This is a genomic window from Sphingobium anseongense, assembly GCF_037725245.1.
Taxonomy (GTDB): Bacteria; Pseudomonadota; Alphaproteobacteria; order Sphingomonadales; family Sphingomonadaceae; genus Sphingobium.
Window position 1 is genome coordinate 1 of sequence record NZ_JBBJUL010000003.1, and the last position, 55883, is coordinate 55883.

56 protein-coding genes (1 of these 56 running past the window's edge) are annotated in these 55883 nt (G+C 66.2%); 29 read left to right on the top strand and 27 right to left on the bottom strand.

Annotated features, from left to right (window positions below):
- Positions 1-120: 120 nt before the first annotated feature.
- The 5 genes from WG908_RS04545 to WG908_RS04565 are packed head-to-tail and all read right to left on the bottom strand — an operon-like array spanning position 121 to position 3485.
- Positions 121-315 (bottom strand): DNA gyrase inhibitor YacG, encoded by a 195-nt coding sequence (locus WG908_RS04545; protein ID WP_340185393.1) that lies wholly within the window; start codon positions 313-315, stop codon positions 121-123.
- Positions 305-1294 (bottom strand): ribonuclease, encoded by a 990-nt coding sequence (locus WG908_RS04550; RefSeq protein WP_340185394.1) that lies wholly within the window; start codon positions 1292-1294, stop codon positions 305-307. Before WG908_RS04550 ends, WG908_RS04545 begins: the two co-directional genes overlap by 11 nt.
- A 24-nt stretch (positions 1295-1318) precedes the next feature.
- Entirely contained in the window at positions 1319-1891 is a 573-nt protein-coding gene (locus WG908_RS04555) for a Maf family protein (protein WP_340185395.1), read from the bottom strand.
- 19 nt (positions 1892-1910) lie between these two features.
- Positions 1911-2129, bottom strand: coding sequence for a translation initiation factor IF-1 (infA, locus tag WG908_RS04560; RefSeq protein WP_037524582.1), 219 nt, complete (start codon positions 2127-2129; stop codon positions 1911-1913).
- Positions 2130-2186: 57 nt separating this feature from the next.
- Positions 2187-3485 carry an adenosylmethionine--8-amino-7-oxononanoate transaminase gene (locus WG908_RS04565; protein ID WP_340185396.1) on the bottom strand — a complete coding sequence of 433 codons (1299 nt, stop codon included), beginning with the start codon at positions 3483-3485 and terminating at the stop codon, positions 2187-2189.
- Positions 3486-3591: 106 nt separating this feature from the next.
- Between WG908_RS04565 and WG908_RS04570 the strand changes: the two genes are divergently transcribed.
- From WG908_RS04570 to WG908_RS04580, 3 genes are read left to right on the top strand one after another with little or no spacing between them, the layout of a single operon-like run.
- Positions 3592-4338: a hypothetical protein gene (locus WG908_RS04570; protein WP_340185397.1), complete on the top strand. Its 747-nt coding sequence runs from the start codon at positions 3592-3594 to the stop codon at positions 4336-4338.
- A 2-nt stretch (positions 4339-4340) separates the two neighbouring features.
- A complete protein-coding gene (locus WG908_RS04575) occupies positions 4341-5507 on the top strand; it encodes a M48 family metalloprotease (RefSeq protein WP_340185398.1) in 1167 nt (388 codons plus the stop codon).
- Between the two features lie 8 nt (positions 5508-5515).
- Positions 5516-6106 carry a hypothetical protein gene (locus WG908_RS04580; RefSeq protein ID WP_340185399.1) on the top strand — a complete coding sequence of 197 codons (591 nt, stop codon included), beginning with the start codon at positions 5516-5518 and terminating at the stop codon, positions 6104-6106.
- 34 nt (positions 6107-6140) lie between these two features.
- Here WG908_RS04580 and WG908_RS04585 read toward each other — a convergent pair whose 3' ends face one another.
- The 10 genes from WG908_RS04585 to mnmA all read right to left on the bottom strand — a co-directional run bounded on the left by WG908_RS04585 (position 6141) and on the right by mnmA (position 18470).
- A complete protein-coding gene (locus WG908_RS04585; RefSeq protein WP_340185400.1) occupies positions 6141-8198 on the bottom strand; it encodes a M13 family metallopeptidase in 2058 nt (685 codons plus the stop codon).
- A 119-nt stretch (positions 8199-8317) separates the two neighbouring features.
- Positions 8318-8947, bottom strand: coding sequence for a dethiobiotin synthase (gene bioD / locus WG908_RS04590; protein ID WP_340185401.1), 630 nt, complete (start codon positions 8945-8947; stop codon positions 8318-8320).
- Positions 8944-10068, bottom strand: a complete 1125-nt coding sequence (locus WG908_RS04595) for an 8-amino-7-oxononanoate synthase (RefSeq protein WP_340185402.1) — start codon at positions 10066-10068, stop codon at positions 8944-8946. Before WG908_RS04595 ends, bioD begins: the two co-directional genes overlap by 4 nt.
- A gap of 45 nt (positions 10069-10113) precedes the next feature.
- Entirely contained in the window at positions 10114-11112 is a 999-nt protein-coding gene (locus WG908_RS04600; RefSeq protein WP_340185722.1) for a sensor domain-containing diguanylate cyclase, read from the bottom strand.
- Between the two features lie 256 nt (positions 11113-11368).
- Complete coding sequence (locus WG908_RS04605) at positions 11369-13510, bottom strand: sodium-translocating pyrophosphatase (protein WP_340185403.1); 2142 nt, start codon at positions 13508-13510, stop codon at positions 11369-11371.
- Positions 13511-13807: 297 nt separating this feature from the next.
- Positions 13808-14719, bottom strand: coding sequence for a thiamine-phosphate kinase (thiL, locus tag WG908_RS04610; protein WP_340185404.1), 912 nt, complete (start codon positions 14717-14719; stop codon positions 13808-13810).
- A 23-nt stretch (positions 14720-14742) separates the two neighbouring features.
- A complete protein-coding gene (nusB, locus tag WG908_RS04615; protein WP_340185405.1) occupies positions 14743-15189 on the bottom strand; it encodes a transcription antitermination factor NusB in 447 nt (148 codons plus the stop codon).
- 10 nt (positions 15190-15199) lie between these two features.
- Positions 15200-16495, bottom strand: a complete 1296-nt coding sequence (hisD, locus tag WG908_RS04620; RefSeq protein ID WP_340185406.1) for a histidinol dehydrogenase — start codon at positions 16493-16495, stop codon at positions 15200-15202.
- Entirely contained in the window at positions 16485-17147 is a 663-nt protein-coding gene (hisG, locus tag WG908_RS04625; RefSeq protein WP_340185407.1) for an ATP phosphoribosyltransferase, read from the bottom strand. Before hisG ends, hisD begins: the two co-directional genes overlap by 11 nt.
- Positions 17148-17363: 216 nt before the next feature.
- A complete protein-coding gene (gene mnmA / locus WG908_RS04630; protein WP_340185408.1) occupies positions 17364-18470 on the bottom strand; it encodes a tRNA 2-thiouridine(34) synthase MnmA in 1107 nt (368 codons plus the stop codon).
- Positions 18471-18656: 186 nt separating this feature from the next.
- On the opposite strand from mnmA, the gene WG908_RS04635 reads away from it, so the two are divergent.
- The 3 genes from WG908_RS04635 (at position 18657) to WG908_RS04645 (ending at position 19736) form a co-directional block, all read left to right on the top strand.
- On the top strand, positions 18657-18893 hold the full coding sequence (locus WG908_RS04635; RefSeq protein ID WP_340185409.1) for a hypothetical protein: 237 nt from the start codon (positions 18657-18659) through the stop codon (positions 18891-18893).
- A 121-nt stretch (positions 18894-19014) separates the two neighbouring features.
- A complete protein-coding gene (sciP, locus tag WG908_RS04640; RefSeq protein ID WP_340185723.1) occupies positions 19015-19314 on the top strand; it encodes a CtrA inhibitor SciP in 300 nt (99 codons plus the stop codon).
- A 167-nt stretch (positions 19315-19481) separates the two neighbouring features.
- Positions 19482-19736: a GlsB/YeaQ/YmgE family stress response membrane protein gene (locus WG908_RS04645; RefSeq protein ID WP_340185410.1), complete on the top strand. Its 255-nt coding sequence runs from the start codon at positions 19482-19484 to the stop codon at positions 19734-19736.
- Positions 19737-19801: 65 nt separating this feature from the next.
- On the opposite strand, the gene WG908_RS04650 is transcribed toward WG908_RS04645, so the two are convergent.
- Entirely contained in the window at positions 19802-20050 is a 249-nt protein-coding gene (locus WG908_RS04650) for a GlsB/YeaQ/YmgE family stress response membrane protein (RefSeq protein ID WP_445326661.1), read from the bottom strand.
- A 163-nt stretch (positions 20051-20213) separates the two neighbouring features.
- Between WG908_RS04650 and WG908_RS04655 the strand changes: the two genes are divergently transcribed.
- The 13 genes from WG908_RS04655 to ssb all read left to right on the top strand — a co-directional run bounded on the left by WG908_RS04655 (position 20214) and on the right by ssb (position 34369).
- Positions 20214-21413 (top strand): efflux RND transporter periplasmic adaptor subunit, encoded by a 1200-nt coding sequence (locus WG908_RS04655; protein WP_340185411.1) that lies wholly within the window; start codon positions 20214-20216, stop codon positions 21411-21413.
- A 67-nt stretch (positions 21414-21480) separates the two neighbouring features.
- Complete coding sequence (locus tag WG908_RS04660) at positions 21481-24660, top strand: efflux RND transporter permease subunit (RefSeq protein ID WP_340185412.1); 3180 nt, start codon at positions 21481-21483, stop codon at positions 24658-24660.
- Between the two features lie 94 nt (positions 24661-24754).
- Positions 24755-25993 carry a DUF445 domain-containing protein gene (locus WG908_RS04665; protein WP_340185725.1) on the top strand — a complete coding sequence of 413 codons (1239 nt, stop codon included), beginning with the start codon at positions 24755-24757 and terminating at the stop codon, positions 25991-25993.
- 115 nt (positions 25994-26108) lie between these two features.
- On the top strand, positions 26109-26780 hold the full coding sequence (locus WG908_RS04670) for an energy transducer TonB (protein ID WP_340185413.1): 672 nt from the start codon (positions 26109-26111) through the stop codon (positions 26778-26780).
- Between the two features lie 146 nt (positions 26781-26926).
- Positions 26927-27424 (top strand): hypothetical protein, encoded by a 498-nt coding sequence (locus tag WG908_RS04675; protein ID WP_340185414.1) that lies wholly within the window; start codon positions 26927-26929, stop codon positions 27422-27424.
- 50 nt (positions 27425-27474) lie between these two features.
- On the top strand, positions 27475-28428 hold the full coding sequence (gene ribD, locus WG908_RS04680) for a bifunctional diaminohydroxyphosphoribosylaminopyrimidine deaminase/5-amino-6-(5-phosphoribosylamino)uracil reductase RibD (protein WP_340185415.1): 954 nt from the start codon (positions 27475-27477) through the stop codon (positions 28426-28428).
- Between the two features lie 36 nt (positions 28429-28464).
- Positions 28465-29079 (top strand): riboflavin synthase, encoded by a 615-nt coding sequence (locus WG908_RS04685; RefSeq protein WP_340185416.1) that lies wholly within the window; start codon positions 28465-28467, stop codon positions 29077-29079.
- Positions 29080-29150: 71 nt separating this feature from the next.
- Positions 29151-30431 carry a 3,4-dihydroxy-2-butanone-4-phosphate synthase gene (ribB, locus tag WG908_RS04690; RefSeq protein WP_340185417.1) on the top strand — a complete coding sequence of 427 codons (1281 nt, stop codon included), beginning with the start codon at positions 29151-29153 and terminating at the stop codon, positions 30429-30431.
- 11 nt (positions 30432-30442) lie between these two features.
- Entirely contained in the window at positions 30443-30862 is a 420-nt protein-coding gene (gene ribH, locus WG908_RS04695) for a 6,7-dimethyl-8-ribityllumazine synthase (protein ID WP_340185418.1), read from the top strand.
- 66 nt (positions 30863-30928) lie between these two features.
- Positions 30929-31588: a COQ9 family protein gene (locus WG908_RS04700; protein ID WP_340185419.1), complete on the top strand. Its 660-nt coding sequence runs from the start codon at positions 30929-30931 to the stop codon at positions 31586-31588.
- Between the two features lie 73 nt (positions 31589-31661).
- Positions 31662-31919, top strand: a complete 258-nt coding sequence (locus tag WG908_RS04705; RefSeq protein WP_340185420.1) for a FeoA family protein — start codon at positions 31662-31664, stop codon at positions 31917-31919.
- The gene (gene feoB / locus WG908_RS04710; protein ID WP_340185421.1) at positions 31916-33790 is read left to right on the top strand and encodes a ferrous iron transporter B; all 1875 of its coding nucleotides are present in this window, start codon (positions 31916-31918) and stop codon (positions 33788-33790) included. The genes WG908_RS04705 and feoB overlap by 4 nt, the downstream gene beginning before the upstream one ends.
- A gap of 27 nt (positions 33791-33817) precedes the next feature.
- Positions 33818-34369: a single-stranded DNA-binding protein gene (gene ssb / locus WG908_RS04715; RefSeq protein WP_340185422.1), complete on the top strand. Its 552-nt coding sequence runs from the start codon at positions 33818-33820 to the stop codon at positions 34367-34369.
- A 298-nt stretch (positions 34370-34667) separates the two neighbouring features.
- Here the strand turns inward: ssb and WG908_RS04720 are convergent, their stop codons facing one another.
- From WG908_RS04720 to WG908_RS04730, 3 genes are all read right to left on the bottom strand, one after another.
- Positions 34668-35549, bottom strand: coding sequence for a UTP--glucose-1-phosphate uridylyltransferase (locus tag WG908_RS04720; protein WP_340185423.1), 882 nt, complete (start codon positions 35547-35549; stop codon positions 34668-34670).
- Between the two features lie 105 nt (positions 35550-35654).
- Positions 35655-36116 (bottom strand): hypothetical protein, encoded by a 462-nt coding sequence (locus WG908_RS04725; protein ID WP_340185424.1) that lies wholly within the window; start codon positions 36114-36116, stop codon positions 35655-35657.
- Positions 36117-36272: 156 nt separating this feature from the next.
- The gene (locus WG908_RS04730; RefSeq protein ID WP_340185726.1) at positions 36273-36446 is read right to left on the bottom strand and encodes a DUF1674 domain-containing protein; all 174 of its coding nucleotides are present in this window, start codon (positions 36444-36446) and stop codon (positions 36273-36275) included.
- A 117-nt stretch (positions 36447-36563) separates the two neighbouring features.
- On the opposite strand from WG908_RS04730, the gene WG908_RS04735 reads away from it, so the two are divergent.
- The 8 genes from WG908_RS04735 to WG908_RS04770 all read left to right on the top strand — a co-directional run bounded on the left by WG908_RS04735 (position 36564) and on the right by WG908_RS04770 (position 46487).
- On the top strand, positions 36564-37850 hold the full coding sequence (locus tag WG908_RS04735) for an RsmB/NOP family class I SAM-dependent RNA methyltransferase (RefSeq protein WP_340185425.1): 1287 nt from the start codon (positions 36564-36566) through the stop codon (positions 37848-37850).
- A 53-nt stretch (positions 37851-37903) separates the two neighbouring features.
- Complete coding sequence (rpe, locus tag WG908_RS04740; RefSeq protein ID WP_340185426.1) at positions 37904-38569, top strand: ribulose-phosphate 3-epimerase; 666 nt, start codon at positions 37904-37906, stop codon at positions 38567-38569.
- The gene (locus WG908_RS04745; protein WP_340185427.1) at positions 38566-40323 is read left to right on the top strand and encodes a heparinase II/III family protein; all 1758 of its coding nucleotides are present in this window, start codon (positions 38566-38568) and stop codon (positions 40321-40323) included. The genes rpe and WG908_RS04745 overlap by 4 nt, the downstream gene beginning before the upstream one ends.
- A gap of 120 nt (positions 40324-40443) precedes the next feature.
- The gene (gene purH, locus WG908_RS04750) at positions 40444-42033 is read left to right on the top strand and encodes a bifunctional phosphoribosylaminoimidazolecarboxamide formyltransferase/IMP cyclohydrolase (protein WP_340185428.1); all 1590 of its coding nucleotides are present in this window, start codon (positions 40444-40446) and stop codon (positions 42031-42033) included.
- Between the two features lie 172 nt (positions 42034-42205).
- Positions 42206-42544, top strand: coding sequence for a UrcA family protein (locus tag WG908_RS04755; protein ID WP_340185429.1), 339 nt, complete (start codon positions 42206-42208; stop codon positions 42542-42544).
- Positions 42545-42707: 163 nt separating this feature from the next.
- Positions 42708-44219: an NAD(P)/FAD-dependent oxidoreductase gene (locus WG908_RS04760; protein ID WP_340185430.1), complete on the top strand. Its 1512-nt coding sequence runs from the start codon at positions 42708-42710 to the stop codon at positions 44217-44219.
- Positions 44220-44224: 5 nt separating this feature from the next.
- Positions 44225-44692 (top strand): GtrA family protein, encoded by a 468-nt coding sequence (locus WG908_RS04765; protein ID WP_445326662.1) that lies wholly within the window; start codon positions 44225-44227, stop codon positions 44690-44692.
- A gap of 16 nt (positions 44693-44708) precedes the next feature.
- Positions 44709-46487: a hypothetical protein gene (locus tag WG908_RS04770; protein WP_340185431.1), complete on the top strand. Its 1779-nt coding sequence runs from the start codon at positions 44709-44711 to the stop codon at positions 46485-46487.
- 1 nt (position 46488) lies between these two features.
- Here WG908_RS04770 and msrB read toward each other — a convergent pair whose 3' ends face one another.
- From msrB to WG908_RS04785, 3 genes are read right to left on the bottom strand one after another with little or no spacing between them, the layout of a single operon-like run.
- Complete coding sequence (gene msrB / locus WG908_RS04775; protein WP_340185432.1) at positions 46489-46968, bottom strand: peptide-methionine (R)-S-oxide reductase MsrB; 480 nt, start codon at positions 46966-46968, stop codon at positions 46489-46491.
- A gap of 10 nt (positions 46969-46978) precedes the next feature.
- Positions 46979-48178, bottom strand: coding sequence for an ABC transporter permease (locus WG908_RS04780; protein WP_340185433.1), 1200 nt, complete (start codon positions 48176-48178; stop codon positions 46979-46981).
- Positions 48175-49122, bottom strand: a complete 948-nt coding sequence (locus tag WG908_RS04785) for an ABC transporter ATP-binding protein (RefSeq protein ID WP_340185434.1) — start codon at positions 49120-49122, stop codon at positions 48175-48177. Before WG908_RS04785 ends, WG908_RS04780 begins: the two co-directional genes overlap by 4 nt.
- Positions 49123-49146: 24 nt before the next feature.
- On the opposite strand from WG908_RS04785, the gene queG reads away from it, so the two are divergent.
- Positions 49147-50196: a tRNA epoxyqueuosine(34) reductase QueG gene (gene queG, locus WG908_RS04790; protein WP_340185435.1), complete on the top strand. Its 1050-nt coding sequence runs from the start codon at positions 49147-49149 to the stop codon at positions 50194-50196.
- A 132-nt stretch (positions 50197-50328) separates the two neighbouring features.
- On the opposite strand, the gene WG908_RS04795 is transcribed toward queG, so the two are convergent.
- Positions 50329-51252: a LysR family transcriptional regulator gene (locus tag WG908_RS04795; RefSeq protein WP_340185436.1), complete on the bottom strand. Its 924-nt coding sequence runs from the start codon at positions 51250-51252 to the stop codon at positions 50329-50331.
- A 131-nt stretch (positions 51253-51383) separates the two neighbouring features.
- Here WG908_RS04795 and WG908_RS04800 point away from each other — a divergent pair, with 131 nt between their 5' ends.
- Positions 51384-53063, top strand: a complete 1680-nt coding sequence (locus tag WG908_RS04800) for an MFS transporter (RefSeq protein WP_340185437.1) — start codon at positions 51384-51386, stop codon at positions 53061-53063.
- Positions 53064-53087: 24 nt separating this feature from the next.
- Here the strand turns inward: WG908_RS04800 and yihA are convergent, their stop codons facing one another.
- The 4 genes from yihA to rnpA form a co-directional block, all read right to left on the bottom strand.
- Complete coding sequence (yihA, locus tag WG908_RS04805; protein WP_340185438.1) at positions 53088-53729, bottom strand: ribosome biogenesis GTP-binding protein YihA/YsxC; 642 nt, start codon at positions 53727-53729, stop codon at positions 53088-53090.
- Positions 53730-53813: 84 nt separating this feature from the next.
- Positions 53814-55532: a membrane protein insertase YidC gene (gene yidC, locus WG908_RS04810; RefSeq protein WP_340185439.1), complete on the bottom strand. Its 1719-nt coding sequence runs from the start codon at positions 55530-55532 to the stop codon at positions 53814-53816.
- A 42-nt stretch (positions 55533-55574) separates the two neighbouring features.
- On the bottom strand, positions 55575-55787 hold the full coding sequence (yidD, locus tag WG908_RS04815) for a membrane protein insertion efficiency factor YidD (RefSeq protein WP_340185440.1): 213 nt from the start codon (positions 55785-55787) through the stop codon (positions 55575-55577).
- On the bottom strand, positions 55784-55883 hold the 3' portion of the coding sequence (rnpA, locus tag WG908_RS04820) for a ribonuclease P protein component (protein WP_340185441.1). It continues 332 nt past the right edge of the window; only the last 100 of its 432 coding nucleotides appear in the window; its start codon lies off the right edge, out of view — the gene reads right to left on this strand; the stop codon is at positions 55784-55786. Before rnpA ends, yidD begins: the two co-directional genes overlap by 4 nt.

Sequence of the window (55883 nt, forward strand, 5' to 3'; positions counted from 1 at the left end):
CCGGGGACGGATTCGAACCGCCGACACTGCGATTTTCAGTCGCATGCTCTACCAACTGAGCTACCCGGGCGTGCGGCCCGGCGGTTAGGTCGGGCGGCAAAGGAGCGGTGCCTATAAGCGTTAGGACTTGTCGCTGTCCAGCCCATAATCACCGCTTTTTTCGTCATCGGACCATGCCGGCGGACCGGGCACGCGATAGCCGTCGCCCAGCCATTGCAGCAGGTCGCGGTCGCGGCACCGGGCGCTGCAAAAGGGACGGGTGGCGGCACTGGCCGGCTGGCGGCACACGGGGCAGGAAGCGGATTTAGGCGACATGGCCGGCCGATATGGCGAGCGCTGCGTCGGCCTTCAAGGCGACCGCGCCGCCACGTCGTTGCGCCAATCGGTCCATCCACTCGCGCCGCTTGTACAGCCGGTCGATCAGCGTGGGCGCGGCGGTGATGGTGATCGCGCCGATCGACCCATGCCGCTCGGCGCGACGCAGCAGCGCCAGCGCCGCGCTTTCCAGCGGGTCGGCGCGCAGGAGTTCGATCAGGCTCGCGCGCTCGCGCCGGCGGATGATCTGGACGAAGCCAAAGCCGTTGACCGCGGTCCGCTCGAACGGCAGCGGCAGATATTTGTCGATCTGCGCGGCGGCGATGATGCGCTCGTCCTTGTTGTTCATGGTGGGAAGATCGATGCCGATCGACCCGCTGATGCCCATACGGCGGATCGCCTGGGCGGCGAGCTTGGCGCCCTTGGGGCCAAGCTGCGCCGGCGGCAGGCTGCCGTCGATATCGATCAGCACCATCGCGGGAGTGGGAAAGATGCGCAGCGCCGCATCCTCGCTGCCGACCTCGCCCGACATCGCTTCTTCCAGCAACTCGCTCCAGCCATGCGCTTCCAGCCGGTCTTCCTCATGCGCGGGGCAGGGGGTGATGGGGGCGCCCGACGCGCGCAATTGCTGCAACAGGCTGGGCGCGGGATGGGGCTTGCTGCCGGGCGGAGCGATGCGGCCGGTGGCAAGCTTGGAGCGCCCCTCCTCGGGAATCGCCTCGCGCCAGATTTCGACCAGCACCTGCGCGCCCTCTGCGACCTTGGGCGGGATCGGCTCGATCAGGATCTCCTCGCCCGTATCGAGGCGCACGATGCCGCGCTTGCGCGGGATCACGGTTCGGATCAGGCGTCCTTGCGCCACTGCGCCGGCGCGCGCCTGGGCGCCTTCGCGCTCGATCCGCGCCTCGACCAGCCTGCCTTTTTCAATGAGCGCGGCGCGGGCCTCGCCGACGCCTTCTTCATACAGCCATTCAGCCATTGCGTGCCTCAATCATTCCGGCCGTCAGCCACAGGGATAGCCCGCCGCGCGCAGCAGCGTGCGGGTTTCGTAAAGCGGCAGGCCCATGATCGCGCTGTGGCTGCCCTGGATGGCGCGGATGAGGCCGGCGGCGCGGCCCTGTATGGCGTATCCGCCCGCCTTGCCGCGCCATTCGTCGCTGGCGATATAGGCGTCGACCTCCGGCGCATCGAGCCGCTTGAAGGTGACGCTGCTGTCCGACAGCCGATGGCGCGCTCGCCCCTCGGCGTCGATCAGGGTGATCGCGCTGAACACGCGATGGCGGCGCCCGGACAGCAGGGCGAGGCAATCGCGCGCCTGCGCTTCGCTGTCCGCCTTGGGCAGGATGCGACGGCCCACCGCGACCACGGTGTCGCCCGACAGGACCAGCGCGCCTTTATGGCGCGCCGCGATCGCCAGCGCCTTTTGCGCTGCGACGCGCGCCGCATAGGGTCCGGGCAATTCGGCCTTGCCCGGCGTTTCGTCGATATCGGCGGGGTCGACCAGATCGGGAATGACCCCCATCTGCTCCAGCAGATCGAGACGGCGTGGCGAGGCGGAAGCCAGGATCAGGCGCATGGCGCTGCTGTCCCCCGGATTATTTGAAACGATAGGTGATCCGACCCTTGGTCAGGTCATAAGGGGTGAGTTCGACCAGCACTTCGTCGCCCACCAGCACGCGGATGCGGTTCTTGCGCATCTTGCCGGCGGTGTGGCCGAGAATTTCGTGGTCATTCTCAAGCTTCACGCGGAACATGGCGTTGGGGAGAAGCTCCACAACGGATCCACGCATTTCAAGCAGTTCTTCTTTCGCCATAATATCCCGGAATTTGAAAATCGCGCCGCCATAGCGGCATTTACGCCAAATGGAAAGTCATGCCTGCGCGCCGAAGCGATCCCCTGCGGCATGAAGCGCGGCGAAGATGCCATCGAGCTGACCGATGGTCAGGCAATAGGGCGGCATCAGGTAGATGGTGTTGCCAAGCGGACGCAGCAAGAGGCCGCGTTCAAGGAAAAAGGCGCGCAGCGCGGGGGCGAGATCGGACAGATAGCCGGCGTCCGCCGCGATCAGGTCGATCGCCGCGATCACGCCCAGCTGGCGCGGATTGGCGAAGGCGGGATGCGCCGCCAGCCGGTCGAGCCGCGTCGCCATTTCCGCCGAGAGGTTGGCGATGCGCCCCAGCACATCCTCCTCGCGCCAGATCGCGAGGTTGGCGGCGGCCGCCGCGCAGGCGATCGGGTTGGCGGTATAGCTGCTCGAATGATAGAAAAGCCGCGCCCGGTCTGTCGAACTATGCGCGTCGAAGATCGCGCCCGTCGCCAGCGTCGCCGCCAGCGGGATGGCGCCGCCGGTGATCCCCTTCGCCACCGCCATGATGTCGGGCACGACGCCGGCCTGCTCGCATGCGAACAGCGTGCCGGTGCGGCCCCATCCGGTCATGACTTCATCGGCGATCAGCAATACGCCGTAGCGCGCGCAAATCCGCGCCATGCTGCGCAGCACGGATGCGGGATAGACCAGCATCCCGCCCGCGCCCAGCACCAGCGGCTCGACGATGAAGGCGGCGGGCGGATCGTCCCTGTCGGCGCAGGCCGCCTCCAGCGCCGCGAGTGCCGCAGCTTCGCGCCCGGCGGCGGGGAAGGGAATGGTGCCGACATCGAACAGCAGCGGCGACCATGCCCGATTATACACGCCGCGCTCGCCCACCGACATCGTGCCGATGGTGTCGCCATGATAGCTGTGCTCCAGCACCAGGATGCGGCTCCGCGCGGCCGGCCCGCCGTCCAGTGCCCGGTTGTACCAATGCCCAAGCGCCATTTTCAGCGCAACCTCGACCGCCGTCGATCCGCTGTCGGAGAAAAACACGTGCGACAGCGCAGGGCGGTCGGGCGCGCGGGGTGCGAGCCTTACCAGTTCATGCGCCACCGCTTCGGCCGGATCATGGGTGTACCCCGCGAAGATCAGCTGGTCGAGCGTGCCCGCCTGCTCGGCTATGGCGGCGGCGATGCGCGGGTGGCAATGGCCATGCGTCGTCACCCACCAGCTCGAAATCCCGTCGATCAGCGTTCCGCCATCGGCCAGATGCAACACCGCGCCCTCCGCCCGCGTCACGCGCGGGATCGGCTCGTTCAGGCCATGCTGGGTAAAGGGGTGCCACACGGGGGATGCCATCGCGGCGGTTTAGCGCCCTCCCTCTGCCGCGCAACATCGAATGCGATTGACGGAAAGCCCGCGCGTGTTCCACAACGGCGCGAACAGGGGATGGCCGGGGGGCTTCATGACGATATTCAGGTGGGCGGCGTTGCCGCTGCTGGTGGCTCTGCTGATCGGGGTCGCCCCCGCGCATGCGCAGGAAAAGACCGGCAACAAGCCCGGCTTCACTTTGCCCACGGGCAGCGCGCGGATCGTGCTGATGCGCCCTTCGATCAGCGTCGGCGAACAATCCACAGGCGGCATGTTCGAACCCAATGCCGATTGGACCATGCAGGCCCGCGACAATCTGGCCCGCGCCATCGCCGCTGTGCAGGGGCAATTGGGCAACAGCGTCGTCGACATCATCGAACCGGTCGGCGCCGACGCAGCGGCGCTGGCCGAATATCAGGGGCTGTTTTCGACCGTCGCGGACCAGGTGATCGTCTATCAGTTCTTCCCCGGCAACCGCCTGCCGACCAAGAAGCGCAAGGACAGCTTCGAATGGACCATGGGGCCGGGCGTCGCGACGCTGCCCGGTCTTGCCGGGGCGGACTATGCGCTGTTTATCGCGACCGAAGATCAGTTCGGATCGACCGGGCGCAAAGCGGTTCAACTGCTGGCCGCATTGGGCGGGGTGTCGGTGCCGGTGGGCGTGCACAAGGGCTTTGCCGGGCTGGTGGACATTCGCACCGGCGATCTCGTCTGGCTGAACGCCGATTTGCAGATGGGCGGCGACGTGCGCACGGCTGAAGGCGCGCAAAGGCGCGTCGCGCAACTGTTCGAAGGTTTTCCGGGCCGTCCGGTGGCGGTCGCGGTCGTGGCGGGGCGCTGACCATGATGCGCCCTGTCGCCTGGCTGGCGGCGCTGGTTGCAATCGCCGCCGCGCATCCCGTGCAACCGGCGACGCCACCGGCGCTGCCACCCTATACCCAGGCCTATGAACCGGCCGGGGTCGACGAACGCGGCCTGTGGATGCAGGTCGACGAGCTGGAGCGCAATCTTCGCCAATCGCCCTTCATCATCGCCGACCCCCACCTCAATGCCTATGTCCGGGGCGTGCTGTGCCGGACGGTCGGGGACGATCGCTGCCGGTCGGTCAGGCTGTATGTCGTGCGCAATGACGGGTTCAACGCGACGATGGCGCCCAATGGCATGATGATGGTGTGGTCGGGTCTGCTGTTGCGGGTACGGGACGAAGCGGAACTGGGATCGGTACTGGGGCATGAATTCGCCCATTTCGAACTGCGGCACATGCTCGATCGCTTCAAGCAGCAGCGTGGGGTTACCGATATTTTGAGCTGGGCCGCGGTGCTGTCGCCGACCGTCTATACGTCGATATCGGCGACCGCCATCGGTTCGATCTTCGCTTTTTCCCGCGCCCAGGAGCAGGAGGCCGACCTGCTGGGATTGCGCTATCTGGCCGAATCGACCTATCCCTCGACAGCGGCGGCACAGGTCTGGGAAAGGCTCATGGCAGAGGCTGACGCGACAGCGGCCGGGCGCAAACGCAAACCTTCCGTCCATCGCTACACCGCCGGCCTCTTCGCCAGCCACCCGACCGAACTGTCCCGCGCCACCTATCTGCGCGCTGCCGCCGCCAAGGTCGGCGACGCGGGCGATCCCGCCGCCGCCGCCTATCGCGCGGGTCTGGCCAAGTGGCTGCCGCATTTTCTGGCCGACCAGATCAAGCTCAACGATTTCGGCGGCACCGACTATCTGCTGGGGCAGTTGGCGGCCGATGGCTGGACCGCCGACCTGCTCTATGCCCGCGCCGAACTCTATCGCCAGCGCGGTCATCCACGCGATCTGGTCAGCGCCGCGCAATTTTATCAATCGGCGATCGACGGCGGCTTTGCCGGGGCGGAGGCGTATCGCGGCCTTGGCCTGTCGCTGCTGCGCAGCCAGCAGGTCGATGCCGGACGCACGGCGCTGCGCACCTATCTCGAACGCGCGCCGGACGCATCCGACACGGCGATGATGCAGGCGCTGGTCGCACAATGAAGGGGAAAATGATGCGTGCTGCTATGGGACTGGCCCTGGCTTTGCTGCTGGTCGGGCAGCCGCTCGCGGCGGGGAATGTGCTTGTCGTTCCGGGGCAAAAGCGGCTGGTCGCCAAATCGGCCCTGTCGATCACGCCGGCAAGCGAATGGAACAGGCTCGGCGCGCGCCCGGGCCGCTATGCCGAAACATGGACGCTCGACGGCGATCTGCTCAATGACGTAACTTTCTATGGCGGTATCGGCGCGGACAAGACGCTGTTTCGCGAAGTCGACAAGCGTAACCGTCCGCTGCCGCGCGTCTCGGCGACCATGCTGGCGACCGACATTCCGGCGCTGCTCGAAAGCAGCTACCGCATCGCGCTGGGCACGCCGCTGATGACGATCGACAGAGTCGAACCCGCGCCTTTCGCGGGCAGGCCGGGCATACGTTTCACCTACAGCTTCACCCGGCAGGGCGATATGGTAAAGCGCCTGGGCGAAGGGCGCGGCGCGATGATCGGCGGTCAACTTTACATGATCACCTACGAAGCGCCCGCGCTCTACTATTTCGCTCGCAGCCTGGCGGCCTTTCATCAGATAGCGGACAGCGCCGCGCTGTAGCGGCGGGCCGGTCTCGCCCGGCCCGCCCCGCCCGTCACCAGATTTTCACCCGCTCCTGCGGTGTCAGGTACAGCGTATCGCCCGGCGCCGGCTTGAACGCCTTGTACCAGGCGTCGAAGTTGCGCACGGTGTTGGCGCGATATTGCGATGGGCTGTGCGGATCGGTGATCAGCCGCTGGCGGAGATTGGCCTCGCGATAATTGCGGCGCCAAACCTGCGCCCAGCCCAGGAAAAAGCGCTGGTCGCCGCTGGTGCCGTCGATCACGGGCGCGGCCTTCCCCTTCAGCGACGCGTGATAGGCGTCGAGCGCCAGCGCCACCCCGGCCAGATCGCCGATATTTTCGCCAAGCGTGAACGCGCCCTTCACATGCGCGCCGGGGAAGGGCGCGTAGCCGTCATATTGCTTGACCAGCCGGTCGGTCAGCTCCTTGAACGCGGCGACGTCAGCATCGGTCCACCACTGATTGAGCTTGCCCGTCTCGTCATATTTCGCGCCCTGGTCATCGAAATGATGGCTCAGTTCATGCCCGATCACCGCGCCGATGCCGCCATAATTGACCGCCGGGTCGGCATGGGGATCGAAAAAGGGCGGCTGGAGGATGGCGGCAGGAAAGACGATCTCGACCATGCCGAAATCGGCATAGGCGTTGATCTCCATCGGCCTCATCTGCCATTCCCAGCGATAGATCGGCTTGCCGAGCTTGCCGACATTATAGTCGAATTCGAACTGGTTGGATCGCATCGCATTGCCCAGCAGGTCGTCGCGCTTGATCCTCAGCCCCGCATAATCGCGCCAGCGGTCGGGGTAGCCGATCTTGGGAGTGAAAGCGGCCAGCTTCTTGTGCGCGCGCGCCTTGGCGGGGGCGCTCATCCAGTTCAGGCCGTCGATGCGCCTGCCCATCGCCGCGATCACGTTGCGCACCAGATCGTCCATGGCCGCCTTGGTTTCGGGCGGGAAATGCCGCGCGACATAGAGTTTGCCGACCTCTTCGCCGAGCGTGCCCTTCAGGAAATCGACGCCGCGCTTCCAGCGTTCCTCGCGCTGCGGCGTGCCCGACAAGGTGGTGCCGTAAAGGGCGAAATCCTCGTCCGCTATGGCCTGGGGCAACTGGTCGGCGAAGCTGTGCAGGCTGCGGATCAGCAGCGCGTCTTTCAGGACGTCGACGGGGGCCTTGGCGATCAGCGCCGCTTCGCCGGTCAAGGCGGTGGGCTGGGCGACGATCAGCGCCTGCGGGGCCAGCCTGTTCGTGGCGAAGAACGCGGCGAAATCGAATCCCGGCGCGGACTTTTGCAGGTCCGCCAACGTCATCCTGTTATAGGTCTTGTCGGCATCGCGACTGTCGATCTGGCTCCAATGCACCTTGGCGATGTCCGTTTCGAACGCCATCAGCGCCGCGGCTCGCGCCTTTGCATTCCCTTCCCCCGCCAGTGTCAGCATCCTTTCAAGATGCGCCACATAGGCGGTGCGGATGGTCGCCATCCGCGCATCGGGATCGATATAGTAGTCGCGATCGGGCAACCCCAGGCCGCTCTGGCGCAGCGTCAGTATATAGGCTTGCGGGTCCTTGTCGTCCTGTCCCACGCGAATGCCGAACGGCGTGCCGACGCCCGCCCGCGCCGCCTTGGCCGCCAGGGCGGCATATTCCGCCTTGGTTTTCACCGCCGCGATTTCGCTCAACCATGGCTTGATCGGGTTCAGCCCCTTCGCTTCGACCCTCGCGCCGTCCATATAGCTCGCATAGGCGTTGCCGATCTTGCTGGCCGGATCGGTCATCGCCTGTTCCAGTATCGCCCTGGTGCGCGCGCGCGACAGTTCGTCCAGCACGTTGAACGCCCCGAAATTCGATTTGTCGGCGGGGATCGGCGTTGCCCTCGCCCAGCCGCCATTGGCGTGATGATAGAAATCTTCGCCCGGCCTGACCGACGGGTCCATGCCCGCGCTGTCGAAACCGTAGTTGCCGAAGGTCGGCCTGCCGTCCGCCGCCGGGGCGGAGGCGGACCCCGGTGAAGGCGCGGGAGCCTGTTCGGCGTAGGCGACCGAACCGGCGATGGCGATGGCGATCATCGCCGCGCCCTTATGGAGATATTTCATGCTGCATCCCTTGTCACATGCTGCGGGCGGCGAGCGCCCCTATGCCATGAGGCTTGGCGTGCACGCGGCCCCCAAGTCCATGTCATCGGTCGAAAAGGCGCGTCGATTGCTCGAACGCGCTATGCCGGCTGCAACGCACGAAGATCGATATGGTCGCGAAACGCTTGCGCGAGCGTCAGCGGCGTCAGCGGCGCAAGCAGGGGCAGCCGGCCCAGCGACGCCACGCCCGACAATCGGGGAATGATGCGCTCATTTTCGCCATGCGCCTCGCCGATGAACGCGATGCCCGCGACCGGCACGCCGCGCGTGCGTAACGCCTCGATGCTCAGCAGGCTGTGATTGATCGTGCCAAGCCCGGTGCGCGCGCACAAAATGACCGGCAGGCCCCATTGCACGAACAGGTCGGCCATCAAAATCGTTTCGCTGACGGGCACCAGCACGCCGCCCGCGCCCTCCACGACCAGGGGACCATCGACGGCGGGCAAGGCGAGTGCGCCGGGATCGATCGCCACCCCGTCGATGCGCGCGGCCAGATGCGGCGAAGCGGGGGTCGCCAGGCGATAGGCTTCGGGCAGGATATGGCTGGCCGGCAGGCCGGACAGGTGCATCACCGTTTCGCTGTCCCCTTGCGGAACCGTGCCGGCCTGGATCGGCTTCCAATAATGCGCGCCCAGCGCCCCGGCGAGGCCCGCGGCAAAGACCGTCTTGCCGATGTCGGTATCGGTGCCGGTGACGACGAAGCGGCTCACCGGATCGCCGCACGCAGCGCTTCGCCCAGCGCGGCCACGTCGGCGCGCCCGACATTGAGCGTCAGCGACAGGCGCAGCCGGCTGGTGCCCGCCGGCACGGTGGGCGGGCGGATGCCGCGCACGTCGAACCCGGCCTCTTGCAATGCCTTTGCGGCTGCCATCGTTCGCTTGTCCTCGCCTAGGATCACGGGCACGATCTGGCTGCGCGGACTGGGCAGCTTGAGCGGCGCGCATATGGCCTCGGCCGCATCCTGCCGCAACACCGTTAGCCGTGCGCGCAAATCGTCGGCGCTTTCCACCCGATCGAGCGCGGCGGCGACCGCGACCGCCATCAGCGGCGACGGCGCGGTCGAAAAGATGAAGGCGCGGGCGCGATTGACCAGATAATCGATATGCACGCCCGGCCCGCAGATCAGGGCGCCCTCGACCCCCAGCGCCTTGCCGCAGGTGTGCAGCGTGATGACATTGTGCATCCCGTCCAGCCCGGCGGACAATCCGCGCCCCGCCGGACCATAGACGCCGGTGCCATGCGCTTCATCCAGCACCAGCATCGCGTCGTGCCTGGCGGCCAGCACGGCCAGATCGGAAAGCGGCGCGAAATCGCCGTCCATAGAATAGAGCGTCTCGACACCGATCCACACCCGGCCCTTGCCGCCCTCGCTGCGCCAGCCGCCGATCAGGTCGGCAAAGCTCTGCACGTCATTGTGACGGGCCATCAGCGTCGTCGCCTTCGATCGGGCAAAGCCGTCATGGGCGCTGGCGTGGATCAGTTCGTCGACGACGATCAGGTCGCCCCGCTGCGGCAATGTCGCATATAGCGCCAGATTGGCGACGAAACCGTTGGCCATGAACAGGGCCGCTGGCGTGCGGAAGAAACTCGCGGCCTTGGCCTCCAGCCCTTCATGCTCGGGCGCATTGCCGCGCAGCAGGCGCGATCCCCCTGATCCCACCGGCACGCCGCGCCCGACCGCGTCGGCGACCGCCTGGCCGATGATCGGATCGCCGGCCAGCCCCAGATAATCGTTCGATGAAAAGTCGCGGCCGGCACGGGACACAAGGCTGCGCAGGCGGCCTCGCTGCTCCAGCGCGGCAAGCTGGCTGCGAAAGGGTTCGCTGGTCATGCGCGCGCTATAGGCTGGGTGCCGACACGCGGGCAAGCCCCGCGATCAGGCGGCGCGGATGCGGGGCAGGGGGGCGACTGTCACGCGGTTGCGCCCGCCACGCTTGGCCTCGTAAAGCGCCGCGTCCGCTGCGCCGAGCCAGCCGTCGCTGTGCAATCGGCCCGTGCCGATCGCGGCGACGCCGAAGCTGGCGGTGACGTGGATCGGCGTTTCATGCTCGATCTCCAGCTTGGCGATCGCCTCGCAAAAACGCTGCGCCGCGAGCAGCGCGTCGTCTTCGTCCGTTTCGGGCAGCAACAGGGCGAACTCCTCGCCGCCTATCCGCCCTAGTGAATCGCTGGGGCGTTTGAGCATGGTGCATAGTTCGGCGACGGCCTGGATCGTGCGGTCGCCGACCGGATGGCCGTGGCTGTCGTTGATCCGCTTGAAATGGTCGATGTCGAGCAGCAGCAGGCTGGCGGGCCGCTGGCGGCGATCGAACAGCGCGATGGCCTTGTCCATTTCCGCGATGAAGGCCCGGCGCGTCAGCGCGCCGCTCAGAAAGTCGCGCTCGGCGATGCGACGCAGTTCCATCTGTTCGACGATGATTGCCGCCAGGCTTTGCAATATCTCGATCTGCGCCGGATCGAAGGCGCGGGGGCGGGTGTCGATCGCGCACAGCGATCCGATATTATAGCCATCGGGCGTCCGCAACGGCACGCCGGCATAGCTGGCCACGCCGGGGTCGCCGGTCACCAGCATATTGTCGCAAAACCGCGGGTCCTGCGTCGCGTCGGGCACGATCATCGGGCCGGAATCGCGAATGGTATGATCGCAAAAGGCGACGTCGCGGGGCGTCTGGCTTATTTCCAGGCCGGGGTGCGACTTGAACCATTGCCGGTCGGCGTCGATCAGCGACACGGCGGACATCGGCACGTTCAGCACCGCGCGGACCAACTGGGTGATCTTGTCGAACGCGCCTTCGGCCGGCGTATCCAATATGTCGTAGCGTTCGAGCGCGGCGAGGCGGCCAGGCTCGTCGGACAGTTTGTCGTGCGATGTCATCATGGTCACTCCAGATCCATGGCCATGCTATCGGGCGGCGCGCATGAAAGCGAGCGGGAGCCGGCCGATCTTCGGCTGTCAGCCCGAAATTCGTGTCCGATGGTCCCGATGCCGGCGAAATGCAGCGCGCGCGGATCGGCTCATCGCGATTTTGGGGCATCGCCTTGGCCGCTGCGGATATTTTCTGTCGCGGCAGGACCAAATGGAAAGGCCCCGCCGGTCGCCCGGCGGGGCCTCCCCCCCTTAGCCGTTAGACCTAGACGCCGTGCGCCAGCGCCGCGAGCAGCAGCAGGGCGACGATGTTGGTGATCTTGATCATCGGGTTGACCGCTGGTCCCGCCGTGTCCTTGTAGGGATCGCCCACGGTGTCGCCGGTCACGGCCGCCTTATGGGCTTCGCTGCCCTTGCCGCCATGATTGCCGTCCTCGATGAACTTCTTGGCATTGTCCCACGCGCCCCCGCCCGAGGTCATCGAGATCGCGACGAACAGTCCCGACACGATCACGCCCAACAGCAGCGCGCCCAATGCGGCAAAGCCGTTGGACACGCCGGCGACCTGCGCGATGATGAAATAGACCGCGATCGGCGCCAGCACCGGCAACAGGCTGGGCACGATCATTTCCCTGATCGCCGCCTTGGTGACGAGGTCGACGGTGCGGGCATAGTCGGGCTTGCTGGTGCCGTCCATGATGCCCTTGTTTTCGGCAAATTGCGCGCGGACGTCCTTGACCACGTCGCCGGCCGCGCGGCCCACGGCGGTCATGCCCATCGCCCCGAACAGATAGGGGAGTAATGCGCCGAGCAACAGCCCGACGATGACATAGGGGTTGGAGAGGCTGAAATCGACGGGGGCGGTAAGGCCCAGCGCCGAATTGTAGAATTTCAGGTCCTCCGTGTACGCGCCGAACAGCACCAGCGCGGCCAGCCCCGCCGAGCCGATGGCATAGCCCTTCGTCACCGCCTTGGTCGTGTTGCCGACCGCGTCGAGCGCGTCGGTCTTGACCCGGACGCTGTCATCCAGATGCGCCATTTCGGCGATGCCGCCCGCATTGTCGGTGACAGGGCCATAGGCGTCGAGCGCCACGACCATGCCGGCCAGCGCCAGCATGGCGGTGGCGGCAAAGGCGATGCCGATCAGGCCCGCCAGCTGGTGCGCGACGATGATGCCCGCCACGATCACCAGCGTGGGCAGCGCGGTCGATTCCAGGCTGACGGCCAGCCCCTGGATGACGTTGGTGCCGTGGCCGGTCTCGGACGCCTTGGCGATCGAGCGGACCGGGCGGTAATTGGTGCCGGTATAATATTCGGTGATGACCACCAAAAGCCCGGTGACGGCCAGCCCGACCATCATCGACCAGAACAGGTCCATGCCGGTATAGCCGCCGACCCCGTCCAGATCCGCGCCGAACACCGCGTTCATGTCGCCCAGCGTGCGCCAGGTGACATAATAGATGGCGGGGATGGAGAGGATCGCCGTGACCCAGAAGCCCTTGTAGAGCGCGCCCATGATCGACTGGCTTTTGCCCAGCCGCACGAAATAGGTGCCGACGATGGAGGTGATGATGCACACGCCGCCTACGATCAGCGGGAGCGACATCAGGTTCATCTTGAAGGCGTTATCGACCCCCGCGACCAGCAGCGCGATCAGCACCATGGTGGCGCCGACGGTGACGACATAGGTTTCGAACAGGTCGGCGGCCATGCCCGCGCAATCGCCGACATTGTCGCCGACATTGTCGGCGATGACGGCGGGGTTGCGTGGATCGTCCTCCGGTATCCCGGCTTCGACCTTGCCCACCAGATCCGCGCCGACGTCAGCCGCCTTGGTGAAGATGCCACCGCCAAGGCGCGCGAAGATGGAAATGAGGCTCGCGCCGAACGCCAGCGCGACCAGGCTGTCGATGACCAGCCGATCGTCGGGCGCATGGCCAGCGGGACCGGTCAGATACCAGAAGAACAGGCTGATCGCGAGCAGGGCGAGGCCCGCCACCAGCATCCCGGTGATCGCCCCGGCCCGGAACGCGACCGTCAGTCCGCTTTGCAGCGTGCCGCGACAGGCTTCGGCGGTGCGGACATTGGCCCGCACCGAAATATTCATGCCGATAAAGCCCGCCGCGCCCGACAGGATCGCGCCGATGAGGAAGCCCGCCGAAGAGATAGGCGCTCCGTCGCGCGGATAGTCGAGAAACGCATATACCAGCGCGGCGACGACCACGCCGACGACCGCGATGGTGGTATATTGGCGGCCCAGATAAGCGCGCGCGCCTTCCTGGATCGCGCCGGCGATCTGCTGCATCAATTCATTGCCCGCGGGCGCTGCAAGCACCTGTCGACTGGTCAACAGGCCGTAGAGCACGGCCAGCAGGCCGCACCCTATGGCGATATAGACAATCTGCATGAGTATTCCTCTCCCCCTGTTGTTGCTATCATCGGCCGCTCCGCAGGGAATGACGGGCAGGCGAAAGGCATGGCGCGATACGGCCGGGAAGCGACGCTTCCGGCATCTGGCACCGCATCAATCAGCATCGTGGGTCTTTGCGCATGGCCGTCCAACCGGGCTGAAAACAGGTTGGGGCGAAGCTACAGCGCGAACCGCCCGCGTCAAGCCTATCCTCCCCGAAACGGGAAGGTGGCAGCCGAAGGCTGACGGAGGGGGCTATCCTTCAGCCCCGCGCCATGCTGGCACAGCGGCGGATCAATGTTCCCAGCCGAGCCGGTCGGGCAGGGGCATCACCGCCCCGTCGATCATCAGCGTCAGGCCCGATCCCGGCGCGAAGCGGCCCACGGGAATGGCGCGGACCGGCGGCGTCGCGCCGGGCGGCAGGGCGAACAGCAATTCATAATCATCGCCCGCCCGCGCGGCGGCGATCATCGTCGCGCTGCTTGCCCCCCGCACCGCCTCCAGGGCGGTGGACAGGGGAATATGGTCGATGGTCACGGCCAGTCCGCTTGCCGCTGCCATGCGCGCCGCGTCGATCAGCAGGCCGTCCGAAATATCCATCATCGCATGGACATGGCCCGCCAGCAGCGCGCCTTCGGTCAGGCGCGGGCGGGGGCGGCGATAGGCGTCCACCAGCGGCCCGGCCGCACGCGGGTCGGCGCGGGCCAGGTCCAGCCCGATGCCGGCGTCGCCTACCGGTCCTGTAACATAGAGTCGGTCGCCGGCTTGCGCGCCGCTGCGGACGGGCACGGGGTCCGCCGCTTCGCCGATCGCGGTCATGCTGTAACTGCGCGGCGCGCCGGGCGGCATTTTCACGGTATCGCCGCCCAGCAACGGCATCGCATATCGGTCCAGCGCCTCGCCCAGTCCGGCGACAAAGGCGGCGTCCCATCCATCGTCGCCCGACAGCGCATAGTTCATCAGGCACCCCATCGGCCGCGCGCCCTTGGCCGCAAGGTCCGACAGGTTTACCGCCGCCAGCTTCCAGCCGATGTCGGCGGGGGGATCGGTCGGCAGATAATGGACATCCTCGACCATGGTATCGCTGGTCAGGATCAGGCGCGCGTCGCCGACCGGCAGGATGGCGACGTCATCCATCAACCCCTGTGCGGCGGGATCGCTGGCCAACAGGCGCAACAGGGTAAGGAAACGGGATTCGCCGGACATCTGGCGATGCTAGCGCGCCCGCGCTATTTCCGCACGTCCTTCGCTACGGCGTCGAGCAGGCCGTTGACGAACCCCGCCTCGCGCTTGTCGTAAAAGGCGTGGGCGACATCGACATATTCGCTGATGACGGTCGCGGTCGCGATATCGGCGCGCGCCAGTAATTCATACGTCCCCGCGCGCAAAATCTGCCGCATCGGCTTGTCCAGCCGTTCCAGGCTCCATCCCTTCGACAGCCGGGCAACGACGATCGCGTCGATTTCCGCGCTGCGATGGGCGACGCCGCTCACGACATCATCGAAGAAGCTCTCTTCGGCTTGCGCATAGGTCACGTCCTCGATGGTGGCGCCCAGCCGGTGTGCATGAAATTCATGCAGCAAAACAGCCAGTGGCGTGCCTTCCATATCGAGCTGGTACAGCGCCTGCACCGCGGCAAGGCGCGCGGCGGAGCGGGATTTGGATCGTTGGTTCATGCCGGCTGCCCTAGCGCGTTCGAAGGCGCAGCGCCACCGACGCCGCGTGCGCCGGCAGGCCTTCGGCTTCCGCCAGCGCCACCGCCGCCGGGCCGATCGCCTCCAACGCCTGCGGGTTCAGGCTCAGAAAGCTGGTGCGCTTCATGAAATCCAGCACCGACAGGCCCGATGAAAAACGTGCGCGCCGCCCGGTGGGCAGGACGTGGTTGGGACCGGCGACATAATCGCCGACCGCTTCGGGCGTCATGCGGCCCAGAAATACCGAACCGGCGTGGCGCACCGCTTCGAACAGCGGTTCGGGATCCTCGACCGCCAGTTCCAGATGTTCAGGCGCCAGCCGGTTGACCAGCGGCATCGCCTCTTCCAGATCGCCGACCCGGATGATCGCGCCATTGGCGTCCCAGCTCGTCCGCGCCACCGCGGCGGTGCGCAGCATCGGGATCTGCCGCTCGGCCGCTGCCGCGACCGCATCGGCCAGGGCGTCGTCGTCGGTGAACAGGATCGACTGGCTGGTCGGATCATGTTCGGATTGGCTCAACAGGTCGGCGGCGATCCATTCGGGGTCGTTCAGCCCGTCCGCGACGACCACGATCTCCGATGGCCCCGCGACCATGTCGATGCCGACCACGCCATAAAGCTGGCGCTTGGCTTCGGCGACCCAGGCATTGCCGGGGCCGGTGATGACGTCGACCGGCCTGATCCGATCGGTGCCATAGGCAAGCGCCGCCACCGCCTGCGCCCCGCCCACGCGCCAGATTTCCTCGATCCCCGCGATGGCGGCGGCCGCCAGCACCAGCGGATTGATCTCGCCGCCGGGCGTCGGCGTCACCATCGCGATGCGGCTGACGCCCGCGACCTTGGCCGGAATGACGTTCATCAGCACCGAACTGGGATAGGCCGCCCGCCCGCCCGGCACATACAGCCCAGCTGCATCCACCGCGCTCCACCGCGCGCCCAGCCGCACGCCGGCGCCGTCGACGCCATCGCTGTCGGCCGGCTTCTGCTTTTCGTGATAGGCGGTGATCCGCGCGGCGGCGAGTTCCAGCGCCTCACGCAAATCGCGCGACAGGCCGTCGAGCGCGGCGCGGCATGCGGCCGGCTCCACGGCCCAGCCGGTGGCATCCAGGTCATGCCCGTCGAAACGCCGCGTATAGCCGGCCAGCGTGGCATCGCCGCCATCGCGCACGGCCTTGAGGATGGCGGTGACGTCGCGCGACACATCCTCGTCCGCTTCGCGCCGCGCGTTCACCAGCGCGGTGAAGGCGTCGGCGAAACCGGGCGCGCGGCTGTCGAGCCTAAGCGGCATCCCTGACCCTCACCGCCTTGCGAAACGCTTCCACCATCGGCACCAGTTGCGCCGAATTCATCTTGAAAGCGGCGCGGTTGACGATCAGCCGCGCCGAAACCTGCATGATGACATGCGTTTCGACCAGCCCGTTGGCCTTGAGCGTCGCGCCCGACGACACCAGGTCGACGATGCGCCGCGACAGGCCGAGCGAGGGTGCCAGTTCCATCGCGCCATTCAGCTTCACGCATTCGGCCTGAATGCCGCGCGCTTCATAATATTTGCGGGTGAGGTGGGGATATTTGGTCGCGACCCGCACATGGCTCATCGCCGCCTCATCCTCGTCGGCAAGGCCCGCCGGTTCGGCGACCGACAGGCGGCAATGGCCGATGTCGAGGTCCACGGGCGCATAAAGTTCGGAATAGTCGAACTCCTCGACCACGTCGGACCCGACGATGCCGATCTGCGCCGCGCCATGGGCGACGAAGGTGGCGACGTCGAACGCGCGCACGCGGATGATCGACACATCGGGGTGATTGGTCGCGAAGCGCAGCGCGCGGCTCTTCTTGTCATGAAACTCCGCCTCCGGCTCGATACCGGCTTTGGCAAGCAAGGGCAGCGCTTCATCGAGGATGCGGCCCTTGGGAATGGCGAAGGTGAGCGAGCGAGTCATGACGCGCGGGCCTTAGCGGGGCGCAGGGGAGATGGCAAATTTGCACAACTCCACCTGACTAGTCGGCCTGAGAGCAATCCAAAGTTGCCAACGACAGACATCTACGAGACATTTGCCCGTTGGAAGGCAGTTCCCATAGAGGACCGTTGAGAAGCGGCACCTTTCAACCGTCATGCCGGCGAATGCCGGGATCCCGCTTCTTGTGTGGCTCGCGAGTTACGCCACTTCCACCATCGCGCTCTGCGTGCTGGCGATCCAGCCGCCGCCCAGCACCCGTTCGCCGTCGTAGAGCACCGCCGCCTGCCCCGGCGCGACGCCATATTCGGGGGCGTCGAACAGCAATTGTCCGTCCACCAGCCGTGCAGGCACCGGCTTGGCCATCGACCGCACTTTCGCCGTCAGCGGCCCGGCAAAGTCGCGGCCCAGCCAGTTGATGTCGGTGAGCGTCGCGCCCGATACCGCCAGCGCCGCCTTCGGTCCCACGATCACGCGCCTGGCCGCCGCATCCAGGCGGATGACGTAGAGCGGATCGGGCTGGCCGCCGATTTCCAGCCCCTTGCGCTGGCCGACGGTGAAATGGATCATGCCCTTGTGCCGGCCCAGCACCCGGCCATCGACATGGACGATGTCGCCGCCTTCGTCCGCGTCGGGGCGCAGCTTGCGGACGATCTTGGCATAATCGCCGTCGGGCACGAAGCAAATGTCCTGGCTGTCGGGCTTCAACGCCACCGCCAGCCCCAGTTCGGCGGCGATTTCGCGCACTTGTCGCTTGGGCAACCCGCCCAGAGGAAAGCGCAGATAATCGAGCTGCGCTTGCGTCGTGGCGAACAGGAAATAGCTCTGGTCGCGCGCCGGATCGGCGGCGCGGTGCAGTTCCGCGCCCTGCGGTCCCTCCACCCGGCGGACATAATGGCCGGTGGCAAGGCAATCGGCCCCCAGATCGCGGGCAATTGCAAACAGATCGGTGAATTTCACCCCCATATTGCATTTGACGCAGGGGATGGGGGTGCGCCCGGCCATATATTCGTCGGCAAAGTCGGCGATCACCGAATCGCGGAAGCGGCTTTCATAATCGAACACATAATGGGCGATGCCGATCTTGTCGGCGACGGCGCGCGCGTCGCGAATGTCCTGCCCGGCGCAACAGCTGCCGGTGCGGCCGACCGCCGCGCCATGATCGTAAAGCTGGAGCGTGACGCCGATCACCTCCGCGCCGGTCTTGGCGGCAAGCGCCGCGACGACGGAGGAATCGACCCCGCCCGACATGGCGACAACGATGCGGCGCGCATCGTAAGGCGCTGGCAGGTCGAAAGCTGGCTGCATGGGCCGGGCATATAAGGGGGAATGCTCGTGCGTTCCAGCGCAATTAACGCGCCCTTCATCCGGTCCTAACAGGGGGTGACCGTTCGGTTTACCGGCTCTTATGCTTTTTTGGCTAAGACTCAGGGGATGGATCTAAGCTTCATTCGCACCGGCCTTGTGGCGCGGGGTTTGGGACAGCCGAGCCGCATGGTTCGACCGGCCCTGCCCTTCCTGCTGGCCGCCGCGGGGGCCGCGCAAGCGGCTTCCCCGACGGCACGGGCCTTTGCGAGCGTCCTGCGGGGGCAGGACAGGGGCGGTGACTGGGTCCAGGCGCTGGCGCATATTTTCGCGCCTGTCGCCGGCGGCATGATCGATGCCGAAAGACTGGGCGGCAGCTTCAATCCGTTGATGGCGCGCCGCCTGACGGTGGGACGTGAAAGGTGAAGGTGGTGTTTACCGTGGCGCTTTAGCCGTTCTTCAGGGCTCGGGCGGATAAGGGTTTCCGCCGCTGAATTCGGTAATGCCAGTAACCCCGGCAATGCCAGTGCCGCTGTTTGAGGTGACAATGATAGAGAATCAAAAAATAAGGCCTGCTCAGGTCGTCGGGCCGCTGGGTGAACCACTCACCCTCGATAGTTTGCCGCCGGGTAATACCACCCGCTGGGTCGTTCGCCGCAAGGCGGAGGTCGTCGCCGCCGTCAATGGCGGCCTGTTGAGCGTCGATGAAGCGTGCGCGCGCTATTCGTTGACGCTGGAAGAATTTGCGAGCTGGCAGCGCGCGGTCGACCGTTCGGGCATGCACGGGCTGCGGGTCACGCGCATCCAATATTATAAATCGCTCTATGAGCGGCAGCAGAAATACTGACATTCCTCCCTCGATGTCGGAATTGAAAAGGGCCGTCGGACCAAGTCCGGCGGCCCTTCTGCATGATAGTTGCCCATCCGAAATTATACCGTTTGGGGAACGCAAGCGCCGTTGCTCCGTTGATGCATCAGCTAACCCGCTGGGGGTGCTGGCAAGGAGTGAACGTCATGGGTATCATTTTGTGGTTGGTTGTAGGTGGTGTCATTGGCTGGCTCGCCAGCATGGTCATGCGCACGGATGCGCAGCAGGGCATTCTGCTCAACATCGTCGTCGGCATCGTCGGCGCCTTCCTGGGCGGCCTGATCTTCAGCGGCGGTTCGATCAACGACGGTCTGACGCTGTACAGCTTCCTGGTGTCGCTGGTCGGTGCGATCATCCTGCTCGCCATCGTCAACCTGGTGCGTCGCGGTTCCGTCCGCTAACGGCCTGGCGCCATGATCCAAAAGGCCTCGCCGGCATCCGGCGGGGCCTTTTTAACGGGTCCGGTTCAGTTGCGTCGCGCAAACAGGCGATAGGCCGCCAGGATGGCGACCGCGCCCAGGATCGCGGCGATCAGGCCCGCGCTTTCCCCCGCGCGATACAATCCGGCCAATCGCCCGACGAACCCGGCCAGCATGGCGCCGGCGATGCCCAGCAACAGGGTGACGATGCATCCGCCGGGATCGTGCCCCGGCATGATCAGCTTGGCGATCGCGCCCGCGATCAGGCCGATCGCGATCCATTGCAGCATCTCCACGCATCTGGCTCCTTCGACCCTGTTTCGCCGATAGCGCCACAGTGCGGCCGCTTTGGCAAGCGCTTCGCGCCTTTGCCGGTCGATTGGGGCTTGAGCCAAGTGATCTATTTATATAATACAGCTGCGACTTGGCGGCCCGGCTGCCGGAAACGATCGGATCGGCATGAACTACGAAACGCATTTCGCCGGCGATGCGCCTCTTGGCGAGGCCGGCGAAGATGGGACCGGCAGCGCGGATGCCAGCGTTATGGGCGATAGCCGCCGGCGCAAGCGCATCGGCATCGCCATTCTGGCTGCGGTCGCGGTGGCTATCGCGCTCTGGATCGCGCTTCGCGACACGACGCCCGCCGCGCCCGCGGACGCCACCGCTCAGGCGCCCGTCGTCACCGTCATCAGCCCCGGCCGTGCATCGGTCGACCGCGTCGTCACGGCAACGGGCACGATCGCCGCAAGGGTCGACATGCCGATTGGTATCGTCGGCGAAGGCGGCGGCGTCACTCGCGTCCTGGTTCAGCCGGGCGACTGGGTGGGCGCGGGCCAGGTTCTGGCGGTGGTCGAACGCTCGGTCCAGGCCGAACAGGTCCGCGCGCTCGCCGCGCAGGTCGAATCCGCGCGCGCCGACGCGAAACTGGCGCAGGCCCAGCTTGCCCGCGCCCAGGCGCTGGTCGGCCGTGGCTTCATCAGCCAGGCCGACATCGACCAGCGCACCGCCACCCGCGACGCCGCGGTGGCGCGCGTCAATGTCGCCATCGCCCAGTTGGGCGAACAGCGGGCGCGAACCGGGCGACTGGACATTCGCGCGCCCGCCGCCGGCCTCGTGCTGACCCGCGCGGTCGAACCGGGGCAGGTCGTGGGCAGCGGCAGCGGCGTGCTGTTCCGGGTGGCCAAGGGCGGAGAGATGGAAATGCTGGCGCAGGTCAGCGAAGGCGATCTTCAGACGTTGCGGGTCGGTAACCGCGCGACGGTCACGCCGGTCGGCGGCACCGATCGGATCGCGGGTCGGGTGTGGCAGGTCGCGCCGGTGGTCGACATGCAAAACCGTCAGGGCCTGGTGCGGATCGCCATCCCCTACGCCCGCGCGGTTCGACCGGGCGGCTTTGCGTCGGCGACGATGGTCAGCGGTTCGGGCGAAGCGCCGCTGTTGCCCGAATCCGCGGTGCAAAGCGATGCCAAGGGCAATTATGTGTTCATCGTCAATGGCAAGGACATGGCCGAGCGGCGCGATGTCACCGTGGGCCAGGTGTCGGATGCCGGGGTTTCGATCCTGTCGGGCCTGACCGGTCGTGAACGGATCGTGGCGTCGGCGGGCGCATTCCTCACGCCCGGCCAGAAGGTGAAGCCGGAAATGGCGAAAGCGCCCTGAGCGCTTCATCCTTTCCGGCGGCGATGATGCAACAGGCCCGGCATGACCGGACAGAAGGACGCGGCTGATGGACTTTCGCAACATATCCGCCTGGGCGATCCGCAATCCGGTCGCGCCTCTGGTGATTTTCGTCGCGCTGTTGCTCGCCGGTATCGTCAGCTTCAATCGCCTCGACATCAACCAGCAGCCCGACGTCAGCTTTCCGATGGTCAGCGTCATCGTCAATCAGCCGGGCGCGGCGCCCACCGAACTGGAAACGCAGGTCACCCAGCGCATCGAGGCGGCGGTCCGGGCGATCAGCGGCGTCGACGCCATCACGTCCTTCGCCTCGGAAGGCCAGTCGCTCACCAACGTCGAATTCCAGATCGGGACCCCGGTGGACCGCGCGGTCAGCGACGTCAAGAATGCCGTCGATCAGATTCGCAGCGACCTGCCCGAAGGCATATTGGAACCACAGGTGCGCCGCGTCGATATCGATGGCGGGCCGATCGCCTATTACAGCGCCGAAGCCACCGACATGACGCTGGAGGAACTGTCCTGGTATGTCGACAATACCGTCGCCAAGCGGCTGCTGTCGGTGCCGGGCATGGCGGCGGTCAATCGTGGTGGCGGGGTCAGCCGCGAAATCCGGGTGATCCTCGATCCGGCCAAGCTGCAATCATTCGGCATCACCGCCGCGCAGGTGAACCAGCAGATGCAGCAGGTCAATCTGAACGCGGCCGGCGGCCGGACCGAAATCGCCGGCGCCGAACAGTCGATCCGCGTGCTGGGCAATGCCAGCAACGCCTTTCAACTGGGCCAGACCCGGATCGCCATCGCCGGCGGCCGCACGGTCAAGCTGGCCGACATCGCCACCGTGCGCGACCTGTTCGCCGAACAGCGCTCGGTGGCGCTGATGAACGGGCGGCAAGTCACCAGCTTCAGCATGGAAAAGGCCAAGGGCTCGTCCGACGTCACCGTTTTCGACGAAGCGATGAAGGTGCTGGACAAGCTCCAGAAGGAAAACCCCAAGGTCCGTTTCAAACAGCTCTACAACAGCGTCGATTATACCAAGAGCCAATATCATTCCGCGATCGTGGCGATGGTCGAGGGCGCGGTGCTGGCTGTGGTCATCGTCTTCCTGTTCCTGCGCGACTGGCGCGCGACGATGATTTCGGCGCTGGCCATTCCCTTGTCGGCGATCCCGACCTTCTGGTTCATGGACCTGATGGGCTTCACCCTCAACATGACCTCGCTGCTCGCGCTCAGCCTGGTCGCGGGCGTGCTGGTCGACGACGCCATCGTGGAGATCGAGAATATCGTGCGCCACATGCGCATGGGCAAATCCGCCTATCAGGCGTCGATCGACGCAGCCGACGAAATCGGCCTCGCGGTGCTGGCGACGACGATGGCGATCGTCGCGGTGTTCCTGCCGGTGGCGTTCATGCCCGGCATAGCGGGGCAATTCTTCATCCAGTTCGGCATGACCATCGTCGTCGCGGTGTTGCTCAGCCTGGGCGTCGCGCGCCTGATCACGCCGATGGTGGCGGCCTATTTTCTCAAGGCGCATGGGGAAGCGAGCCATGGCGAGGGCTGGCTGATGGATCGCTACATGGCGGTGTTGCACTGGTCGCTGGATCAGCGGCGCGCCATTGCCCGGCGGGCGGCGGGCGGCTGGCGGCGGCGCACCGCGCTGCTGTTCGACCATCGGCTGTGGACCGCGGGCATAGGCGCTGCATCCTTCGTCGCGATGCTGATCGCCTTTTCTACGCTGCCGATGACCTTCAACCCCACGACCAACACCGATTTCAGCCAGGTGAAGATCGAAACCGTGCCGGGCAGCACGCTGGCCCAGACCACCGCGATCACGCGCAGGGTCGCGGACATGCTGGCGGCCGACAAGGATGTGGTGGAAGCGGCCTTTGCCGATATCGAGCCGACCAGCGCCGACATCTTCCTGACGCTCAAAAAGGACCGGCCGATCTCCTCGGTCGATTGGGAGCGGCAGGTCGCGCCCAAATTCCAGACCGTCGCCGACGCCCGCGTCAATTTTCAGTCGCAATCGGGCGGCGGCTTTGGCCGCGACGTCATCATCATGCTGGGCAGCGACGACGCCGCCCTGCTTGAACATACCGCCAACAAGCTGGTGGCCGAAATGTCGGGTATCGCCGAACTGCGCGCGCCGCGCGTGGCGGGGGACATGCAGCGGCCCGAAATCATCATCAAGCCGCGCATGGACCTGGCCGCCAGCCTTGGCGTGACCACCGCCGCGCTCAGCCAGACGATCCGCATCGCCACCATCGGCGCCATCGACCAGGATAGCGCCAAATTCTCGCTGTCCGATCGCCAGATCCCGATCCGCGTGTCGATCGCCGAGGACAGCCGCAAGGACCTGGCCACGATCGAGAACATGCCGGTCCCGACCGTCGATGGCGGATCGGTGCCGCTAAAGGTGGTGGCCGACATCGAATTCGGCGCGGGGCCGACCCAGATCAGGCGCTACAACCAGGTCCGCCGCGTCGTCGTCGGCGCCGATCTGGCGCCCGGCATCGTCACCAGCCAGGCGATGGACAAGATCAACAATCTGCCGACGATGAAGGGCGTGCTGGAAGGCACCATCCGGGGCGTGCAAAAGATCGACGCGGGCGACAGCAAGATCCAGGCCGAAATGATCCAGAACTTCATCGTCGCCACCGTGTCGGGCATATTGCTGGTGCTGGCGGTGCTGGTGCTGCTGTACAAGCGGATCATGCCGCCGTTCGTCAACATGGGTTCGCTGCTGCTGGCGCCGCTGGGCGGCGCGCTGGCGCTGCACATCGCCGGTCACCCGCTCTCCATGCCGGTGTTCATCGGCCTGTTGATGCTGCTTGGCATCGTCGCCAAAAACTCGATCCTGGTGATCGACTTCGCGCTGGAGGAAATCGACAAGGGCGTGCCGAAATTCGATGCCATCATCGACGCCGGGCACAAGCGGGCGCAGCCGATCGTCATGACCACGGTGGCGATGGTGGCGGGCATGGTGCCCACCGCGCTTTCGCTGTCGGGCGATGGCGCGTGGCGCGCACCGATGGGCATCACGGTGATCGGCGGGCTGATCCTGTCCACCATTCTGACGCTGGTGATCGTGCCTGCGACCTTCAGCCTGGCGATCGGCATCGAACAATGGGTCGGGCCGCGCCTTCGCCGGGGCCTGCTCACCTACAAGGCAGGCGATGACCGCCGCCACGCCGCGCCCCATCGCGACGGGCATGGGCAGCCGGCGGAATAATCGACCATATCGCCCCTTCCCCTGAACGAAGCGGCCGCGTAACCGTTGGCGCGACATGACGATCATGCTGCGCGCGAACAGGGACAAGGGGTGGATGGCGGCTGTACCCGCCAATCCCGCTCGGCAGATGCGGATCGTCGCCACCGGCATGCTCATCGCCATGGCAGCCATATTCATCGTCGCCCGCACGCTGTCCCATGTTCATCCCGCCATCGGTTTCGTCCAGGCCTTTGCCGAAGCGGCGATGGTGGGGGGGCTGGCCGACTGGTTCGCGGTCACCGCGCTGTTCCGCCATCCGCTCGGGCTTCCCATCCCCCATACCGCGATCATCCCGCGCAACAAGGACCGCATCGGCGACACGCTGGCGCTGTTCCTGCGCGATAATTTCCTGATCCCCGCCGTCGTTGCCCGGCGGATGCGCGGCGTCGATGTGGCGGGGGCCGCGGGTCGTTTCCTGGCCGGTCCATCGGTCGGCGACGGACGGTTGCGGCAGGGGGCGTCGCGCCTTGCCGCCGACATGCTGGAGGCGCTGGACCAGGAACGGATGGGCGGCATGGTCAAGGGCGCGATCGCGCAGCGGCTGCGCGCCATCCATGTCGGCCCACTGGTCGGCCAGGCGCTCGAAGCGGCGATGCGCGATGGCCGCCATGCTCCGGTGATGGACGGCATCATCCGCTGGGCGGACAAGACGCTGGAGGCCAACGACCATCTGATCCGCCAGATGGTGCATGATCGTGCGGGCAGGGTCATGCGCTGGACCGGGCTTGATGAAAATCTCGCCAATGCGATCATCGACGGCCTGCGCAAGCTGCTGGCGGACATGGCGCAGGATCCCGGCCACAGCCTGCGCCTCAAGGCCGAGGAGGGTATGAGCAAGCTTGCCTTCGACCTCCAGTTCGATCCCGACATGCAAGCGAGGGTCGCAAGGATCCGCGACGAAATTGTCGATAATCCGGCGATGCAGCGCTGGATCGACGGCCTGTGGGAACAGGCGCGCGCGGGGCTTTTGCGGGCGGCGCGCGATCCTGGCGCGGCGATGGCGGGGCGGCTGGGCGATGCGCTGCGCCAGCTTGGCGGCACCTTGCAACAGGATGATCGCCTGCGCCTGCTCATCAACCGTTTCGCCCGGCGCGCCGCGGTCGGCGTTACCGCCAGCTATGGCGGTGCGATCGTCACGCTGGTCAGCGACACGGTGCGCGGCTGGGACGCCAGCACCGTTACCAGCCGCCTTGAAAATGCGGTCGGACGCGACCTGCAATATATCCGCGTCAACGGCACGCTGGTCGGCGGCCTGGTCGGCCTTGCCATCCACGCAGCCGACACCATCCTTTAATCGCTTGCCCGCTGCCCGAATCCTTTGCCCGAAATTCCGTTTCGCCTTCCTTGGATAAAATGATATAACATTCCATACGACGGCAGGAGCCGCGTCGAGAGGATGGAGGATGCAGATGGGCTTTGCACTGGAACATAATGGGTCGCGCTATGGCGGACGAACTCTTTCTCCTGCGGGCGTGGCCGGCGCGATCGCCGTACATGCCACGGTGGTCGCCGTCGCGCTGCTGGTGCCGCGCGCCGTCTATGAACGGGTGCTGCCGCCAACGATCATGGGCCGCAACATCCCGATCGAAGCGCCCCCGCCCGACAATCCGCCCGCAGAGGATGCGCGCGACGAAACGATCCAGCCGCCGCGCGAGCGAACGACCGCGGTCGACCCGGTGGTGCCTTTCGATCTTCCCGACAGCGGTGTCACCGGCAGCGAGGATCGAACGAACGCCACCGATGCCGGAACCGGCGGCAGCGGCGGCGTCATCGTGCCGCTCGATCCGCCGCCGGTGCTGGTCGAACCCGCGATCGACCCGCGCCACGCGGCTGCCTTTCAGCCCGAATATCCCGGCATGATGATTCGACAGGGGGTCGAAGGCAAGGTGACGGTCCGCGTCACCATCGGCGCCGACGGCCGCGTGATCGATGTCGAGCGGCTGGCGGCGACCAGCGAGGCTTTCTGGATCGAAACGCGCCGCCACGCGCTGCGCAAATGGCGGTTCCGCCCGGCGACCCGCGATGGCGTCGCCGTCGGCGGGACCAAGGTGCTGACCGTCCATTTCCGCCTGGAAAACTGACCGTGGAAAGGAACCCGGCGGCACGGGGAGCGCCGCCGGGTCAGGGGAGGGAGCTGGCTCAAAGCCTGCTCCCTTCGGGTCGCAAGGACGTGATGCCGGATTCGCCGGCGTCGCGATGTGATCCAGGTCACTGGGAAGGCAGGTTCATGAACATTCGCGGTCGTTTTGCATCCGGGGACGGACTGGCCTATATTCCGCCCATGGCGATCTTTCCCCGTCCCGTTTCCCCCAAAAGCGCGCTTGGCGACCTGTGGGGCTATTTCCGCGAACAACGGCCGCACAAATGGCCGGCGCTCGGTGTGTCGATGGCGATCACCTGGGTGATCGTCTGGACCTTCATCACCGACGCGAACACCAATACGATGCCGACCCGCAACAAGATCTTCTATGTCCAGAGCTGGAACGCGGATCGCTCGGACGCGGCGATCATCCTCCAGCAGAAGATGGACCTCGCCCGGCGTGAGGTCCTGCTGCAAAAGCGGCAGAAGGACATGCAGGGCGTCGCCGACCTGTTCGGCATCGACTGGCGACAGGAAGAAGCGCGCAACAGCGCCCGGCGCAAGGAGGCGCTGGCCGCGATCAACGCCCAGCTCGACAGTCGCCTCGCCAAGGCGAAACAAGCCGAGGGAGCGCCTCAGCCCTGAAGCACCCTGCGCCGGAAAATGCCTCCGATCCCGCCGCCGATCACCGCTACATGGCGGCGGCCATCGCGCTGTCGCGACGCGGACGGGGCCTTTCCACACCCAATCCCAATGTCGGTTGCCTCATCGTGCGCGACGGATGCGTCGTCGGGCGCGGCTGGACCCAGAAGGGCGGGCGTCCCCATGCGGAGGCCCAGGCGCTGGATCAGGCGATGGACCGGGCGCGCGGGGGCACCGCCTATGTCACGCTGGAACCTTGCTTTCATCTCAGCCCGCGCGGCCCGCGCTGTGCCGATCTGCTGGCGCGCGCGGGCCTAGCGCGGGTGGTGATCGCGCTGCGCGATCCCGATCCGCGCACCGATGGGCAGGGCGCCGCGCATCTGCGCGGTCAGGGGGTTGCGGTCGACATGGGATTGCTCGCGCAGGATGCCGCGGCGGCGATGGCGGGATTCGTCATGCGGCAAACGCGCGGGCGGCCCCATGTGACGCTGAAACTGGGCCTTTCTCTCGATGGCCGGATCGCTTTGTCCGACGGGTCCAGCCGTTGGATCACCGGCCCGCAGGCGCGCGCGCACGCGCATATGGAACGCGCGATGCACGACGCTATTCTGGTCGGCGCCGGCACCTTGCGCGCCGACGCGCCGCGCCTCGACGTGCGGCTGGCGGGCCTGGAGGCGCGCTCGCCGCGCCGGCTGGCGCTGACCGGCGGCGATCTGCCCGATGGCTGGGGCCGCATTTCAGCGCCCCAGGACATATCGACGCTCGACCGCGTCGATCATCTGCTGGTGGAGGGCGGCGCGGACACCGCCGCCGCTTTCCTGCGGGCCGGCCTGGTCGACCGGCTGCTGCTGTATCGCGCGCCCATCCTGATCGGCGCGGGGCTTGGCGGCATCGGCGATATCGGCCTGGCCGATCTTGCCGACGCGCACGGCCGTTGGCGGCTGGTCGACGAACGGCGGTTGGGCGAGGACAGGCTGGAGGTTTACGCGGCTGCGCCGAGCGCCTAGATCGACCGTTCAGCTTCGTTCGGGATATCTTCTTCCATGTTCACTGGCATCATTACCGACATCGGCACCGTCCGCACCGCGGAACAGCGCGGCGACCTGCGGCTGGTGATCGGCTGTGGCTATGATCTCGAAACCGTCGCGATCGGCGCGTCGATCGCCTGTTCCGGCGCGTGCCTGACCGTCGTGGAAAAGGGGGCGGACTGGTTCGCGGTCGACCTGTCGGGCGAAACCGTGGCGCGCACGGCGCCGGGCCTGTGGGTCGTGGGGGGCAGGCTCAATCTGGAACGCGCGCTCAAGGTTGGCGACGAACTGGGCGGCCATATCGTCACCGGCCATGTCGACGGCATCGGGCGCCTGGTGTCCGCCAGTGCCGACGGCGATTCGACCAGGCTGGTGATCGCCGCTCCCGTCGCGCTCGCGCCTGCGCTGGCGGCCAAGGGGTCGATCACGCTCGACGGCATCTCGCTGACCGTCAACACGGTTGACGACCAGCCCGATGGATCGGTGCATTTCGGCCTCAACATCATTCCCCACACCATCGTCGCGACCACCCTGAACGACCTGCGCGAGGGCCGCGCCTTCAATCTGGAGATTGACGTGCTGGCCCGCTATCTCGACCGGATGCAGAGCCTTCGCAACCGCACAATGTGATGAGCATTGCCAGGATCACATTATAATGTGATAATGCGCTCTGATCCCGCCATCGGGAAGGAGTATCGTTCATGTCATCCGCGCTTATCGATTCGGTCCGTTCGCTCATCACCGATGGCGGCATGTCCCGCTCGGGCCTCGCGCGCGCCGCCGGCCTGCACGCCAACAGCCTGCGCAAGCTGGGCGAGGGCGACTGGAACCCGACCGCCGATACGCTCGGCAAGCTCGAATCCTATCTGCTCAGGCGCGAAGGCGGCACTGCGCTGGCCAGTCCCGAAGAGATCATCAACGAAGCGCGCAATGGCCGCATGTTCATCCTGGTCGATGACGAGGATCGCGAAAATGAAGGCGACCTGGTCATCCCCGCGCAGATGGCGACCCCCGATGCGATCAATTTCATGGCGACGCATGGCCGCGGCCTCATCTGTCTCGCCCTGACGCGGGATCGGGTCGACGAACTTGGCCTCGGCCTTATGAGCCGCAACAACGGCACCCGCCACGAAACCGCCTTCACCGTGTCGATAGAGGCGCGCGAAGGCGTCACCACCGGCATCAGCGCCGCCGACCGCGCCCGCACCATCTCGGTCGCGATCGACGGATCGAAAAGCAAGGCCGACATCGTCACCCCCGGTCATGTCTTCCCGCTGGTGGCCAGGGACGGCGGCGTGCTCGTCCGCACCGGCCACACCGAAGCGGCGGTGGACGTCGCCCGCCTCGCCGGTCTCAACCCCTCGGGCGTGATCTGCGAGGTGATGAAGGACGACGGCACCATGGCGCGCCTCGACGACCTCATCCCCTTTGCCCAGAAGCACAAGATGAAGATCGGCACGATCCGCGACCTCATCGCCTATCGCCGCCGTCACGACCATATGGTCGAACGTCGCGCCGAAAGCAGCTTTCACAGCAAATGGGGTGGCGAATGGAAAGTGATCTGCTTCTACAACCGCGCGACCCACGCTGAACAGATGGTGCTGCAAAAGGGCCATATCCTGCCCGACCAGCCGACGCTGGTGCGGATGCACCAGATGTCGCTGTTCGACGATGTCTATGGCGCGGTCGGCCCGCGCGGCGACATGCTCGCCAGGTCCATGGAAATGATCGACCGGGAAGGCGCGGGCCTTATCGTCGTGCTCAGCAGCACGTCGGAAGATTTCGTCAGCCGCTCGCTGGAGCGGCGCGGCGACCGGGCGGGCAGCGGCATGGATGAACTGCGCGACTATGGCGTGGGCGCGCAGATTCTCGCGGAACTGGGCGTGCACGACATGATCCTGCTGACCAACAGTCATCACAGCCTCATCGCGCTTGACGGTTACGACCTCGCCGTGGTTGGGCAGCGGCCAGTCGAATTCTGAAGGGAAACCCCATGGCCAAGTTTCTGATCGTCGAGGCGCGCTTCTACGACCATCTCAACGATCTGCTGATCGAGGGGGCGACCGCCGCGCTGGACGATGCCGGTCACAAATATGACGTCGTCACCGTACCCGGCGCGCTCGAAATTCCGGGCGCGATCGCGATGGCGGCTGAAAGCGGCCGTTATGACGGCTTCATCGCCATCGGCGTCGTCATTCGCGGCGAAACCTATCATTTCGAAGTGGTGTCGAACGAAAGCGCGCGCGGCCTGATGGCGCTCAGCATGGACGGCATCGCCATCGGCAACGGCATCCTGACCGTGGAAAACGAAGCGCAGGCGCTCGCCCGCGCGCGCATGGCCGAAAAGGACAAGGGCGGGGAAGCGGCGAAGGCCGCCATCGCCATGCTTGCCCTGCGCGAGCGCTTTTCCTGAAGCCTGTCCGCGCCGGCGCGGTGCTGATGCTTGTGCGCCCGGCAGCTCGCGCCTAATATCGCGCCCATGACCCTGCCCCCCGATCCGACGCTCGACGAGATCGCCGCCGCGCTCGCGCCGCGGCTGCCCCTCCACGCCGCCTTCGACGGCTGGCGCGACCTGGCGGTCGAGCGCGCCGCCGCCGATCTGGGCGTGGACCCCGACATCGCCCGCCTCGCGTTCAAGGGCGGCGCGGTGGCGATGATCGACGCCTGGTTCGCCAGCATTGACGCGCGGATGCTCGAATCGCTGCCGGCGCGGCAACTGGCCGCGATGCCCGTTCGCCAGCGCATCGTCGCGCTCATCGAAGCGCGCCTTGCCCTGCTCGCCCCGGATCGCGAGGCGTTACGCCGCGCCATCGCTATCCTCGCCATGCCGCCCAATCTGGCGCGCGCCGCCAGGCTGGGCTGGCGCGCCGCCGACATGATGTGGCGCGCGGCCGGCGACACCGCGACCGACTATAATCATTATACCAAGCGCACGACGCTCGCCGCCATCTACGGCGCGACCCTGATCGCCTTTCTGGATGACGAGAGCGAAGGCCATGCCGACAGCCGCGCGTTCCTCGCCCGCCGCATCGACGGGCTGATGCGCTTTGAAAAGGCCAAGGCGCAACTGTTCAACAGCGGCGGCGAGCGGCTCAGCCTGTCGCGCTTCGTCGGCCGCTTGCGCTATCCGATCGTCTGATCCCGATTGGCGCTGGCCTTTGCTCGCCGGTATTGATAGTCACTCGCAGTAACCCTGACCCGAGTGCCCTTCCTTGCGCCTTTCCGACCTGCCGTTGCGCCAACCCGCCTATATCGACGTGATCGACTGGGACCTGCTGTCGTCCAGCGAGGGCCAGAGGCTGCGTGAATTCGGCCTTTGCGAAGGCGCGAGCGTCGAAGCGCTGCACCATGGCGGGCTGCTGGGACGCGGGCCGATCGCCTGCCGCGTGGGTCGCATGACCATCGCCATGCGCCGCGCCCATGCCGCCGCCGTCACCGTCCGCACCGGGCCGCAGGACATGGAGGCATGACCGTCATGCCGCTGGTGGCGCTGGTCGGCAATCCCAATGCCGGCAAGAGCGCACTGTTCAACGCGCTTACCGGCGCGCGGCAGAAACTCGGCAATTATCCGGGCGTCACGGTGGAGCGCAAGGCAGGCCGCCTTGCGCTCGGCGATGGCCGGCCGGTCGAACTGGTCGACCTGCCGGGCACCTACAGCCTGCATCCGGCCAGCCCCGATGAACAGGTCACGCGCGACTTCGTGCTTGGCCGCCAGGCCGGGGAAAGGCTCCCCGACGCGCTCGTGATCGTGGTCGATGCCGCCAATCTCGACAATCACCTGCGCTTCGCGCTCGAACTGATCGCGCTCGGCCTGCCGACGGTGGTGGCGCTCAACATGGTCGATCTGGCCACCCGCGACGGGCTGGAACTGGACCCTGCGATCCTGGCGCGGGAACTGGGCGTGCCCGTCATCCCCACCGTCGCGGTGCGAAAGCGCGGCCTCGATCATCTGCGCGCCGAACTGGAAACATTGCTCGGCGCTGCCGCGCCCGCGACCCGGCCGATCGCGCATGAACTGGATTTCGATACCGTGCGCGCCGATGCGCGCCGCATCGCGCGGGCGACCATCGTGCGCGAAACCCCCTCGCGCCGCCTGACATTGGCGGTGGACCGGGTGGCGCTGCACCCGGTCTTCGGCCTGCTGCTGCTGCTGGCACTGTTGTTCGTGATGTTCCAGGCCGTCTATGCCTGGTCCGAAGCCCCGATCGCGATGATCGAAGGGGCGGCGCAAGCGATCAGCGGCCTTGTCTCCGACACCCTGCCCGATGGCATCCTCCGTTCCTTCCTGGTCGATGGCGTTATCAACGGCGTCGGCTCGGTGGTGGTGTTCCTGCCCCAGATCCTCATTCTCTTCTTTTTCATCCTGATACTGGAAGCGACCGGCTACATGGTTCGCGCCGCTTTTCTGATGGACGGGCTGATGGCCAGGGTCGGCCTGTCGGGCCGCGCTTTCATTCCGCTATTGTCCTCCTTTGCCTGCGCCATCCCCGGCATCATGGCCACCCGCACGATCGCCGATCCGCGCGACCGGCTGACCACCATCCTCATCGCGCCACTGATGACCTGTTCGGCCCGGCTGCCGGTCTATGCGGTCATCATCGGCGCGTTCATTCCCGCGCGCGATGTCGGCCAGATTTTCGGGGGCTTTGGCATCGGGCTTCAGGGGCTGGTGCTGTTCATCCTCTATATCGCCGGCATCGTCGGCGCGCTGGTCGTGGCGCTGGTGCTGCGGTTGACCGTGACCAAGGGTGCCAGCGGCGGCTTCCTGATGGAAATGCCCAAATATCAATGGCCCCGGCCGCAGGACCTGATGATCGGCCTGTGGCAGCGCGCGGTCATTTTCCTCAAGCGCGCCGGGACCATCATCTTCACCTCCACCGTGATCCTGTGGCTGCTGTTGAGCTTTCCGCGGGTGCCCCAGGGCAGCGACCTGAGCCAGGTCGATCATTCGATCGCCGGGCGAATCGCCGGCGGGCTCAATGTGATTCTCGAACCCATCGGCTTCAACCGCGACATTTCGCTCGCGCTGATTCCGGCGATGGCGGCGCGCGAAGTCGCGGTCTCCGCGCTTGCCACCGTCTATTCGATCGATGCGGGCGACGATGAAGCGAAGCTGGAGCGCAGCCTGGGGGATCGCCTCAAGGATCGCTGGCCGCTGCCGACCGCGCTCGCCTTCCTCGCCTGGTTCGTGTTCGCGCCGCAATGCATATCGACCATCGCCGTCACCCGGCGCGAAACCAACGGCTGGAAATGGCCCCTGTTCATGACGGCCTATCTCTTCGCCCTTGCCTATATCGCCGCAGGGATAACCTTCTGGACGGCCACCGCAGCGGGCTTATAAGAGCCGCTTTCATGCTGCGGAGGAATCATGGCTGGCTCGGTCAACAAGGTCATTTTGGTCGGCAATCTGGGCGCTGATCCTGAGGTCAAGAGCTTCCAGAATGGCGGCAAGGTGTGCAACCTGCGCATCGCCACGTCCGAAAGCTGGAAGGATCGCAATTCGGGCGAAAAGAAAGAGCGGACCGAGTGGCACACCGTCGCGATCTTTTCCGAAGGACTGGTCGGTGTGGCGGAACGCTTCCTGCGCAAGGGGTCGAAAGTCTATATCGAGGGCCAGTTGCGCACCCGCAAATGGCAGGACCAGTCGGGCAATGACCGCTATTCCACCGAAGTCGTGCTCCAGGGTCTCGGCTCCGTGCTGACCATGCTCGACGGCGCGCCCGGCGGCGGCGGCCAGGGCGGCGGCGGCCGGTCGCAGGGCGTTTCCGACTGGGGCGGCGGATCGGGCGGCTTCGATGGTGGCGATGCCCATGGCGGCGGCGGCTTTGGCGGCGGCCGCTCGTCGGGTGGCGCGGCATCCGGGGCGGGGCGCGGCGGTCCCAATTTCGACAACGACCTGGACGACGAAGTCCCGTTCTGAACGGGGCCGATCTTGCTGAAGCAGATCGCGCTATAGAACACCCCTCCTCCCCGCGCAGGCGGGGCGGAACCGATAGCCACTTCCCGCTGACGGCAGGGCTATCGGATATGAAACTTTCCCTCCTTCATCGTCACCCTGAACCTGTTTCAGGGTCCATTTTTCGTCAATTGCGGCGGCTGTGGCGGCACGATGGATGCTGAAATACATTCAGCATGATGTCGCAGAGGAGGCGGAAGGCCATATGCGAGTGCGGAGGGATCGGCGAGGGGGCACGTCAAGCGTGGCCCGTCCCCTCTGTCTACCCCCGCGCCAGCTCCGCCTGGGCAAAGGCGCGGATCTGGTCGCGCAGTTCCTCGCGTTCCAGCGCCAGCGCGAAATTCGCTTCGATATAGCCCGCCTTCGAACCGCAATCGAACCGGCGGCCATCGAATGTCAGCCCATGGAACGGCTGGGCGCCGATCATCGCCGCCATCGCATCGGTCAACTGGATCTCGCCGCCCGCGCCTTTTTCCTGCGTTTCCAATATCTTCATGACTTCGGGTTGCAGGATGTAGCGGCCCGGCAGGATCAGGTTGGACGGCGCGGTGCCGGGCGCGGGCTTTTCCACCAGCCCCCTGACCTGCGTCAGCGGCCCGTCGCGCGTGCCCGGATCGATGACGCCATAGCTGGGCGTCTCCTCGATCGGCACTTCCAGCGCGCAGACCATGTTGCCGCCGACCTGTTGATAGGCCGCGACCATCTGCTTCATGCAGCCATTGTCCTTGCCGCCGCGCATGAACTCGTCGGGCAGCAGGATGGCGAACGGCTCGTCGCCGACGATGTCGCGCGCGCACCATATCGCATGGCCCAGGCCCAGCGGTTCCTGCTGGCGGATGAAGATCGCATGGCCCGGCGCCAGTCGCGTGCCCTCCAGCGCCGACAGGTCCTTGCCCCGCTCGCGCTGCGTCGCTTCGGCTTCGAACGCAATGTCGAAATAATCCTCGATCGCGCCCTTGCCCCGGCCGGTGATGAAGATCATCTGCTCGATCCCCGCCTCCAGCGCTTCGTCCACCGCATATTGGATCAGCGGTCGGTCGACCACCGGCAGCAATTCCTTGGGAACTGCCTTGGTCGCTGGCAGGAAACGGGTGCCAAGGCCGGCTACCGGGAAAATGGCCTTGCGGATCGGCTTGTGAGTCATGATGCTCCAGTCGCTTGCGGGTTCAGGCGCAGGCGCGGACATCGCGACTGTACGGGCAAAGGTCAAGGGGCGGGCAAAGCCGCGCGCACCGGCCGCCAGCCGCGATCATACCTCCAGCAGGCGATTGCCGACATCTTCGAGCGCGGCGATCTCGCCGTCCAGCTGGTCGAGCGAGACGTGCAGCCGGTTGTTGCGCTGGTCGCGGCAGGCAAAACCGCCAGGTTCAGGCTCGTGGAAACCGCCGATGATCAGCTGGCGAAAGCGGTCGATCCGCTGCATGTCGGCCTCGATCGCCGCGATTTCGTGCAGCGCGCCGGCGTTGCGCCGGTCGCGCATCGCGACCATCGTGCGCAGCTCGGTCATCAGCTTGGCCATCGTCGGGCGCGCGCGCGAACCCACCGTGCGGACGTCGCCCATCGCTTCGCGCAGCATCGTGATCTTGGCTTCCAGCCGCTGCTCCAGCATGCTCCAGGCGCAGATGATGCGGCCGACGCCGCACAGCAGGGCCGCGTCCTGCGGCGTGTAATCGGCTACCGGCTTCATGCTGATGTCGTAGGTCATGTTCATGGATGCGCCCCATATCTTGTCCGCCCTCGCACCCATGTCACATTCGGCGCGGATCGGGCCAGCCGGGGCCTGCCGGCGCTCGCGGGTGCAGCACGCCGTGGCGGCAAATGTGCAAAAGGGGCGACGAACGGAAAGCGGGCGTTGACCATCCAACCATCAGAAATCGATGGCGATTCCCTTGCGTTCCCAATCGCCGTAGCGCACGGGGCTCAATGCCTCGTCCAGCACCGGCACCTTGTCGATCGGGTCGGGCGCGGGCACCGGCGGGCTCTTGGACAGGTGCGCGGGCGGCTTCACATGGTCCGGCCGCTTGCCCTCATGCTGTCCCATCATAATCTCCTACATGTTGGATCGCATGGTTGCGCTCCGGATCGACCATCTATCCCTCTCTCTATCATCCGCGCGCGCCGCTTTCCACCGCCACTCTTTTCCCCTAGGCGCAGCTGAATGTCCTGCAATTTCCCCCGATCCGACGACGTTCCGGGCCTGCCCGCCCGCCGCGCCGCACTCCGCCTCCTCGACGCGGTGCTGCGCCGGGGCGAACCGCTCGAACTGGCGATCCATGGGGCCAGCCAGGGAATCGCCGACCGTGCCGACCGCGCGCTCGTCCACGCCATCGCCGCCGAAGTCCTGCGCCGGTTGCCAGATCTCGACGCATTGATCGACGGTGCGACCCGCCAGCCGCTGCCCGAAGACGCCAAGGCGCGCATGGTGCTGCGCATCGCCCTTGTTCAGGCGCTGGTGCTCGGCACGCCGGCCCACGCGGCGATCGCCACCGCTCTGCCGCTGGTCGATGGCGGCCCGCGCAAACTGGTCCATGGCGTATTCGGCACGGTGACGCGCGCCGCGCCGGTCCTGCCCGATTCTCCGACGCTGCCCGAAGGCGTGGCGGAGCGGTGGGCCAAGCAATGGGGTGACGCCATGGCCAAGGACGCGGCGCGCGCCTACGCCGTGCGGCCCCCGGTCGACCTCTCCTTGCGCGATCCCGCCCAGACCGCGCATTGGGCAACGCTTCTGGGCGGCGAAAGCCTTGCGCCGGGCCATGTCCGCTTGCCTGACCATGCGACCGTGACCGACCTTGCCGGTTTCGCGGAAGGGGCCTGGTGGGTTCAGGACCTCGCCGCCGCCATTCCCGCGCGCCTGATGGGTGCGGGCAGCGGGCGCGCCGTGCTCGACCTGTGTGCTGCGCCCGGCGGCAAGACGATGCAGCTTGCGGCGGCCGGGTGGAACGTGACGGCCGTGGACCAGTCAGCCAGGCGCCTTCAACGGCTGACCGAAAATCTTGCGCGTACCGGCCTTGCCGCTCAGGTGGTGACGGCCGACCTGCGCCAATGGCAGCCGGTCGAGTCCGCCGACGCGGTCCTGCTCGATGCACCGTGCAGCGCGACCGGCATTTATCGCCGCCACCCCGACGTGCTTCACCGCATCGGCTCGCGACAGATCGCCGAACTTGCCGATCTCCAGGCGCAGCTGCTCAACCGGGCTGCGCATTGGGTCAGGCCGGGCGGCGTACTTGTTTACGCAACCTGCTCGCTCGAAAGGGCCGAGGGCGAGGATCAGGCCGTTCGATTCCTTGCCGCGCATCCCGATTTTGCGCTGGACGCGCCGACGCCCGACGAATTGCCCCGGGATGTCGCTGCGTCGGCCCAGGGCTGGGTCCGCACCCTGCCGGGAACATTGGCCGATCGGGGCGGAACCGACGGCTTTTTCATCGTCCGCTTTTTCCGCACCTGAACCGCTGCACAATGGTTGCGCGCGTCCAAGCGCCCGGTTAAGGCGACGGGTTAATGACTGACCAAAAAATCCTCATCTCGCCCTCGATCCTTTCCGCCGACTTCGCCCGTCTGGGCGAGGAGGTTCGCGCCATCGACGAGGCCGGCTGCGACTGGGTCCATGTCGATGTCATGGATGGGCATTTCGTGCCAAACATCACGATCGGTCCCGGGGTGGTCAAGGCGCTTCGCCCCCATACGCAGAAGGTAATGGACGTTCACCTGATGATTTCCCCGGTGGACGGATTTCTCGACGCTTTCGCTCAGGCTGGCGCCGATATTCTCACGATTCATCCCGAAGCGGGTCCGCACATCCATCGCAGCATTCAGTATATCAAATCGCTGGGCGTGAAGGCGGGCGTAGTCCTCAATCCGGGCACGCCGGCCAAGATGCTCGACTATCTGATTGACGATGTCGACCTGATCCTGGTGATGAGCGTCAATCCGGGCTTTGGCGGCCAGAGTTTCATAGAAAGCCAGCTTCGCAAGATCGAAGCGTGCCGCAAGATGATCGACAAGAGCGGGCGCGACATCCGCCTCCAGGTCGATGGTGGCATCGATTTCAGCACCGCGCCACGCGCGATCGCGGCGGGCGCGGACGTTTTGGTCGCGGGCACCGCGACCTTTCGCGGCGGACCATCGGCCTATGCCGACAATATCCGAAAGCTAAGAGGGGGGTGAACGACCTCCGGCGCATTTCCACCGGCCCGGCTTCCGATTCGCCCGACGATGACGGGATCGAGCAGGGCAGGCGTCTCATCCGCCTGTCGGATGACAAGGGGCTGTCGCTTACCCAGCGGATCGCCAACCACTTCTATCTGCTGAGTTGGAAGACGCCGCTCCACGGTCGTCACCTCAAGGGCAAATATCCGCTCAAGCTGTTGGCGGTGCCGGACGACGAGATTCCCGGTGACCCGCGCAGCGGCCAGGCGATTCGCGCCGGCCATTTTCTTTTCCGGGGTATGAAGCAGCCGCTCGACACGCTCGATTTTGAGCGGCTCGATCTCATTCCGGCCTTCACCGACTATCTGCACAGCTTCGCCTGGTTGCGCGATCTCGCCGCCGCCGCACCGCGTGAGCAGGGCGCGCCTGTGGCCGAGCATGTGATGCGCCGCTGGCTCGCCGCGCATGCCGACACGCCTACCGATCCGGCCTGGCGAGCCGACAATGCTGGCTGGAGACTCCTCTATTGGACGGCCTATGCGCCTTTCATCCTGTCGTCGAGCGATCTGGTCTATCGCTCGCTGGTGCTCAACTGCGTTGCGCGCACGGCTCGCCATCTCGACAAGAGCGCCGACAAGGCGGCGCAAGGCCTGCCCCGCCTCGTCGCCTGGGGCGGGATAGTCGCCGCTTCGATGCTGCTTCCCGGCGGTGCGGCGCGCAAGATTTTCGGTGAAGCGGGGCTCAAGCGCGCGATCGACAACGCCTTCTACGCCGATGGCGGCACCATTTCCCGTTCTCCGCTTGCCCAGCTCGAAGGCGTGATGCTGCTGTCGATGGTGCGCGCGGTCTATGACGTGCGACGCGAAACTACTCCTGCCTTTCTGGGCGAGGCGCTGGCGCGCGTGGTTCCCGCGCTTCAGGGCCTGGCTCATGGTGATGGCGGACTTGGCTCCTGGCAGGGCGCTGGCGCGATCGATCCGGGCCGGGTCAGCGCGATCGTGAACGCCAGCCGGGTGCGCGCGCGGCCGCTGCGTCAGGCACGCGACTGGGGCTATCAGCGGCTCGTTGCAGGGACCACCGTGCTGCAGGTCGACGCCGCGCCGCCGCCGGTCGCCCGGCTCGCGGCGGCAGGCTGCGCCTCGACGGGCGCGATCGAGCTGTCGGACGGCCCCTGTCGCCTGATCGTCAATTGCGGCGGCGCAGCGCTTGGCGGGGCCTGGATTCCGGCCAGCCTCGCGCAGGGGCTGCGCACCACCGCCGCCCATTCGACGCTGGTGCTCGACGACAGCAATTCGACCGCACTGCTGCCGGACGGTACACTGGGCAAGGGCGTGACCGAAGTCGATATCAACCGCCAGGAACTCGACAATGGCTCGCGCCTCGATCTGAGCCATGACGGCTATGTCCGGCGGCTGGGCTATGTCCACCGCCGCCTGCTGCTGATGAGCGGCGATGGCAAGGAAATCCGGGGCGAAGACATGCTGACCCCGGCCGAGCGGCGTCGCAAACCGGGGCGCCTGCCGGTCCAGATCCGCTTTCACCTCGCGCCGGGCGTGGAGCCGACGCTGACCGCCGATAATCAGGGTGCGCTGCTGCGGATCGATCTCGGCGCGCTCTGGCAATTTCGCACCGGCGCCGGCGTGCTGACGGTCGAGGAAAGCCTGTGGGTGGATGGCGACGGTCGTCCGCACCCGACGCGACAGCTGGTCGTCTCCGCCGAGGCGCTACCTGGGGGCGTCAGCATCGGCTGGATATTGAAGCGGGTCGGCTAGGCCGGACTATCCCTATCACCGCTGTCGATACACATTCAGGCAGGGCTGTCTTTTTAGGTCAGGCGCCGCTAAGGGGCTGGCGCAAAGTCCCGGCCCATATCGCTCACGCAGGAACCTCTCATGACCGACGTCATCATCAAGCGCGCCCTCTTGTCCGTGTCGGACAAGAATGGCCTTGCCGAACTGGGCCGTGCACTGAGCGGACACGGCGTCGAACTGGTGTCGACCGGCGGCACGGCGAAGGCGTTGCGCGACGCGGGGCTGGACGTCATGGATATTTCCGACCTCACGGGCTTCCCCGAGATGATGGACGGTCGCGTCAAGACGCTGCATCCCAAGGTTCATGGCGGGCTGCTGGCGGTGCGCGGGAACCCCGATCATGTCGCTTCGATGGATGAACATCAGATACAGGCTATCGATCTGGTCGTGGTCAATCTCTATCCGTTCGCCGCCACTGTCGCGAAGGGGGCAGAGCGCGCGGAGATTATCGAGAATATCGATATCGGCGGGCCTTCGATGGTTCGCTCCGCCGCCAAGAACCACGAAAGCGTGGCGATCGTCACCGATCCGGCCGACTATGCCCGGCTGATCGCCGAAATGGCCGAAAAGGGTGGCGCGACCAGCTACGACTTCCGTCGCATGCTCGCGGCAAAGGCCTATGCGGCTACCGCTGCTTATGATTCGATGATCGCCAGCTGGTTTGCCCATGCCGATCAAGGCGCGATTTTCCCCGAAACGCTGGCGGTCGCCAGCAGATTGGCAACCCCGTTGCGCTACGGCGAAAATCCGCATCAGTCGGCCGCGCTTTACCTGCCCATGGGGCCTGCGGCCAACGGCATCGCCCAGGCGCGGCAGGTGCAGGGCAAGGAACTGAGCTACAATAATTACAATGACGCAGACGCCGCGCTCGAACTGGTCAGCGAATTTCGTGACGGCCCGCCGACGGTGGTGATCGTCAAGCACGCCAACCCCTGCGGCGTCGCCACCGGGGCGACGCTGATCGAAGCCTATGAGGCCGCGCTTGCCTGCGACAGCGTGTCGGCGTTCGGGGGAATCATCGCCGTCAACCGCCCGCTCGACGGGCCGACAGCCGAAGCGATCAGCGGGATTTTCACCGAAGTCGTCGCCGCGCCGGACGCCGATGAAGCGGCGCGGGCGATCTTTGCCAGGAAGAAGAATTTGCGCCTGCTGCTGACGGGCGACCTGCCCGATCCGGCGCGGCCAGGGATGCAGATCAAGACCATCGCCGGAGGATTGCTGGTGCAGAGCCGCGACAATGGCAGGATCGATCCGGACGCTCTTCGGGTTGTGACCAAGCGGGCGCCGACGCAGCAGGAGCGCGCCGATTGCCTGTTCGCGTGGACCGTTGCCAAGCATGTGAAGTCGAACGCGATCGTTTACGCGCGGGACGGCAGCACGGCGGGCGTGGGCGCGGGGCAGATGAACCGGCTCGAATCCGCGCGGATCGCGGCGTGGAAGGCGAAGGACGCGGCTGAGAAAGCGGGCTGGAGCGAGCCGCGTACGATCGGGTCGGCGGTGGCGTCGGATGCGTTCTTTCCGTTTGCCGACGGGTTGCTGGCGGCGGTCGAAGCGGGTGCGACGGCGGTGATCCAGCCGGGCGGGTCGATCCGCGACGAAGAGGTGATCGCGGCGGCGGATGAGGCGGGATTGGCGATGCTGTTCACCGGGATGCGGCATTTCCGGCACTAGATGGTTGGTAAGGCGGATGATTCCGCGCAATGCCAGTTCGGGCCGAGTGGACCGGATTTTTTGGCGGAAATCCGCGCTTTCCCCTTCCTATTTCGGTCGAAAAATCCTATTTAGGCGTCGACCCGAAGCCCAAGTCAGGCGCCGGGCAAAAAAATGACGACAGGAGAACAGGATGACCGGAAAGATGATGGCGGCGATGGCCGCCGCATTGACGCTTGCGCTGCCCACGGCCGCATCGGCGCTCGACAGAAATTATGACGTGATCGTCGATGGGACGACCGGCGCCATGACCCGCAGCATCAGCGTGTCGGTCGCGGACCTCAACCTTGGCAGCGACCACGGGCTGCGCCAGGCGGATTCGCGCATCACCAGGGCCGCCAAGAAAGTGTGCGGCTGGCATAACGGGACGATCCTGCCCGCGACCAGCGATTATCGCGCCTGTTTCGGCGACGCGCTGAGCGACGCGCGCGAGGACCTGGGCACGCTGGCGCAGGCACAGCGCCAGGGTTGAATCCGCGTTGAACCCGCGTTGAACCCGCGCGCGGCGCAGTCGCGCAAGAAGAGCCGTTCCGCACCATGCGGAGCGGCTCTTTTTCGTTACGATCCATTAACCATTCCTTAGAGGATTTCCTTCACTCCCGAAGTCACGAAGGACTAGCCGGGGGACCATCAGGATGCCGCGTAACGATCAGAGCGTGGATGTTGCCATCATCGGCGCAGGGCCGGCGGGACTGACCGCCGCCTATCTGCTGACCAAGAAGGGTTATAGCGTCACCGTCATCGAGAAGGACCCGGTCTATGTCGGCGGCATCAGCCGCACGGTCGAGATGAACGGATTTCGCTTCGACATCGGCGGCCATCGCTTCTTTTCAAGGTCGAAGGAAGTGGTCGACCTGTGGAACGAGATATTGCCCGACGATTTCATCCAGCGGCCGCGCATGAGCCGCATCTATTATGAGGGCAAATTCTACAGCTATCCGCTGCGCGCGTTCGAGGCGCTGTGGAATCTGGGCGTTCTGCGTTCCACCCTGTGCATGGCGAGCTTTGCCAAAGCGAAGATGTTTCCCAACCGCAATGTCCGGTCGTTCCAGGACTGGACCGTCAATGCGTTCGGCCACAAGCTGTTTTCGATCTTTTTCAAGACCTATACCGAAAAGGTGTGGGGCATGCCGTGCGACGAGATGTCGGCCGACTGGGCAGCGCAGCGGATCAAGGGGCTGTCGCTGTGGGGCGCGGTGGTCGATGGGCTCAAGCGCAGCCTGAAACTCAACAAGAAGCCCAATGACGGCATGGAAACCAAGACGCTGCTGGAGACATTCCGCTATCCCCGGCTTGGCCCCGGCATGATGTGGGAGGCGGCGCGCGACTTCGTGGTCGCGGGCGGCAACCGTGTGCTGATGGGCCATGGCCTCAAGCAGATCGCGCAGGACCAGGGCACGGGGCGCTGGCGCATGGTCGCCGACGGCCCCGAGGGCGAGGTGATCATCAACGCCGCCCATGTCGTCAGTTCCGCGCCGATGCGCGAACTGGCCGGGCGCATCCATCCGCTGCCCGTTGCCCTTCCCGAAGCCATGGAGCTGAAATATCGCGACTTCCTGACCGTCGCGCTGATGGTCAAGGGCGACGATATTTTCCCCGACAACTGGATCTATATCCACGACAGCAAGGTGCAGGTCGGCCGCATCCAGAATTTCCGCAGCTGGTCGCCCGAAATGGTGCCCGATCCCAGCCTGGCCTGCGTGGGCCTTGAATATTTCTGCTTCGAAGGCGACGGGTTGTGGGCGTCGGCCGATGCCGACCTGATCGAACTGGCGAAACAGGAAATGGCGACCCTGGGCCTGTGCAACCCCGACGATGTCGTCGGCGGCGCGGTGGTGCGGCAGGAAAAGGCCTATCCGGTCTATGACGATGAATATGCCGCCAATGTGCTGGCGCTGCGCAGCGAACTGGAAGCGCGCTATTCCACGCTTCATCTGGTCGGCCGCAACGGCATGCATCGCTATAACAACCAGGATCATGCGATGATGACGGCGATGCTGACCGTCCGCAACATCGAAGCCGGCGCCCGCGTCTATGACGTGTGGGGCGTCAACGAGGACGCCGAATATCATGAAGCGGGGGACGAAGGCGAACGGGCGGCGCTTGCCAGCGAGCGGCTGGTGCCCAGCCGGCTGAAGGCGGCCTGAGCCCCATGCCCGAACCGATAGCCGCGACAGTGTCCGATCGCATGGCAGGCGGCATGCAGGCGCGCGTGGTAACGCTCGCCTTGCGTATCCAGCGCTTCACCATGGCCCGCTACCTGCTCGCCAGCATCATCGCGCTGGCCGTGGACATGGCGCTGTTCCTGGCCATTACCACGATCGGCTGGCCCCCCATGGTCGCTGCCTTCCTTGGCTATGTCACCGGCATGCTCGTCCATTGGAGCATCAGCATCCGTTACGTGTTCCGCACTGGCGGCAATGGCGCGCCGCGCGCCAGTCATGCGCAGCGCGTCGCCTTCTTCGCCAGCGCGCTGCTCGGCATGGGCATCACCATGGCGGTGGTGGGCGGGCTGACCGCCGTTGGCATTCATGCAGCCGCGGCCAAGGGCGTGGCCATCGGCATCAGTTTCCTTACCGTCTATGCGATTCGGAAATATGGCATCTTCGGCATCCGCTAGCCCGCTGGCGGCAACAATGCCCCGCAAGCCCCGATTCGCGCCGGCCCGCAATCCGATGGTGCTGCTGGTCGGCCTATGGCTGATCTTTTGCATGATCGCGCTGTTCTGGTTCCGCCAGAGCATCGCGCTGTTCCAGTTCATCGACGTCGATGACGCGATGCGGTTGCAGCAGGTGCGCGACTGGATCGGCGGGCAGGGCTGGTTCGATGTCAGCCAGCACCGCGTCAACCCGCCGCTGGGCGGGCCGATGCACTGGTCGCGGATCGTCGATTTGCCGATCGCGGCAATCATCCTGCTGACGCGGCCATTTGTCGGCATGGCGACGGCGGAATTGATCGCCTGCACCGCCGTGCCGCTGCTGTTGCTCGGTTGCCTGTGCGCGGTGCTCCATCGCGCGATGCGACTGCTGGCCGACGGCGATGCGCCGCCGCTGTTCGCGGTCGCGCTGCTGCTGGTGACGCCGACCATCCTCATCCAGTTTCCCCCGCTGCGTATCGACCATCATGGCTGGCAGATCCTGATGGCGGGCGTCGCGCTTTGCGGCGCGCTCGACGGCGCGCCGCGGCGTGGCGGCATCGTTGCGGGGCTTGCGATCGCACTGTGGCTGACCATTTCCAGCGAGGGATTGCCCTATGCCGCGCTGCTGGGCGGCACATTTGCCATGCGCCAGTGGACCGACGGCGCGGAACGGCCACGCCTGACCGGTTATGCGGCGGCGCTGGGCGCGGCGTCCGCCTTGCTGGTGCTGGTCACGCGCGGCTGGTCGGCGGTGTCGGGAAACGAATGCGATTCGCTGACGTCGGTCTATCTGCTGCCGCTCGGCGGCTTTGCCATTGCCATGCCGGTTGCCGACCGGCTGATGCGGGGAACGACCGCCGGCCGCAGGCTGATCGCGGCGGCGCTTGGCGCGGGTTGCGCGGCGCTGATCTTCCTGCTGTCGGGCCAGCATTGCGCGACCAACGGACCGTTCGCGGCGCTCAGCCCGCTTGCCTATCGCTACTGGTATATGGGGGTCGTGGAAGGGCTGCCCATCTGGAAGCAGGAGATCGGCATGGCCGGTGTTATCCTGCTGCCGGCGATCACCGGCCTTGTCGGCACGGCATTGGCGTGGCGGGCCGCGCCGCGCGGCGACACGCGAATACGCTGGCTGACCATCGGCCTGTTGCTGTTCGGCGCGACGCTGGTGTCGATGATGGTAATGCGCGCGATCACCGTGGCGCATCTGTGCGCGCTGCCCGGCACGGCCTGGCTGCTGATCGCTTTGTTCCGCCGCGTCCAGATGGCCAGATACAGCCTGGCAAGAGTGTTCGGATCGGCCGCGCTGGTGCTGCTGACCCCGGTGGGAATGGCCGCATCATGGCTGGGCGCCGTCGATAGCGTGTCGGCGCCGTCGAAGGCGGCCGGCAAGATTTGCCGTACATCGGCGACCATCGACACGCTCGACCGCCTGCCGCCCAGCCTGTTGTTCACGCCGCTCGACCTGGGACCGGACATATTGGTCAGGACGCCGCACAGCGTCGTGGGGACGGGGCATCATCGCAATCTGCGCGGCATCAATGCCGTGGTCGGCGCCTTCCTGGCCACGCCGGACCGGTCGCGCGCCATCGTGATGGCGACCGGGGGCGGGCGGGGGCCGGCCTATCTGATCACCTGTCCGGGGCTGAACGAACTGGAGCAATATGCCAAGGTCAGGCCCGACGGGCTGGCCGCTGCGCTGCTGAAAGGGCGGGCGCCCGGATGGCTGACGCCGGTGCCGATGGCGGGCGCGATCCGGGTTTACCGGGTGGCGAGGTAGATCAGGCCGGGCGGAAGGCGAGCGCCACGCCGTTCATGCAATAGCGCTTGCCGGTCGGCCGGGGGCCATCGTCAAAGACATGCCCCAGATGCCCGCCGCAGCGGGCGCAATGCACTTCGGTGCGGGGATAGCCCAGGCCGAAATCGCGCGAGGTGCCCACCGCGCGCGGCAGGGGCCGCCAGAAGCTGGGCCAGCCGGTGCCGCTGTCGAACTTGGTCCTCGCATCGAACAGCGGCTGGTCGCAGCCCGCGCAGGCGAAGATGCCGGCGCGATGCTCCTTGTCGAGCGGGCTGGTGAACGGGCGTTCGGTCGCTTCATGACGCAACACATTATAGGCGAGCGGGGAGAGGCACTTGCGCCACTGCGCATCGGTCAGCGTGAAGGGATAGGCGGCGGCCCTGGCATCGGGCAATCCCGCGCGCCACAACAGAGCACCGATCGCGCCCGCCGCCGCGCCGCCAAGCCATTGTCGTCTCGTCATGCCATGGTTCCTACGCGCCCCACGCTGACCGTCGCCTGAACAGTCCCCGCCAGCCGGCGCCGCCGGACTTGAGCACATGGCGGCGGAACAGCAGCACGCCGACGCGGATGATGACGGCGACGAAGATGGCCTGCCACAGCAGCGCCAGCAGATGCGGCCAGATGGCATCGTCATAGGCGGCGTGGGCGATCATCGCGAAGGGCGAACTCCAGGGGAATATCATCGCGGCGACATCGGCGGCGCTGCCCTGATGGTCGACCGCATAGCTTGCGAAGAAGAAGATCAGCATCTGCGCCATGGTGACCGGCATGTTGAGCGTCTGCACCTCGCGCACGGTCGCTGCCTGCGCGCCGATCCCCAGGAACAGCGACCCGAGCAGCGTATAGGCCATGGTGAAATAGGCGACGCCCAGTGCGATGAACGCGGTCCAGCCGACCGCCGGCGTCGCAATGATGGTCGCAGGGTCGCGGGTGGCGAGGAAGATCGCGAGCGCCGATCCCCCCCAGAACAGGATGCCGACGAAGCTCATCGCCAGCATCGCCAGCAGCTTGCCGAGGAAGATCGCGTCGATGGGCACGGCGGCAGCGAGTATTTCGATGATCTTGTTGGTCTTTTCCTCGACCAGATTGGACAGGACCATGCCCGCCAGGATCAGGGTGAGAAAGAAGATGACGACCTGGGCAACGCGGCCCAGCAGCATCTGCGCCTGCGCCTGCGCGCCCCGGCTGGTGGCGACCTCGTGCCGTTCGACCGGGATCATGCGGAGCGATTCTGTGGCATTGGTCGCGCTGACGAGCAGGCTGACATCGCCTTCCAACCGGTCGATATCGGCGGCCTTTCCGGTCAATCGGGGCCGGTCGATCGAGCCGGAGAGGATGGCCGCTACGCCCGAATCGGTGCGCGCCAGCAGCGCGGCGGGCGTTTCATCGGTGGCGACGCGACGCAGGCGGGGCAGCGCCTGCGGCCCCATCCGTTCGGTCAGGATGGCGTGGGTGCGCTCGATCCGGGCGGCGTCGGCGGCAGGCAGGGCGATGCCGACGATCGGGCGCAGGTCCGTGGTCGAGATCTTTTCGCCCAGCCCGCCAAACGCCATGCCGATGAGGATCGGGAAGAGCGGACCGAGCAGGAAGAAGAAGAACGTCTTGGAGAAGACGACCGCGGAAAAATCGCGCCGGGCGATGACATAGGCGGCGCGCATGATTTCGCTCATCGCGCGTCTTCCCCGTCCATCTGCCGCGCGGCCGCTTCGCCGACGATCGCAACGAAGGCATCGTGCAGGCCGGGGCGTTCGATCGACAGGCTTTCGATGCCGGCATGGCCGTCGAGCAGCGCGCGCAGCAGCGGTTCGATGCCCAATGCGGGCAGTCCGAAATGCCACGCGCCGCCTTCCGCGACCGCGTCCTGCGGCAGCGCGCGTCGCCATCCGCCGTCGATCGCGCGTGTGCGCAGCCGGACCTGCGGGCGCAGCCGGTCGCGCGCGGCAGCGACGGTGCCTTCGAACCGGATGCGCCCGCCCGCGACGATGGCGACCCGCTCGCACAGCCGTTCGGCGTGGGCGATGACATGGGTGGAAAACAGGATGGTGACGCCGCTGCGCGCCTGTTCGCGGATCAGCGCTTCGAGGCGGCCCTGGTTGAAGGCGTCGAGGCCGGAAAAGGGTTCGTCCAGGACGATGAGGCGGGGGCCATGGACGATGGTGCCGAGCAGTTGCACGGTCTGGGCCATGCCCTTGGACAGCTGGCGCACGGGCTTGTCGATGGCGTCGGCCAGGCCATGGGTCGTCATCAGCGCGCGGGCGCGTTCGCGCCCGGTCTTGAGTGGCAGCCCGCGCAGCGCGCCCATGAAGGCAATGGCGTCATAGGCTTTCATCGAGGGGTAGAGGCCGCGCTCCTCGGGCAGATAGCCGACCTGTGCCGCCATGCGCAGCGGCGCGTCCTGGCCGAGCAGGCTGCGATGGCCTTCGTCCGGGTCGATGATGCCGAGCAGGGTGCGCAGCAGCGTCGTCTTGCCCGCGCCATTGGGGCCAAGGATGCCGTAGATCGCGCCTGTGGGCACGGCGATGTCGATGCCATCGACCGCCCGGAATGCGCCGAAGGTCTTGACGAGACCATGGGCTTCCACGGCAAGTATCATATTCGTGGAATTGCCGGTCATCGTCAGGCGATGTAGTGCCGAGCGATGGCCACGCCAACCCCAATCAGCCTGGAAGATCGTTTGAAGGCGCAGGCCAGGCAACTGGGCTTTGCCGCCTGCGCGATCGCGCGCGCCGATGCCGCGCCGGAGGCTGCGGCGAGGCTGCGCCACTGGCTGGACGAGGGACGGCATGGCGACATGCTGTGGATGGAGGAACGCGCCGAGCAGCGCGGGTCGCCGGCGGGGCTGTGGCCGGACGTGCGCAGCGTGATCATGCTGGGGATGAGCTATGCGCCCGGCCACGATCCGCTGGCGCTGGCGGCGGTGGGGGATAGGGCGCGGATCTCGGTCTATGCGCAGGGGCGCGATTATCATGACGTGGTCAAGAAGGCGCTCAAGGGCCTGGCCCGCTGGCTGGTCGAGCAGGAGGACGCGCCGCTCAAGGTCTTCGTCGATACAGCGCCGGTGATGGAAAAGCCGCTGGGCCAAGCGGCGGGCCTTGGCTGGCAGGGCAAGCACAGCAATCTGGTCAGCCGCGACCATGGCAGCTGGCTGTTCCTGGGGGCGATCTATTCGACGCTGGACCTTGCGCCCGATACGCCGGGCGAGGACCGTTGCGGCAGTTGCAATGCGTGCCAGACCGCCTGCCCGACCGATGCGTTCCCGTCGCCCTATCGCGTCGATGCGCGGCGCTGCATCTCCTACCTCACGATCGAGCATAAGGGGCCGATCCCGGAGGAATTTCGGGCAGGGATCGGCAACCGCGTCTATGGCTGCGACGATTGCCTGGCGGTGTGCCCGTGGAACAAGTTCGCCCAGACGGCGGCGGCGAACCGCGCCTTCCTGCCCCGCGCGGAACTGGTCGCGCCGGCGATCGGCGACCTGCTGGCGCTCGACGATGCGGGATTTCGCGAGATATTTTCAGGCTCGCCGATCAAGCGGATCGGCCGTGACCGGATGGTGCGCAACGCCGCCATCGCGGCGGGGAACAGCGGCGACGCGGCGCTGGCGCTGGCCTTGCGCGCGCTGCTGGAAGATGACGATCCGGCGGTGGCGGAGGCGGCGGGCTGGGCGCTGGGGCGGCTGGGGGTTTAGGGGGATTTGGTATCGCGCCTCACGCTCGCCATCGCCCGCGAGAAGCAACGCCATCGAGTTTGAGCGCATAGTGTTCAGGGTATGGGGGTCACCGCCGTTGCGGGGGCGATGGAGGCGTCGGGCGACGAAGGATCAGAGGAACAGGAATTGCGCCAGCGCGGCGACCGGCCCCTGATCGGCATCCGCGCGGATCGCCTGGCGAACCTCGACCGGGGGCAGTGGGTCGGCGAGGCGAATGCGGCCGACCCCCGCCATGCGGCCGAAATCGCGCGCGAGCGGGCCAAAGGCAGCGAACCAGCCTTCGCCGCCGCGCACCGCCAGCATGATTTCGAACAGATTGTCGGTTTCCAGTGCTGGCCGCGTCGGCGGCAGCCCCGCCCTGCCCAGCGCCTGTTCGACGATGTGGCGCAGGCCGTTGGCGCGGTCCATCGCCAGCGGCGGCACGCCGGTCAGATCGGCAAGGCTGACCGTGTCTGCCCGCGCGAGCGGATGGTCCGCGCCCAGATAGATGCTGATCTGTTCGGACCAGACATAGCGCGAGGGCGGGGTTTCCGGTTCGCCCAGCGCGTAGAAATAGGCGATGTCGGCAGCGCCGCCGGCGAGCATCGCGGCGGCTTCGCGCGCGGTATGGACGGCGAGGTCGAGGGTGATGGCGATGTCGGGATTGGCTTCCTCGAACGCGGTCAGCGCATCCTGGAAATGGCTGAACACCGGCGCGGGGGCGGCGATGGTGAGCGTGATGCGATCGTCGGCGGGCGGGCGGGCGAGGGGCGGCGCCGGCGATACGGGTGGCGGCGGGGCGATCGCGTCCCATTCATCCTGGGCCTGTTCCGACAGCAGCGCCATCGCCCGCACCGTCTTGCGGCCTGCCTCGGTCAACTGCGAGGAGCCCATGCGCCGTTCGAACAGGGCATAGCCGAGCCGCGATTCGAGTGCGGCCATGTCGCGTTCGACCGTGTCGCGGGGCAAACCCAGTTCGCGCGCGCACGCATCGACGCTGCCCGACGCCACCATCTGCGCGAATATGTCCAGCTGGCGCAGGGAAGGGGATGTCATGGCCCCGGCTTAAAGGAAAAGCGGGGCGGGGTTAAGCGCCAAATCCCGACCATGTATGCGCGTTGCGCTTGCCAGCGGTGCCGTGGCATGTCTTAGGTGACGGGACGATTTCGCGGGATCAGGGGCGAACATTGAGCGGCTGCACGGACGAGAGCGATCCCGATATGTCCGGTGGCTGGAAGGCGCTGGCACCGCTGCGCGACCGGACCTTCCGCACGATCTGGCTCGCCAGCCTGGCGTCCAATTTCGGCCAGCTGGTGCTGGGCGTCGCGGCGGCGTGGGAAATGACGCGGCTGGGCCAGTCGGCGGAGATGATCGCGCTGGTGCAGACCGCGCTGATGCTGCCGCTGATGCTGGTATCGGTGCCTGCGGGCGCGATCGCCGATATGTTCGATCGTCGCAAGATCGCGCTGATCGGGCTTTGTTTCGCGTCTGCCTGCGCCTGCGTGCTGACGCTGCTGTCCGTCGCCGGGCTGGCCAGCCCCTGGACGATGCTGGCCTTTTGTTTCCTGATCGGCTGTGGCGTCGCGCTCTATACACCCGCCTGGCAGGCTTCGATGGTCGAGCATGTGCCCGTGCGGCAGATGTCGGCGGCGGTCTCGCTGGGCGCGGTAAGCTATAATATCGCGCGCAGCTTCGGTCCGGCGCTGGGCGGATTGATAGTGATGACCGTAGGCGCGACCGCGGCGTTCGGCCTCAACGCGCTTTTCTATCTGCCGCTGATCGCCGCGTTCCTGATGTGGAAGCGGCCCCATGTGCCGCCGCGTCTGCCGCCCGAGCGGATCGACCGGGCGATCATATCCGGCCTGCGCTATTCCCTCCATTCCCCGCCGGTCCGATCCGTGATCCTGCGCAGCCTGGCGTTCGGCCTGGCGAGCGGCGTCGTCATCGCGCTGCTGCCCCTTGTCGCTCGCGACATGCTTCATGGCGACGCGAGCACCTATGGGCTGCTGCTGGGCGCCTATGGCGTCGGCGCGGTCATCGGCGCGCTGACCGTCAGCGACCTGCGCGAACGCATCCGCCCGGAAATCACCGTCCGGGTGGGCATCGTCGTCATGGGACTGATGATGCTGGTCATCGGCACCAGTCATCATCTGGCGTTGACGAGCCTGGCGCTGGTGATCATCGGCGCGTGCTATCTGTTGGTCCTGGCGCTGTTCAACGTGTCGATCCAGACATCGGTGCCGCGTTGGGTGGTGGCCCGATCGGTTGCGCTTTACTATGCTTCGGCCTCGGGCGGCATGGCTTTCGGGTCGTGGATGTGGGGCGCGATGGCGGCGGGGTATGGCGCGGACAGCGCGATGCTGGCGGCTGGGGTGATGACGCTCGCGCTGCCGGTGCTGTTCCTGCCCCTGCCCTTGCCCGAAACCGGCATTGCCGCGATCGACCCCGCGCCGGTGGACGGCGAGTTGCAGGTCGGGCTGGCGATCAGCGGGCGCAGCGGGCCTATCGTCGTGGAGGTCGATTATCGCGTCGACCCGGCCGACGCGCGCGCCTTTTACGGCAAGATGGTCCAGATCCAGACCGCCAAGATGCGCAACGGCGCGTTCGAATGGACCATCGCGCGCGACATAGGCGATCCGGCGCTGTGGACAGAGCGCTATCATTTTCCGACCTGGCAGGATTATCTGCGCCATCGGGACCGGCTGACCACCGCCGACCGCGCGCTTCAGGCCGAGGTCGACGCCTTCAGCAGCCTGAAATCAGATGATCGCGTGCGTCGGCGACTGGAGCGGCCGATGGGTTCGGTTCGCTGGCGCGCGGAAACGCCCGATCCGGGCGGCGACAACGTCAACGTCTTTGGTCCCTGAAACGGACCAAGCGACGTAACGCGCTCAGCCGATGCTTTCGACCACCGCGGCGCGCAGTTCGGGCAGGCCCATGCCCTTTTCGCTGGATGTGGCGATGATATCGGGGTGCGCGGCGGGGCGCTTGCGGATCGCATCGGCGGTGGCCTGGGTAACGGCGGCAAGCTCGCTCGCCTTGATCTTGTCCGCCTTGGTCAGCACGATGCGATAGCTGACCGCCGCGCCGTCGAGCATGTCGAGCATGTCATTGTCGACATCCTTGATGCCGTGGCGCGCGTCGATCAGCACCAGCGTGCGCTTGAGCGCGGAACGGCCGCGCAGATAGTCGTTCACCAGGAAACGCCATTTCCGCACGACGTCCTTGGGCGCCTTGGCATAGCCATAGCCGGGCATGTCGACGAGGCGGAAGCGCAGGGGATCGCCCACGTCGAAGAAGTTCAGTTCCTGGGTGCGGCCCGGCGTGTTGGAGGTGCGGGCGAGGGCGTTGCGATTGGTCAAGGCATTGAGCAGCGAGGATTTGCCGACGTTGGAACGGCCCGCGAAGGCGACTTCGTTGACGGCCATGTCGGGCAGGAATTGAAGGTCCGGCGCGGATTTGAGGAAGGCGATCGGCCCGGCGAAGATCTTCCGCGCGTCCTCGATCGGGTCTGTTTCAGGAGTATCGTTCATATCAAAGTCCGTTCGGTTCGAGCCTGTCGAGAAGCATTGCGCGCCGTTCTCGACAAGCTCGAACCGAACGGGATGGGAATGAGGTTACTTCGCCTCCACGGTCGTGCCGAGCACCGGATGGCGCTTGTACAGCCACCATTGTTGCAGCATCGACAGACAGTTGTTGGTGATCCAGTAGACCAGCAGCCCCGCCGCGAAGGGGGCCATGATGAACATCATCATCCACGGCATGATCGCGAATATCTGCTGCTGCATCGGGTCCATCTGCGCCGGGTTGAGCTTGAACTGAAGCCACATCGAAATGCCAAGCAAGATCGCCAGCACGCCGATGGCGAGGAAGGCGGGGGGCTGGAAATCGAGCAGGCCGAACAGGTTCAATATGTGCAGCGGATCGGGCGCCGACAGATCCTTGATCCACAGCACGAAGGGCTGGTGACGCATTTCGATGGTCAGCATCAGCACCTTGTACAGCGCGAAGAAGATCGGGATCTGGATGAAGATCGGCAGGCAACCCGCGAGCGGATTGACCTTTTCGGTCTTGTAGAGCGCCATCATCTCCTGCTGGAGCTTGGGCTTGTCGTCCTTGTAGCGTTCCTGGAGCGCCTTCATCTTGGGCTGAACCGCGCGCATCGCCGCCATGCTGGCGAACTGGCGCTGGGCCACCGGGAACATCAGCGCCCGGACCACGAATGTGAGGCATATGATCGCGACACCGAAATTGCCGATATGTTCGAACAGCCAGTGAAGGAGAGCGAAGATCGGCTTTTCGAACCAGTAGAACCAGCCCCAGTCGATCGCGCGGTCAAACAGAGGGACCGCCTGGCCAGCGGCGCCATCCTGATAGGCTTCGAGCGTCTTGACCTCCTTGGCGCCGACGAACAGCCGGGTGGTCTGCGTCACGGACTTGCCCGCGCCCAGCAGGACGGGGTTCAGGGCGATGTCGGCCTGATATTGCGTGCCGGCACCTTTACGGAACTGGCCGGCGAAGGGGCGTTGCTGGTCGGGGATCAGCGCGGACAACCAATATTTGTCGGTGAAGCCGATCCAGCCGCCGGTCGACTGGAAGTTCCGGGTCGACGGGCCTTTGTTCAAATCGCCATAATTGACGTCGTAATCGGCCGCGCCGTTGAAGACGCCCATCGGCCCTACATGGATGGTCCAGGTATCGGGATCCTTGGGAACGCTCGATCGGCTGATATAGCCATAGGGCTTGGCCGCGACCGTGCCCGCACCGGTGTTGGACAGCTTCTGTGCGGCCGTGATCATATAGTCGTTGTCGACCGACAGGCGGATTTCGAAAAGCTGGCCCGCGCCATTGTTCCAGCTGAGCGTCACCGGCGTGGTCGGCGTCAGCGCCGAGCCTTGCGCGGTCCAGACCGTGTCCTTGGTCGGCGCTTTCAACCCTTCGCCCTGCCAGCCAAAGCCCGCGAAATAGGCGTCGGCGGTGCCGGCGGGCGAATAGAGCCGGATCGCAGGCGAGTTTTTGGCGATCGTTTCGCCATAGGTCGGCAGGACGATGTCGTCGATGCGCGCGCCCTTGAGGTTGATCGAGCCGATCAGCTTGGGCGTGCGGATGGGCACGCGCGGCGCTTCCTTCAGCACGGCGGCGCGATCGCGGATCGCCGTGGGGCTGTCGGCGGCGGGATCGGCGCTGGGGGACGCCACCGGCGTAGTCCTGCCGCCTTCTATCCGCGTCGCCGGCGGGTTGGCCGCGGGGAAGAAATAGGTCGACACATAGGGCCAGCCGAACAGGATCAGCGCGGTGAGGACCACCGCCAGAATGATATTTTTCTTGTCGTCCACGCTCGTTCGCGCTCCCGCCGTCTTGTTCTTGTCGCTGTCGGTTCAGGGAACCGGATCGTAACCGGACCCGCCCCATGGGTGGCATCGCATTAGCCGCTTGATCGCCAGCCAGCTACCCTTGACCGCGCCATATTTTTTGAGCGCGTCGATCGCATATTGCGAGCAGGACGGAGCATAGCGGCAGGAGGGCGGAAGGATGCGCGACGGGCCAAGTTGCCAGGCGCGCGAAATCAGGATGAGCAGGCGAGCGATCATCTTTCCTCACCGGCACCGCTCAAGCCAGTGGAGGGCGATTTCCCCGCGCGCGGCGGCAGGTCGGCAGCTCGTTCCGCCGGGATTCGCCGGCCCCCC

What these genes read in the sequence shown, in the direction of transcription:
- thiL (WP_340185404.1), bottom strand. Translation starts at nt 14,719, where the DNA reads ATGTCCGGCGAATCCCGTTTCCTTACCCTGTTGCGCCTGTTGGCCAGC.
- WG908_RS04655 (WP_340185411.1), top strand. Translation starts at nt 20,214, where the DNA reads ATGAACTACGAAACGCATTTCGCCGGCGATGCGCCTCTTGGCGAGGCC.
- mnmA (WP_340185408.1), bottom strand. Translation starts at nt 18,470, where the DNA reads ATGCAGCCAGCTTTCGACCTGCCAGCGCCTTACGATGCGCGCCGCATC.
- ribD (WP_340185415.1), top strand. Translation starts at nt 27,475, where the DNA reads ATGGCGGCGGCCATCGCGCTGTCGCGACGCGGACGGGGCCTTTCCACA.
- WG908_RS04795 (WP_340185436.1), bottom strand. Translation starts at nt 51,252, where the DNA reads ATGACATCCCCTTCCCTGCGCCAGCTGGACATATTCGCGCAGATGGTG.
- WG908_RS04660 (WP_340185412.1), top strand. Translation starts at nt 21,481, where the DNA reads ATGGACTTTCGCAACATATCCGCCTGGGCGATCCGCAATCCGGTCGCG.
- WG908_RS04675 (WP_340185414.1), top strand. Translation starts at nt 26,927, where the DNA reads ATGAACATTCGCGGTCGTTTTGCATCCGGGGACGGACTGGCCTATATT.
- WG908_RS04585 (WP_340185400.1), bottom strand. Translation starts at nt 8,198, where the DNA reads ATGAAATATCTCCATAAGGGCGCGGCGATGATCGCCATCGCCATCGCC.
- WG908_RS04785 (WP_340185434.1), bottom strand. Translation starts at nt 49,122, where the DNA reads ATGACCGGCAATTCCACGAATATGATACTTGCCGTGGAAGCCCATGGT.
- WG908_RS04605 (WP_340185403.1), bottom strand. Translation starts at nt 13,510, where the DNA reads ATGCAGATTGTCTATATCGCCATAGGGTGCGGCCTGCTGGCCGTGCTC.
- WG908_RS04760 (WP_340185430.1), top strand. Translation starts at nt 42,708, where the DNA reads ATGCCGCGTAACGATCAGAGCGTGGATGTTGCCATCATCGGCGCAGGG.
- WG908_RS04565 (WP_340185396.1), bottom strand. Translation starts at nt 3,485, where the DNA reads ATGGCATCCCCCGTGTGGCACCCCTTTACCCAGCATGGCCTGAACGAG.
- purH (WP_340185428.1), top strand. Translation starts at nt 40,444, where the DNA reads ATGACCGACGTCATCATCAAGCGCGCCCTCTTGTCCGTGTCGGACAAG.
- WG908_RS04555 (WP_340185395.1), bottom strand. Translation starts at nt 1,891, where the DNA reads ATGCGCCTGATCCTGGCTTCCGCCTCGCCACGCCGTCTCGATCTGCTG.
- WG908_RS04580 (WP_340185399.1), top strand. Translation starts at nt 5,516, where the DNA reads ATGATGCGTGCTGCTATGGGACTGGCCCTGGCTTTGCTGCTGGTCGGG.
- WG908_RS04685 (WP_340185416.1), top strand. Translation starts at nt 28,465, where the DNA reads ATGTTCACTGGCATCATTACCGACATCGGCACCGTCCGCACCGCGGAA.
- WG908_RS04700 (WP_340185419.1), top strand. Translation starts at nt 30,929, where the DNA reads ATGACCCTGCCCCCCGATCCGACGCTCGACGAGATCGCCGCCGCGCTC.
- WG908_RS04765 (WP_445326662.1), top strand. Translation starts at nt 44,225, where the DNA reads ATGCCCGAACCGATAGCCGCGACAGTGTCCGATCGCATGGCAGGCGGC.
- hisD (WP_340185406.1), bottom strand. Translation starts at nt 16,495, where the DNA reads ATGCCGCTTAGGCTCGACAGCCGCGCGCCCGGTTTCGCCGACGCCTTC.
- WG908_RS04755 (WP_340185429.1), top strand. Translation starts at nt 42,206, where the DNA reads ATGACCGGAAAGATGATGGCGGCGATGGCCGCCGCATTGACGCTTGCG.
- ribH (WP_340185418.1), top strand. Translation starts at nt 30,443, where the DNA reads ATGGCCAAGTTTCTGATCGTCGAGGCGCGCTTCTACGACCATCTCAAC.
- hisG (WP_340185407.1), bottom strand. Translation starts at nt 17,147, where the DNA reads ATGACTCGCTCGCTCACCTTCGCCATTCCCAAGGGCCGCATCCTCGAT.
- WG908_RS04575 (WP_340185398.1), top strand. Translation starts at nt 4,341, where the DNA reads ATGATGCGCCCTGTCGCCTGGCTGGCGGCGCTGGTTGCAATCGCCGCC.
- WG908_RS04665 (WP_340185725.1), top strand. Translation starts at nt 24,755, where the DNA reads ATGGCGGCTGTACCCGCCAATCCCGCTCGGCAGATGCGGATCGTCGCC.
- yihA (WP_340185438.1), bottom strand. Translation starts at nt 53,729, where the DNA reads ATGAACGATACTCCTGAAACAGACCCGATCGAGGACGCGCGGAAGATC.
- WG908_RS04635 (WP_340185409.1), top strand. Translation starts at nt 18,657, where the DNA reads ATGGTTCGACCGGCCCTGCCCTTCCTGCTGGCCGCCGCGGGGGCCGCG.
- WG908_RS04550 (WP_340185394.1), bottom strand. Translation starts at nt 1,294, where the DNA reads ATGGCTGAATGGCTGTATGAAGAAGGCGTCGGCGAGGCCCGCGCCGCG.
- ssb (WP_340185422.1), top strand. Translation starts at nt 33,818, where the DNA reads ATGGCTGGCTCGGTCAACAAGGTCATTTTGGTCGGCAATCTGGGCGCT.
- ribB (WP_340185417.1), top strand. Translation starts at nt 29,151, where the DNA reads ATGTCATCCGCGCTTATCGATTCGGTCCGTTCGCTCATCACCGATGGC.
- WG908_RS04770 (WP_340185431.1), top strand. Translation starts at nt 44,709, where the DNA reads ATGCCCCGCAAGCCCCGATTCGCGCCGGCCCGCAATCCGATGGTGCTG.
- WG908_RS04595 (WP_340185402.1), bottom strand. Translation starts at nt 10,068, where the DNA reads ATGACCAGCGAACCCTTTCGCAGCCAGCTTGCCGCGCTGGAGCAGCGA.
- WG908_RS04545 (WP_340185393.1), bottom strand. Translation starts at nt 315, where the DNA reads ATGTCGCCTAAATCCGCTTCCTGCCCCGTGTGCCGCCAGCCGGCCAGT.
- WG908_RS04720 (WP_340185423.1), bottom strand. Translation starts at nt 35,549, where the DNA reads ATGACTCACAAGCCGATCCGCAAGGCCATTTTCCCGGTAGCCGGCCTT.
- WG908_RS04780 (WP_340185433.1), bottom strand. Translation starts at nt 48,178, where the DNA reads ATGAGCGAAATCATGCGCGCCGCCTATGTCATCGCCCGGCGCGATTTT.
- infA (WP_037524582.1), bottom strand. Translation starts at nt 2,129, where the DNA reads ATGGCGAAAGAAGAACTGCTTGAAATGCGTGGATCCGTTGTGGAGCTT.
- sciP (WP_340185723.1), top strand. Translation starts at nt 19,015, where the DNA reads ATGATAGAGAATCAAAAAATAAGGCCTGCTCAGGTCGTCGGGCCGCTG.
- WG908_RS04600 (WP_340185722.1), bottom strand. Translation starts at nt 11,112, where the DNA reads ATGACATCGCACGACAAACTGTCCGACGAGCCTGGCCGCCTCGCCGCG.
- yidD (WP_340185440.1), bottom strand. Translation starts at nt 55,787, where the DNA reads ATGATCGCTCGCCTGCTCATCCTGATTTCGCGCGCCTGGCAACTTGGC.
- WG908_RS04670 (WP_340185413.1), top strand. Translation starts at nt 26,109, where the DNA reads ATGGGCTTTGCACTGGAACATAATGGGTCGCGCTATGGCGGACGAACT.
- WG908_RS04735 (WP_340185425.1), top strand. Translation starts at nt 36,564, where the DNA reads ATGTCCTGCAATTTCCCCCGATCCGACGACGTTCCGGGCCTGCCCGCC.
- queG (WP_340185435.1), top strand. Translation starts at nt 49,147, where the DNA reads ATGGCCACGCCAACCCCAATCAGCCTGGAAGATCGTTTGAAGGCGCAG.
- WG908_RS04725 (WP_340185424.1), bottom strand. Translation starts at nt 36,116, where the DNA reads ATGAACATGACCTACGACATCAGCATGAAGCCGGTAGCCGATTACACG.
- msrB (WP_340185432.1), bottom strand. Translation starts at nt 46,968, where the DNA reads ATGACGAGACGACAATGGCTTGGCGGCGCGGCGGCGGGCGCGATCGGT.
- WG908_RS04730 (WP_340185726.1), bottom strand. Translation starts at nt 36,446, where the DNA reads ATGGGACAGCATGAGGGCAAGCGGCCGGACCATGTGAAGCCGCCCGCG.
- WG908_RS04645 (WP_340185410.1), top strand. Translation starts at nt 19,482, where the DNA reads ATGGGTATCATTTTGTGGTTGGTTGTAGGTGGTGTCATTGGCTGGCTC.
- nusB (WP_340185405.1), bottom strand. Translation starts at nt 15,189, where the DNA reads ATGAACCAACGATCCAAATCCCGCTCCGCCGCGCGCCTTGCCGCGGTG.
- WG908_RS04570 (WP_340185397.1), top strand. Translation starts at nt 3,592, where the DNA reads ATGACGATATTCAGGTGGGCGGCGTTGCCGCTGCTGGTGGCTCTGCTG.
- rpe (WP_340185426.1), top strand. Translation starts at nt 37,904, where the DNA reads ATGACTGACCAAAAAATCCTCATCTCGCCCTCGATCCTTTCCGCCGAC.
- feoB (WP_340185421.1), top strand. Translation starts at nt 31,916, where the DNA reads ATGACCGTCATGCCGCTGGTGGCGCTGGTCGGCAATCCCAATGCCGGC.